The following is a 57,671-nucleotide window of genomic DNA, read 5'->3' as shown; positions in this document are numbered from 1 at the left end:
GCTGGCGGTCATAACATTCGCCTGCATAGTAGAACAGCAGGCGTCCCTGGGCTATGCCCTCTTCGGCAATCCATTTGCGCAGAATGCGCACGTTTCGCGCCGAATGATTGCCCGCCTCGCGGCGATGAGTGACGGCAATATCTGCCGTAATGACCTCGCCTTGCGGGAAGCGCAGCTGCTCGTGTAGCCGGCCATGCCAGCGGCAACCGGCATCCCGCTTGACCAAGCGAAGCCTGCGGTCCGCCACTAGCGGACTTCCCTCCGGCCCCTCGGCCAGCGTATAGCTCATAATCACACCCGCCGTCTTACCTCCGGACGGCAGCTGCTCCTTCAACATCGCAAACTTCGCCCGTTCCCCGGGCAACAGCACATCATCCGCATCGAGCCACAATATATACTCCTGCGTAGCACGAGCGAATGACTCATTCCGTGCTGCGGCAAAGTCTTCATCCCACGTAGACGTATAGACCCGGTCGGTATACTTTGCAGCGATGTCCATCGTTCGATCGGACGACCCCGTATCCAGAATGATAATCTCATCCATAAGGTCAGCCACCGATTCAAGACACCGTGCCAGCGTGCGTTCTTCGTTTTTCACAATCATGCACAAACTGATGGTGATCACGTTTTGAGCCCCTTCCTGCCTCACGAGTGCTGATTCACACAACCAAAGACATTAAGTAACTTCTAAAAGATCTAAAATTTCTAACGATCACAGATGACGCTATTTAGCACATTTCAGCGCTTTTGAAAATCTAACGGTCACAGATGAGCCTATTTTTGTATTTCAGGCCTACATTTGAGGGAAATCACTGAATTTAAGGCAAATAACGTCGCTGGTGATCGTTAGAATTCTGTGAGCATCAAAATGACCTAAATAAGGCTTCTGGTGATCGTTAGAAAAACTTGCCTCATTATACGCTGTATATTCTATAGTAATTTCTACTTGTACTGGTATTGATAGCATTGCTAATGCTGCTGACTGTAGGTGTCGGTGGTACTCATCCTATGGCTCAGTCGCTGATAGTCGTACTTGAGTCAGCACAATTACTGTTTTGTATAGTGTGCGGGGTTAAGGTTAGTGGTTTGTTTGGTTTGTGTTCCTTTAGCTAGTGCTGTTTGGTTGCTAGTTCCGTAGTGTTGATGTGTTTGCGATATTGCTAATGGTGTCGATGGTCTACATGCTAGTGGCACAGTTGCTGTTGTTAGGCTTGGTTTCGTGGTTAATGTTGATGTTCACGATTAGAGTTGTGTACAGTGTCCGTTTCGCTTGTGTAGTCTCTGATAGTGGTCATTGAGTTAGAGCAGTTACTTTTTTTCTAAAGTGTGCGGTAAGGTTAGTGCTTGTGTAGTTAGTCTTTGCAGCTAGTGTTCGTGTGCTGGTGCCATACTCTCACTGTGAACGCGGTTTTGTTACTGGTGTCACGGTTCCACATGCTAATGGTACAGTTACTGATATCAGGTTTAAATTAGTGGTGTTGGTGTTGGTGTTGGTGTTGGTGTTGGTGTTGGTGTTGGTGTTGGTGTTGGTGTTGGTGTTGGTGTTGGTGTTGGTGTTGGTGTTACGACAATGCTTCTCCGCTTACCCTTCCTCATTCTCCTGACGACGCAGCCGTTTCAGCTGATCCACCGCACTGTCCAGCGCTTTTTTACGCTGTTTCATGGAGCGTAGATGTTGCTGCTCCACCTCTTCAAAATGGGTATGGTCCAGCTTCATCCAGTCCAGCACCTGGTTCAGAGGTGGTTTTACGTCGAGCTGTATTTTCTGGCGTTTGCGCGCCACACAACATAGATATTTATGATGAACTTCCAGTTTCAATACTTCAAAATACGGTAATAAACACATCGCCAGATTACTTGCATAGAACGTCTGTTTATGATCATAGAATGGATGATAGCCATAAGGAACAGTCACGATGAGTGTGCCTTCCTCCCCGAGCAGTCGATGGATCTGCAACAGCAGTGTCTCAGGATGCGCAAAATGTTCCAGCACTTCCCCTAGCAGGACAGTGTCAAACGTAGTTCTCGCCTTCCATTGCGTGATGTCCAGCATGCGGAAATCGACATGGTTGCGGACGGGCTTGGATTCTTTAGCCAGCTCCTCTTGCGCATAGCGGATACTTTCTTCCTCCAAATCCACGCCTGTCACCCGAAAGCCTTCACGCCCCAGCAAAATAGACGTAATTCCCTGGCTGCATCCCACATCCAAAATACGTTTGCCTGTGGTCTCCCGGCACATCCAGTGCACACGGGTCCTTGTCGCTTCATGAGAATCTTCGGAATTAATCTCTCCGTAATAACGCTCGTTCACCCGATCATGATTCGCCATAGCCATCTCCCGTTTTTCCTTGCATTTTTTTCAAGTCTCGATCCGCCCAAGCATCGTCTTGGATTTCATGCGATTCACCGTTCTCTTTCTCTGCACCTTCACCCGAGGTAACGCCCTCGCGTTTCGTACCCGGATAACTTTCATTTTGTCCTTTTACGTCTGCCCCTGTTGAATCTTTCTCTCTCGTGGCCTGGCCGCTGTTACTATGACCTTTCAATCCTGACGCTTCATGCTCTGTATCTTGAAAATCCTCTTTCTCCATCCCCTGTTCCTCATGCTCTACAGCAAGTTCAGCAAGTTCAGCATCTTCCACAACTTCTGCATATTCCACATGTTTCTCATGGCCTGCATGTTTTAGATGTTCTGATTGCACACCCTTTTCCCCTTCATTACTCTTCTCCTGTTCCAAGCTGTGTGCTGTCCCGTTGCCTTGTCGCTCCGGCTGACCGAGCACAACGATGTTGTCTCCGCTGCATCCGGCCGTGGCGTTACGTGTATCAAAAATCAGCGGTGCATGATCCGCCATCTCCTGGTAATCAAACGCAGAGTGGTCTGTCGTGATAATCACCAGGTCGGCCCATGTCCACAATTCAGGCGAAGCTGGCCGGGACTGGAGCATGGAACCATCATCTTGACGGAATACGGGCACCATCGGATCGGTGAAAACAACGTCGGCACCCGCTACGCTCAGTAGCCGAAAGACGTCGAGCGCCGGGGATTCGCGCAGGTCGTCAATGTCTTTTTTGTACGCCATACCCGCCAGTACCACGCGAGCGCCGCGAATAGAACGGCCACGTTGCTCCAGCAGAGCTGTTGCACGCTGAACCACATGCTCCGGCATCTGCCTGTTCGTCGCATCTGCAAGCTCAATGAACCGTAGCTCCGATCCCTGGCGATTGGCCGCCCAGGACAGATAGATCGGATCAATCGGAATGCAGTGCCCGCCAATGCCCGGCCCAGGATAAAATGGCATATATCCAAACGGCTTCGTTGCCGCTGCCTGTAACACTTCCCATATATCCACGCCCATCTGCTCACAGGCCGGGGTTAACTCATTAACCAGCGCAATGTTTACGCTGCGGAACGTATTTTCGAACAGTTTCGCTGTCTCGGCAACCGTTGTCGAGCTAACAGGCACGACTTCGTTCAGAAACGAGCCGTAGAATTGTGTTCCATAATTCAGACATGCGGGAGTCGATCCGCCGATGATTTTCGGTGTATTTTTCACACCATAATGCACACTGCCCGGATCAACTCGCTCCGGAGAATAACAGACATAGAAATGTTCACCCGCAGTCCAGCCGCGCGCTGCTTCTACGGGCTGTTTCACATGCTCTTCCGTTGTGCCTGGATATGTCGTGCTCTCTAGAATGACCAGGCTACCCAGCTGAAGATAGGGGGTCATGCCCCCTACAGCTGATGAAATATAGGATATATCCGGCTGATGTTTATCCGTTAACGGGGTCGGTACACAGATGACAATGACATCCGCCCCTGCAACTGCTGCATAATCTGTGCCTGCCGTTAATCGATTCGCTTCAAGCAGCGTTTGAAGCACTTCATCTTCAATGCCGATAATATACGAATGGCCTGCGCGGAGCTTTGCCACTTTGCCTGCATCGATATCAATGCCGTGCACCTGATAACCGGACTGTGCCATCTCAACGGCCATCGGCAGTCCCACGTAACCAAGACCGATGACAACAGCCTTCAGGGAGCGGTCATGAATGCATTGAAGCGTGGTCTGCTGTGGCTTCGGGTAGAGTTGCTTCAATCGTTGCTGTTTCCGGCCACGGTGCTCTGCTGGAGTCTGTGCCTGCTTTTCCTTTTCTTCTTGCCCCTTTTCTTCGGGATTCAGGCTGTTCTCACTCATCTCTTCCACCTCCAAACGTTCCGCCTCCCTTCCGTTAGTCGATATATCCTCCTGCACGCAAAAACGCAGCAATCGCCGGTTTGTTCATCATTTCACTGTCAGAGCGATACTGATCAAATTTCACACGCGGCAGATGATCATAATGATTCGTAAGCCCTTGATCGGCATGCTCCGGCAAAATGACATAATACTGCGCATCGTACTGGCGAGTACGCGGTGCTTCAAATGGCGAGATCAGCACTTCGTGCAGCTTCTCTCCGGGACGGATGCCTGTCACTTTGTAATCGCCTGACGGGCGACCTGCCTGTTCCAGCATGACAGAAGCCAGTTCGGTCATATTGCAAGCTTTCATTTTCATGACGAAGGTCTCTCCGCCCACCGCCGCTTCCGCTGCTTTGAGCAATAAATGAATAGCCTCCGTACGGGTCAGGAAAAAGCGAGTCATGCCTTCATCCGTAATGGTCAGGCTTTTGCCTTCATCAATCTGTCTGCGGAACAAAGGTACAACACTGCCGCTTGTGCCCAGAACGTTGCCGCCGCGGATACATACAAACCGGGTGTTCTCGCTCAGCCAGTTGGCACGAATCATCATTTTTTCGCCCAGCGCTTTGGTCATGCCATATACGTTAATCGGATCGACCGCCTTGTCGGTGGATACGTCAATGACTTTTGGAATCCCCATACGGATGGCCGCCCGAATAATATTCTGAGTTCCAATCACATTTGTTTTAAATGCTTCATCCGGCTGATCCTCACAGACCGGAACATGCTTCAGCGCGGCCAGATGAAAGAGCACATCTACGCCTTGGCACGCTTCCTCCACTGCCCGGTAATCCCGAATATCTCCAATGATAAAACGCAGACGCGGATCATGGTTGAACTCCCGCTGCATCGCGATCTGAGCATACTCGTTCCGGGAAAGCAACCGAATCTCCGCCGGATTCTTCGCGAGCAGTACCTCCGTTAGCTTCTGACCCCAGGAGCCAGTTCCTCCGGTGACCAGAATCGTTTGTCCTTGAATCATGGATGAATCCCTCCTGTTCAGATCATAAATTCGCGTAACACCTCAGCCATTTCTTCACGGCTAAGCCGGTCTTTAGGCGGTACCTTTTTGACGGACGTATTGCTGGAATGTACAATGTTGACGTAATTTCGCGGTGCAAGCAGCTCGTGCGGCAAGTCGATCACATTGCCATGCGTGCCTCGGCCGGGAAGTTTGACCCGATAACCTGCGGCATATTCCGCTGTTTTGTAGAGATAGACATAAAATTGCGGTGAGCGATGAAACGCCGGGGCCATCTCGTTGTTCACACTGTCCCACAGATAACCATTCTGGTTAATCAACGCCATCGTTTCTGGCTGAGGCTGTACATCATAGAGCTGCTGCACAAATGTTTTGTGATACAGATCGTCCGAATCCAAACGGGCAATATAGATGTTTTCTACGTCTTTGGCAAACTCCAGAATCGCACGTACACTCTCGATATGGGTTCCAAAACGAATATTCGAAGGCAGCGGCTCCTGGCTCGCCAAAATCTCCTGCATCAGCTCACCGGATTCCTTCGAAAGCTTCACCACTGTCAAGAAATCTTGATTGGTCTGAGCCTTGAGACAATGCAATGTAAATGTGCGAAAAATGGTCATACGGCGCTCCAGCCATTCGCGGGTCAGCCGCTGCGGATCTAACCCGTAGTTATTGAAGTTAATCTCAATCACAACTTTCCTGGACATACCCTTCCTCCTCATGAACGCTGTAAGCCTATATGGCGAGTACAGACGTTTTCATAGTTTTTTTTAGAATGAAATCTCGTATCTACGAAACTCGTTCCTCGCGCTGATCGCCTACACTTCAATTCTCTTAAATGCCAGCACTGTATAACGTATGAACTCCCGAACAATCCGGCACCGACATATGTACTGATTTTCTTATAAATAGATTGATATACACCCCAAGTTATCTCTTGGAGGTCGAACGCACAGATCACGGTTTCTCTCGCGACATAGAATAGAGGAGCTTGATTTTCAAAGGGGGCAGGCATTCGGAATGAATTCTACTTATCTAGAAATGCAAGACGTGCTGGATCAGCTTGAAGCTGCTTTGCAAGAGAAGCGTCCATTCTCACTGGTGCGTGTGGGGGATGGTGAAAATATCGTGATGTCGCAAGAATCCGTATGGCCTATGGAGCAGGTACTCCAAGAGCGCTGGGCAATCAAAGCTAATCTCGGACAAAAGGGGCTGCGGCTTCCCAACCTGAAGATGCGGGACGAGGTCGCTGCTTCGTTGAAAAGAGCCACCATTGTGGGCGTCCTTCCACGTGGAGACAGCACCATCAAGGCTCCGGATTACCTTAAGCGGCCGCTGACCGATATGATCTTTGCTCACTACGGCATCGCGCCTGCGCTGACCTGCCATGCTTGTGTGAATCGTGAACTTGTGCAAGTACCTCGGTTTTGGCAGATGCTTGCTGGCAAACGTGTGTTGCTCGTGACGCGTGAACTGGATGAGTTACAAGCCGCACTCGTTAAGGAGCCTTATCACCTCGACATCGTAAGTACACTGGCTTTTGACAACTATGATCAGATGGATGAGACCTTGCAATGGATTCAAACGCATCAGGAAGACTTTGATGTTGCTCTGTTCTCTTGCGGGGTTAACGCCGTCATACTTGCAGAACGAACAGCAGCGCTGGCAGGTAAAGTCGCTATCGATTTCGGCAAAGCCAATAACATGATTTTGAAAGGGCGCGCCAACTAAGCTCCATCTACTGTTTTCCGTTTTTCTTCATACCCATGATCGATAGCGCCGCTTGTATCTCTGCTTCTTTCTATTTCTTTCTCCTTGCAGGTCATTTTTCTTCAAATCTCTCTCGTATAAATCAATACTCTTACAATTCTGCTTTATCTCAAATTCAAAATCCCCGCCTAACGAGGCGGGGATTTTGAATTATATCTTGATTGCCATGTAGCTGAAACGGGTACAACAAACGTTACTATAAGATTGAATGACATTAAGCATGAATGACATTACATCAAGTGGATCGCAAGCGAGCGAACTTACCCTATTCTTTCTCTAAAGTCTCTCTAACATCTCTCTAAAGTCTATCCCGTTTTCCTTTAGTTGGTCGCGGCAATACCGTAGAACATCTCCGGTCCGGTTCGCACAGCTGTGGATACACCGGAGATGAACGACGTATATACATTTTCAAGCGCTGGTGGTGCAGTCAAGTCCTGAGCTGTGAACGAATGGAACTCGGCACCGCCATTTTGCCCGACCGTACCTTCTGCGCGATAGATGATAAAGAACGGATCATACACAAAACCACGCACAATCTCTACAACAAACGTATCGCCCAGTTCTCCCGTAACACCCACCGTGCCGTTGAAGGTAATGATCGGATTAATGACCCCCTGGGTTTGAAGACCGATTACACCGAAAGGTTCAGGGGATTCGGACAAAGGTAATCCCGGTGCCCCTACGTATCCCGAGTTCTCCGAGGTTCTCATATCGAGAAACACGCCCATGAAGTAACACCTCCAATGCTATGGGATATCATATTCTATGAATCTGACAACTCTTCGGATTGGATGGTCTGCAGATTTGATGAACCTATTTTTAATTCCGCGCGGTTAATGGTATATTGAACTGCATAACGAAATGAACGGATCGTATGCACACAAAGGGTACAAGCTGTTCAGAAGGAGATTGTCATTCATGAATAAACGTAAACGCGCAAGCAACGGTACATCCGCCAAAGGAAAATCATACGGAGGCTCTTCCAAGCCGCGTTCCGGCCGTTCCAACACTTCTTCATCCAAACCGAATCCACCTCGTTCGGGAGAGGATACGAGTAAGGTTTCAGCTTCCCATTCATCCGTGGCGCCTGCAAAAAACGGTGGCAAAGGAAGCAAACCGGCCAAACCGGCTACCGCATCCAAGCGTCCAGGCAATGCATATTATCGCAAGTCCGAACCGCCACGTCAGTACAAGGTAACCGAACCGGATGAACTGCTGAATTTCCTGCTGAAGCATGTGAAGTCAGGACGCAATGCGGTGAAGTCCATTTTGGGACGCGGACAAGTATCGATCGATGAGAAAGTTGTGACGAAGTTTAACGAACCTCTGCTACCCGGACAGACCGTATCCATCAGCAAAGAAGGTGCTGTAGCCGCTCCTTCCCTGACGGGTATTAACATTTTGCATGAAGACGACGACATCATTGTGATTCGCAAGGAAGCCGGACTACTCTCCATCGCGGCTGACAAAAGCGACGATCTGACGGCTTATCGCCAGCTGATGTCACATGTGCGTCGTACCAACGAACTGAATCGGATTTTCATCGTACATCGCCTGGATCGGGACACCTCGGGTGTGATGATGTTTGCCAAAAGTGAAGAGGTGCAGCAGCAGCTGCAAAACAACTGGAAAGAAAATGTACAAGACCGTGTTTATGTCGCACTGGTTGAAGGCGCGGTAGCACAAGAAGAAGGTACGATCTCCTCTTGGCTGAAGGAAACCAAAACGCTCAAGATGTACTCCAGTTCCCGTCCAAACGACGGGCAACATGCGGTGACGCATTATAAACGGCTGAAGTCGAACCGTGAGTTCTCCCTGCTGGAAGTACGTCTGGAGACAGGTCGTAAAAATCAGATACGTGTGCATATGGAAGATCTGGGACATCCGATTGCCGGGGATCGTAAATATGGCGCACGTACAAGAGATCTCGGACGTCTGGGACTCCATGCACGGGTGTTGTCATTTATTCATCCAACGACAGGCAAACTGATGACATTCGAAACGGATATTCCGAAGCCATTCCTGTATCCGTTCCGCGGAGAGTCTACACCTGCACAATAACGTGCTCATACGAAGTCGGACAACCGATTAGGAGACCGAACCTCACGGGTACATTGTCCGTCTGCAAGGAGGTTATCACGTTTTGCAAAACCTGTTCATTACCGGTTACCGCGCACATGAACTACAGATTTTTGGTCAGAAGCATGAGGGCATCCCTTACATTAAAAAAGCCATCGCCTCCCGCCTTACACCTCTTGTGGAGGATGGCTTGGAATGGGTGCTTACCCCAGGTCAATACGGTGTCGATCTGTGGGCCTGCGAGGTTGTTCTTGAATTAAAACAGTTATATCCACATCTGAAACTGTCGATCATTACTGCTTTTCAGAACCCGGAGGAACAATGGAAAGAAGACAAGCAGGAGTACTACCGTTCCATTCTGGCTGGGGTAGACTATTATGGTGCGATTAGCAAACAGCCATACATCGGGCCGTGGCAGTTCACTGCACGGGACGATCTGCTGCTGCGCAAAAGCGATGGTCTACTGCTCGTATATGATGAAGATGCCGGCGAAGGTAGCCCGCGTTTTGTGAAAGAAAAGGCAATCAAAAAACAACAAAACGAGCATTATCCCATCATTACGGTCACTTCCGAGGATATTCAATCTGTCGCGGAGGAAGAACGGATGAATGATTTTTCTTATGATGGGGACATCCCCTTCTAACTTTAGAAGCTGTACGGCAAATTGCTGTGCAGTATTTTTTTGCTTTCTTACTGGACTCCGTGTTTTGAGACTCGACCTGTTTTCAGACTACACTGTGCGACCCGTGAGAAGTTATAACTCAGACTGTGTTAATCGATGCTGAAGTTGAACTCAAGGAGTGCGTCCGCTTGCCACCCATGGGAAACTCATGTTTTTTTTCGGGCAAGGTTGGGTATAAGTAGTATTAAAACTGCGATTTTTATGTCGTATGGGATAAAGGGGAACTGCAACCATGACTTTAACGCCAGAGCAGCGCATCCAGCTGCACGGGTTCAACAACCTGACCAAGTCACTCAGTTTCAATATGTACGATATCTGTTACACCAAGACCAAAGAAGAACGTGAGGCTTACATTGAATATATTGATGAACAATATAACGCAGACCGGCTGACTCATATTTTGAAAAATGTATCGGACATCATCGGCGCACACGTGCTGAATGTCGCTCAGCAGGATTACGTGCCGCAGGGCGCGAGTGTAACCATGCTGGTATCGGAAGGCCCGATCGTTGAGATTCCCGAGGAATCCTTCGATGAATCGCCTGGTCCCCTGCCCGATAACGTGGTCATGCAGCTGGACAAAAGCCATATTACCGTACACACCTATCCCGAATTCCACCCCAGCGAAGGCATCAGCACCTTCCGTGCCGATATCGATGTATCGACCTGTGGTGAGATTTCACCGCTAAAAGCATTGAATTACCTGATTCATTCGTTTGATACGGACATTATGATTATGGATTATCGCGTGCGCGGTTTTACGAGGGATACGAGCGGACGCAAGCTGTTTATTGACCATGAGATCAGTTCGATCCAGAATTATATTCCGGACGAGATCAAAAGCGGCTTTGATATGATTGACGTGAACGTCTATCAGGAGAACATTTTCCACACCAAATGCAAGCTGAAGGAATTCGATCTGGATAATTATCTGTTCGGGTACACCAAGGACAAGCTAAGCAAAGCGGAACAACAGGAGATTACCGAATGGCTTAAGCTGGAGATGGACGAAATTTATTACGGCAAAAATATAGACCGTTCTTCCTAATTGGACAGAGCCATCTGGAATGACCAACCAATCAGAAATGATATGATCATAAATAAAGACAAGTGATTCTGATCCTGCTGACTTCCTTCACAGAAGCAGATGTTTGGGTCATATACTTGTCTTTATTGTTGTTTATTTCAGCCGTAACTATGAGTCCACCGCCATATGTTACTTTGAACAGATTGACAGTGTGTGGGCGAATTTCTTAAAATAGAGAGAACTGCACTCGGATGCGATGAAGGAGGAACAGGGTATGATCGAAACGAATACGACCAGACGTAATGAATCCCTTTTGCAAGCCTTAAACGCACGACATGCAGCGATTACGAACAATATCGCTAACGCAGACACACCCAACTACAAAAAGACAACCGTTGAGTTTCAAGACGAGCTTAGACGTATCATCGAGAACGGTCAATCCGGACAGCTCAGGATGCAGCGGACACATGAGAAACATTTTCCCGTCAGCGATCCAAATGCCTCCGTCGTTCAGTACCGGGTGATGCAGAACAACGAAACAGCCATGAACAATAACAACAACAATGTAGATATTGACCGGGAGATGGCTATGCTTTCCGAGAATCAACTCTTGTATAACTACATGGCTGACCGAGTCAGCGGACATTACAAAAAAATGAAAAATTTATTGAATGATTTAAAATAAAAAGCTTATACTAGCAGTGAACTGCACCCCAATTGTTAGACAAAACTACCAATTGTAGGTGCAGTTTTTTTATGACTAAATTCAGTTCGGATGAAAAGGGATCAGAAAGCTTGAAAAGCATTGCAAAATCGATCGGGATTCACCGTTCTGTCTTTTCAAACTGGATTAAACAATATGAGCCTCACGGTGAAAAAGCTTTTATAAAGTGCTATAGGCTATACATCATATCCTACTCAGATTAAACTAGACGTATTTCATTATATGAACGAATTTGGGACGTCTGTTAGAGAAACGGCTGCTATATTTAATATTCCTAAAGCCATAGTACTCTTTTAAGTTGGCAAAAAAAGCCTGGAATTACAAGGGATAGACGCCCTTCAACCAAAGAAAAAGGGGCGCTCATCCCATGAAAAAAGGATCTAAAGCACAGAAGGATCAAACGCTGGTAGAAGGATCTATAGAGGCTTTACAAGCAGAGGTAGAACGTTTGAAAATGGAGAATGCTTATTTAAAGAAGTTGAATGCCTTAGTTTGAAACAAGGAAAAATCACCAAACAAGACAAAGCGCAAGTAGTCTATGAACTAAGGAACGAATTTTCGGTGAAAGCACTTCTACAGCTAGCAGATATCCCTCGTCGCACGTATTATTACGTCGTAAAAGCGTTGGGTACGGTAGACAAGGATTTAGAGCTAAAAGACATGATACAAGCGATTTATAAGGAGCATGAGGGACGTTATGGTTATCGTTGTATTCACGATGAGTTAACCAATCGTGGACACCGTGTGAATCATAAACAGGTACAGCGTTTGATGAACGTATTGGGATTAAAAGGATTGGTACGTATGAAGAAATATCGTTCGTATAAAGGGACAATTGGCAAGGTTGCACCGAACCTATTAAAACGCAATTTCCACGCTGAAAGGCCAAACGAGAAGTGGGTTACGGACATTACAGAGTTTAAATTGTTCGGAGAAAAACTATATTTATCTCCCATACTTGATTTGTATAACGGAGAAATTATTACATATACGAGGGTTCAAGACCGGTCTACTCGCTTGTTTCCACGATGTCAGATCAAGCATTTTGCAGTTTAACAACAGAAGATAAACTCCTTTATTCGGATCAGGGCTCGCACTACCAGATGAGACCCTATCGTCATGCCCTTGAAAAACGTGGCATCAGGCAAAGTATGTCCCGTAAAGGGAACTGTTACGATAACGCCGTCATGGAGAACTTCTTTGGCATCATGAAATCTGAGTTCTTGTATTTAAAATAGTTTGAAAATATCTCACATTTTGAACAAGAACTATCCAAATACATCGATTATTACAACAACAAACGCATTAAGGAAAACTAAAAGGCATGAGTCCGGTACGCTACCGGATTCATGCCCAGCAAGTTGCTTAAAGATGTAATCTGTCTAACTTTACGGGGTAACTTCACAGCTCTTGTGGCTGTTTTTTTGTATAGAAATGTCCTGTCCTTTCGACCCTCGGCTCGATTTTAATAATAAAAATTCACAAGTTATTTTATAAGATCAAGCATATCACTTTTTTTTGTAAGAGGTAGAAACACCGATAATGAAAGCCAGAATGATAGGCAATAAAACATAAGATAATATAAGTAATATACCTGTTCCTGGGGAAGGTCTGTCCCCCGATACTGTAATAGGAATCGTAAAATTATTAATGATAATAAGAACAATATAGAACGGAATCCATGAGACCGTTGGAATATATTTAAATTTTTCATTATGTAACATTCTTTTCGTTATGAAATAGAACAACACCACAAATGAAACCAAAAGCAAAATACTAATAACACTTATTAAAAGTGACATTGTGTTATTTGACCAACCCGTTAATCTTGTGATCCGGTAATAGTTTAGTTGTGGTAGGTAGAATAAATATAGAAAAATAGCACTTGGAATACTACATAATATTATTTTATTTATACGATTCATAGTCTCACTCCCACATTGTTTCCCTTTTTGATATAATATAAAACAATTATAGATTGTTCAAGATAAATACTAGATTAAAATCTATAATAGGGTTTACTTTCCTTTATTAACCTATTAATATAGAATTATATTACAATTTAGGAGGTTAAATACTTTGAAATTTTTTGGTAAGATTCTCTCCATTGTTTCCCTATCAGCTCTGGTAATTTCAAGTGTAGCGTCTGCAAGCGTTAATCCGAGTTCTCCGCCAACGACTGAAGGTGATTTAAATTCCTTAAAGGGTGTACACCAATATGTGGTTGAGCACGGTTACGCTTCTCTAAATCCAGATGGAACCATTTCGGTTAACACGAATGCAATTGCTCCTGTAGTTGAACCGAATCTACTGAATCAGTACATAAAAAGTTTAGATGGATCAAACGATGTCATCTTAGCGACTGGAGATGCGATTAAATTTGACGAAAATTTTGAGCTCCAAGTAGGTACTCAAGAAGAAATTATCGAAAGTGTTACCAAAGTAGATCAAATGAATAGTGTTTCTAATGATTCTGTGATCTCGATTATGAGTGATCCAGATACCCCTCCATATTTAAACGCATATTATATGGCCAATCAAAATAGAAACACTGTAAAGAACTATTACGATAGTTTAAATAGTAGCATTTGGGTAAACGCTCGCGATGCATACACCGCTACAGTAGGCATGTGGGTGGCAAAAGTTCAACCAGGCGGCGTGTGGGATTATAAGTCAGTTCCTTATTATTACCCAGCCAGAAAATTATGGACTGCAAGAGTTAAAAACGGTACTGAGTTAAGAACTTCTGAATGGTTTGGTAACTATAACTACGGATTTACAGGGAAAGAACTTTTTAACTTGCCTACTCTTTTAACAGCTGGTGATGCTGTAGGATTGGGTACAAGCTTTAGACTTGATGATGATAATGATAAAAATGCGGTTAGACAAGGTTACAATGAATCTCCTTAAGTGTTCCGTGTAAAGTCCACTATGACTCCTTATAGAAGCTGCTACCTTGTATTTCACAGGCAGCAGCTTCTTTTACTACCACAAACCTTCCCCCCTCTTTCATCTCCATGCCTCTTAATCCACACTGGAAGTTCGGTATTTATTAGGGCTGTAGTATAATGGGATAAGCGAATAAATAAAAAGAGGTGCAACATGACTCGTCAATATAATGCGTTTCAAGGCTCTAAAGTCAGACTCACGGCACCCTGTCCCGAAGACCGCGTGCAAATCGCACATTTTACACAAAACTACGAATATATGCGCAACATGGATACAGATATTGTGACGCCACAAACATCCGATGAGACCGGATCTTCATCCGTTCGGAACGGTCAAGATTTTGAATTTGCCCTTCGCACGTTGGAAGACAATCGTTTTCTCGGATTTGTTGCCATCTATCGATTGGAATGGAATAACCGCTCCGCACAACTAGCTATCGGCATTGGTGAAGAACGAGATCGTGGCAAAGGTTATGGCAGTGACGCTCTTGCGTTGATTTTGCGATATGCATTCCATGAATTGAACCTGAATCGGATTGCTCTTGACGTGATTGAATACAACGAAGCCGCAATACGGGCATATCTCAAGGCCGGATTCCGCGAGGAAGGCCGGCATCGTGCTGCTGTTCTTCGAGATGGTACACAGTACGATCTGATCTCGATGAGCATTCTGGCAATGGATTGGTCTGCTCAGACTGGATATCCCGTTTCGTTTCAGCCAGGGTCTAGTTCGGGTAGTGCAAGTGTTTCCCCTTCGGCAGGCTCTACTACTGTTGGTAGCATGGCGGTCGAGGCCACTCCCCGGATCGGCGTAGGTGCAGTGATCCTTAATGAACGAAATGAAGTGCTCTTGGTTTGGCGTAATCGTGCGCCCGAACAGCACACTTGGAGTATTCCCGGCGGAACAGTGGATGCGTATGAAACGTTGAGAATCGCGGTAGAACGTGAGATAAAGAAAGAAGTGCATCTGGATATTGTCATTGAGAGCTTACTTGGCACTGCCGAGACGATTTATCCCAAGCATCAGGAACATTCAATTACTCTTCTTTACGCCACAAGAGTAATCGAAGGGGTTGCTCGTAATCCGGAAGAAGGCGGAGCGATCGGTGATATCGGTTGGTTCCCGCTCCATGCGCTGCCTTCCCCACTCGCCAGCTTTGCCATCCCGGCATTGAAAGCAGCGAAGCAGCAATATACACAGAAACATGATACCGACATCTCACAATGAACACCTATACGGGAAATACGTTAACGCAACGCACCGTTCCTTTCATACTACATGAGTCAAGATCCCGGTTTGACTGGAAAGGTCAAGGTGCCCTTTCCCTGAAAACGTTCCGTTACGGAACATCATTATACGAAGCGGGTCATGGACATTTTGCAGTCGATCAGGACAGATATTTGCTTTTGAACGAAGGACAGGAATATCAGCTACATATTGATTCACCTGTTCCTGTTGAATCGTTTTGCATCTTCTTCCCTTCGGGTCTGGTGGAAGAGATCGGTCGGAATATCTCAGGAAGTAACCGCTATCTCTTGGATGAGCCTTATGCCACATCTTCCCTTGGTACACTTGACCGGATGGAACGAACATATCCCATGACCGATCAACTAGGAGTTGCGCTTGAGCGATTGCGCTCCTCCTATGCCTCTCAGGCCGTAGATGTATGGGGGCTAGAGGAACAACTGTATCAACTGGGCGTGCATATGCTTGTTTTGCACCGGGATATTCGGTCGGAAATCGACAGCCTGGATATGGTGAAATCTTCAACCCGAAACGAGATATATCGAAGAATCTATATCGCACACGAGTACATGACAGCCTACTATAATAAACCTATCACGCTTGCGGAAACTGCCTCAGCCGCGCATCTGTCCGTAAATCATTTTCTTCGCAGTTATAAAAAGGTATTCGGCATATCGCCACATCAATTTTTGACGGAACGCAGACTTCAGGCTGCCTGTCAGTTGTTATCCAATTCGGATCTCCCTGTTACAGAAATCTGTTACAACGTCGGTTTTGAGAGCCTTGGCTCGTTCAGCTCCCTTTTCTCCAGACGATTTAAACACTCCCCTGCACAGCATCGCATAAAAAGGTGATTTTCGAGAAGCACCGCCCGTGTGAACGATCTATCATGAAGTTAGCTCCAAACGAGCTTATGCCATATTCCCTGTGTGTACAGATACGAAAGAGGAGGTTCACAGATGAAAGACACAGATCAGAATACAGAGCAGCTAGAACCATTGGAACAGTTATTTGAAGCTGCACAGCAGAATGATGTGGAAAAAATAAAGTTCCTTCTTGCCGTACAACCAGAAATGGCCAACACGGAAAACAAGGATGGATTGACGCCCCTCGGATATGCCGCACATTTTGGAAGCACGGAGAGCGTACATGCCCTTATTGAACACGGTGCGGATGTGAATGCGATCTCTCATTCCCTTATCTCCTTCATTCCCTGCAACACAGCCCTACACGCCGCACTGGCCGGAGAGCGTTCAGTGGAAGTGATTAAGCTATTGCTGGAACATGGCGCATCCACGAGCATCCTTGACAGTGACGGACAGCAAGCCCTTCACACGGCTGCCTTTCATACCGATCAGACAGCCATTATAGACTTGTTGCTTGAATATAGAGCCGATGTCAAAGCACCTAACACATCCGGCGAAATCGCGCAAGACATTGCGAAGCAACGTGGTCATACCTCTGTCACTGCTCGTCTGGAGCAAGCGATGGCGAAGCTATCCTAAGTGGGATAGATATAAGCCGCTATAACGATGTGAATCCGTACTATACTTGGGACTCATGCTACACTTGTGACTCGGTACTGTACCTAAAAGGCTATTCGGGGTCATACTTGTAACCGTCAGAATCTTCTTGGGGCCGTAAAGCTCGTGGGAGGGCTGACGGTTTTTGCTGTATAATGCATTGAACTTTCTGAAGATCAACATGCACAACATTTTTTTCAAAAAAACAAGAACCGTTCGGCAACTTTCTCTGTCTAATACGAAACAACATAAGCAAAGGAGGAGCCTTGTGACCCCTACCGAACTTACGCGAGCTGCACAAAAAGGGGATGCTGCAGCGTTTGCAGCCTTAATGGAGATGCATCAGAGCCGCCTGTACCGGATCGCCTATGCGTATCTGCATAATGAGGGCGATGCACTGGAAGCCATACAGGAAGCAACCTACCGCGCATACCGCAAACTCAAAAAGCTGAAAGAACCTACCTATTTCAGTACATGGCTCATCCGCATCCTTCTGAACTACTGTGCAGATGAACGCAAACGCAAAATCCGGTTCAGTCCCGTAACCGAGATCCGTGAATCCGGCCGCTGGGATCATCCCGAAGATCCGGATCTTGCCGCTGCGGTAGCTGCACTTGAACCGGAATACAAACAAATTATTATTCTGAGTTATTTCGAAGGTTTCTCGTTAACTGAAGTCGCTGACATTCTCGAAATTCCGGCAGGCACGGTCAAATCACGACTGCACCGCGCGCTTGGCAAGCTCCGGGATCAACTTGAACCGAAAGGAGAGCTCTTATCATGACCGACGAACAAAATCCGTTCGAAGCTTTGGAGACACGTCTTCAAGCACGCAAAGCCGAATACGATACGATGCCCGTACCGGATACAGCAACTTCCCGAGCTGTACAGGCCGGGATTCAACAAGCTTCCCGTAAACGAAAAACCAGATTACGCTGGCTGACCAGCTCCATCTCCGCAGCAGCCCTGATTTTATTGTTCACTGGCTGTATTCGGGTATCCCCTGCCTTTGCGTCCTTTGTCGAGCAACTGCCTGGAATGGAAGGCGTCGTCAATCTGATCCGGCAAGACAAAGGATTGATGATGGCGATTGATCAGTCCCTGTTGCAAAAAGTCGGGATCACCGACGAGCATGACGGGGGTTCCTTAACCGTGGAGGGCATTATTACAGACGACTCACGTATGGTTATTTTTTATAAGATGAAAGGCATAAAAAATAAAGAAAAATTCGACTATGACATCGATTTACTTGACGGAAACGGTAAAGATTTGCCTGTTGGTTTTGGCTATTCTACAATCTACTTTGACTCAGTTGATCCAGTGTATGAAAACTATATTGATGTTATTTTTACCGACCAATCCCCCCCTCCGGATGTGTTAACGGTGGTATTCAAATCGAGAGACAAAGCCAATCCGGGGGTGTGGAAAGTAACGATGCCCGTCGATAAAAATTTAACCAAAGGCATGAAGAAGGTTATCCCTGTTAACGAAACCTTAGTCGTCGATGGACAACGTATCCAGGTAAAACAGGCGATCATGTATCCAACCCGGTTGGTGCTTGACGTACAGATGGACCCAAACAACACCAAAAAAATCTTTGGTCTCAGCGATCTGCAACTCGTGGATGAGCAAGGACGTGCCTGGAGAACCGATACCTCCGTCGGGGAAGATACACGCTCCATTTATTTTGAAAGCATGTATTTCTCCAAACCTAAAAAGCTGACCTTACAAGGCTCCGGATTCTCGAGTCTTGATAAAAAGGAGCTTGATTTCAGCCTCGACCTGAAAACACGCGAGATCAAGGGCGGCCCTTCCGGGCTTCAGATGCTTGACAGCAAAGTGGAAGGAAAAGACCTCATTGTTGACTTCTCTGTTCCTGACAGCATGGAAAATAGTTTCGTGCTCGGTTTCAGCAAAGTGAAAGATCGTTCAGGTAAAACCTATGAAACCCCTGGTTCAAGCTGGAGTCCGGGATATGGAAAAGATCAGGATCACACCACGGTATCCATCACAATCGAAAATGGTGCAAAGGTACAGGGCGAACTTCAGATAAAAATTGCTACCTATCCGTCAAAAGTAAAGTCACCCTTTTCACTCGAAATCCCTGTAAACCCTTGATGCATAATCAACAAAAGGCTGTCTTTTGCCAAACTTTTCTATATAATGATAGGAATATTATGAAGTCATTTCATGAGCAACGTCAGCTCAAGTAGGAAAGGTGTGTTATAAGATGAACCTGCATTCCATCCGTTATCCGCAGCCACTCGTGAAGGGCGATACGATTGGTGTAGCCGCGCCGTCCAGTGGTGTAGGCGAGTCTATGCATCGTCATTTGGAAGACAGCAAACACCATATGGAGCGTCTCGGCTTCAACATTAAGGAAAGTATTTCCCTGCGTAACAATTCCAAATGTGTGAGTGCTTCCAAAGAATCTCGCGCGTCAGAACTGAACGCATTTATGCTTGATCCCGGGATACAGGCTGTCATTCCTCCGTGGGGCGGAGAGTTTCTAATGGATATTTTGCCGCTGCTGGACTGGGAAGCCATGAAGAAGTCACCGCCCAAATGGGTGCTCGGCTACTCGGATATCAGTACATTCTTGTTTGCCTACACGTTGTTAACGGGATCAGCCTCAGCTCATGGCACAAATTATGTTGATCTTCGGTCAAATGAGCTAGATCCGGTTACGGCTCGCTGGCTTGATGTGCTACAGACGAGAACTGACGAAAAGATCTTACAAGTATCCTCCACCCATTATCAATCCGAATGGAACATGGAGCTAGCCGGCTTTAATCTGGATACCCCATCTCACTGGAAGCAGCTTGGCGTTGCTGAAAATACGAATACCTCTACCCGCTTCGCTGGGCGATTAATTGGAGGATGCATGGACACGATTACGTGCCTGATCGGTACTCCGTTTGCACCAGTAGAAGCCTTTGTGCAGGATTACTGTGCGGAAGAGGGAACCATCTGGTATCTGGAAAGCTGTGAGATGCAAGCAAGTGATATTTATCGCCGCCTATGGCAGATGAGACAAGCCGGCTGGTTTGCTGGCGCGAATGGTTTCCTATTTGGACGACCTGCCGGTTATTCGGACACAGCCGATTTTACGTTTACCGATGCCCTCTCTTCTGCGCTTGGCGATCTGAACGTGCCTGTGCTGTATGATGTAGACTTGGGTCACATTCCGCCACAGATGACATTTGTTAATGGCGCACTGGGTCAGGTCAGTTATGAAAGCGGCCGTGGAACTCTGCACATGTCATATGTGTAATCACCTTTTGTAGGCAGATGCATACCTTGAAGTAAGAAGGATTTTATTTCGAGGAAGGGTTGTGCATCATGTCAGAATCACCATCCACACCAACCACTCGTGTTGTATATCAGGCCAATCAACCGATGCTGCAATCCGTGCAAAATGTGCGGAACATGTTGCATCATACGGCTCGTCAGCATATTGGCAAGAAAGTGCAAGTTCAGAACATCGATGGCCAGGTCTGGGAAGGAGTCATTATTAGTGCAGACCGCGGAATTCTGTACCTTCAAGTGACACCCATGCATGGTTACCCTGAACCGCGTGCTTTGTTTGGTCCAACGATTCTACCGCTGGTGCTGTATGAATTGCTCGTCATCACCTTGTTAATGTAAGCCAAAAGGGCTTCGTCTCTTTCCTTTCGAGGATTGGGCGAAGCTTTTTTATTCCATGTGCCGGGATTGCTTGTGCGCGTGTGAAATATGATACAATGGTGTCGGAACCTTGTCTTATTTCATATGAAACGGAGTTTGATCCGGTTGGAATACATACGTCATGACCCCTCTTCTCCTGTTGAATCCGAATTGGAGATGCGTAACAAAAGTCAACACCCTGTGACTGAACCGTCTGAGCAATCCCAAGTCATCGCCATCTGTCTGCTTGCTGGGAAAATCATGCTGCAAAGCGGCGGTGAAACGTACCGCGTTGAAGATACGATGAAGCGGATGGCCGCTGCATTGGGGCTGCCACATTCACATAGTTATGTGGTGCCCACGGGCATCTTTTTCTCGGTGGATGCCACGGAACCCGCGAAGCTGATTCGCATCTCGGAGCGCACAACGGATCTCGATAAAGTATCTGAAGTCAACGCAGTCTCACGTCGCATCGGACAAGGGCAACTAACCGTTCAGGAAGCCCATGACCTGCTACTGGAGATCGAACGAAAACCTTCTGGTTATTCGTATGCTGTCCAGCTAGGGGCCGCTGCGTTATCCAGTGCTTGCTTCACAATCATGTTCGGCGGAGGCTGGGGAGATTTTCTTCCTGCACTACTCTGCGGCGGGATCGGTTACGCCGCGGTCATTCTTTTTCACCGCTGGGTCCGTGTTAAATTCTTTGCAGAGCTCACAGCCTCCTTTGTCATCGGCATGCTCGCCTTTTTCCTCGTGTATGTCGGTGCAGGCTTTGAGCGGGACAAAATCATTATCGGTTCTGTCATGCCGCTGGTACCAGGACTCCTGATAACGAATGCCGTGCGCGACTTGATGGCCGGACATCTCGTATCCGGCTTGTCTAAGGGCGCCGAGGCTTTTCTGACTGCTTTTGCCATCGGTACAGGCATTGCTGTTGTATTTTCACTTTTGATGTAAGACGGAGGGTTGCAAGAAATGCTCCATTTTATAGGACAAGCTTTAACCAGCTTCATTGCTTCAGCCGCGTTTGGCATTATCTTTAACGCGCCAAGACGGATGCTGCTTCACGGTGGATTTGTCGGTATGATTGGCTGGATTATCTATATTGTGCTGGAGTATGCAGCAGATGCTGTTCCGGCTACCTTGGCTGCAACAATTGCTGTTGGTGTCATCAGTCAGCTATTTTCTCGTATGTTCCGGGCACCTGTCATTATTTTTAGCGTGGCAGGTATCATTCCTCTCGTGCCGGGAGGGCTGGCGTATAATGCGATGCGTAGTTTTGTACAAAATGACTACAGTGCTGCCATGGAGATGGCCGCCAAAGCTCTTATGTTATCGGGTGCTATCGCTGTAGGACTTGTCCTGTCCGAGGTATTAAACCAGATGATTCAAAGCCTTTCCCGTTCAAGTCGCTTCAAGTCCGCTTCCAAATAAACCACCCAACGGAAGGTTGCTGGCAAGCAAAAAAAGCCCATGGTCTGCAAGCTGGAGTTTTGACTTAGCTCCGTTCTTGCAGGCTATGGGTCTTTTCGTGTTTTGAATCAAATCATCATGAGAACATTCTCGATCTCGTTTACTTGATAAACGTATTTTTTACGCGTACCGACTTCAGAAAATACGGGATAAAAATACAGCACGTCAGCAGTGAGCGAATGATTAGGTTAAACGCAGGAGTCGCATCCAGCACATGTTCTTCCCTGCCTACCTCGTTTTGAGCAATAAGAAGCCAGGTAACCACACCGATCACCAGATTGACAACGTACTGTATAATCATCAAGCGTGGGAACAGCCGCTTTCTTCGATATAACAGAACTAGATTCACTACAACGAGGACGAGCAGAAAGACACTGCTGATGAATCCAAACCACAGAAGCGGCCTTATGACTTCTGCATACAGCTGCGGGTCGATGCCCCGACTTCCTTCCCATCGTGCTGGATCCATGATCACCGCAACCTGTGAAATATCCGAGAGTAAAAATACCAGTGAAGCCCAAAGACTAATCTGAATTAAAATCAGCCAGCCTCCCAAACCCGAAATACCCGGAAGTTCAGGCCGGATGCCGCTTTTGGATGAGAACATATCTAATTCTTCGTCTTGCTTACCATATGAACTATTCATGATGCCCTCCTTATAAAAATATAAGAGCAACCTATTATAACTTAATATCCGTATGTTTTGTTATAAAAAGGAGAATATGATCTGATAGACCCAGCCCCGACTACTCACTTAGCTTTCCCTTTCCCTTATTGCTTACTACGTTTCATCACCGTTCCAAACAACTCCGCCGCGGTTCCGCTTCCTGACTTTAAGTAATGTTTCGCATCTGTATAATCAAATCCCATCCACACGACCCCCGTCCAGTTCCTTGTATATCCGGCAAACCAGATGTCGCGATTTGCTCGCTCAGGCGCATTCGACAGCGCCACCTGTGTCGTACCCGTTTTACCAGCGACATGATCATCAGGCAACCGGGCACGCTTTCCTGTTCCTTGGCTCACGACAAGCTGCAACATGTTCGTTATTTCTTGAGCCGTTCGCCTCGTGATGACTTGTTTGTTTTCTGAACGATGGGTATAGATAACTTGCCCCCGAGTATCCGTTATTTCGCGGATGAGGTGTGCACGATTGAACCTCCCTTCATTAGCAAAAACAGCATATGCCTGCGCAATCTTGAGCGGCGAGACGCCTTGATGAAGCCCCCCAAGGGCAACGGACAGATTCATATCTTCATTCTGTAATTGAATTCCCAATCGCTGAGCAAACCCTTTAGCCTGTCTCAACCCGATTTCGTGCAGCAACCAAACCGCAGGCGCATTGATTGATTTTTGCAGAGCCTCCGACAAGGATACCGTACCTCTGTACCTCCCTCCCACATTGCCCGGCTGGTAATTCCCGTAACGCGTAGGTCGGTCAGGCAGCATACTTGCTGTCCCGAATTGTCCGGACTCCAATGCAGGGCCATAGACAATTACGGGTTTTAATACCGATCCAGGCTGCCTTGCATCCTTCAAAGCACGATTCATATCTCCCTTCACAGGATTTCGTCCGCCCATCATTCCTTTCACTTCGCCGTTATGTTGATCAAGAATAACCATACTGGCCTGTACCTGTTGATTTTCTCGGTCATCCGGAAACCAGACTTGCTCCGCGAATGTTTCCTCCATTGCCCGCTGTGCACTTGCATTCAAGCCTGTTCGAATGGTCCATCCTGCGGAACGAATCTCGGCTTCACCCTTGCCGGTGAGAAGTGAAGCCTCCTGCATGACTGCATCCAATGCAGATATATAGGAAGGCTTCTCCATTTGAGACTTATGTGCCGTTGACAGGCTCGCCATATTTGGAGGAGGAGCTTGGTATTCAACAGCTGCGGCCTCCTGCATCTGTTTGCTCGTAATGATTCCCTGTTCGTGCATCATGGAGAGAACGACACTACGTCGCTCTTTGGAAAGATTCTCGTTATCCACCGGATTGTATATAGACGGCCCCTTGGGAATACCGGCGAGTGTTGCGATCTGCCAAAGTTTTAATCGTTTCAAATCTTCCACACCGAAATAACGCCAGGCCGCTGCCTTGACCCCATACTGCTGGCGTCCCATGTAAATCTGGTTCAGATACATTTCCAGGATTTCGTCCTTCGAATACTTCGTTTCCATCTCGATCGCAATGGATAACTCGTTTATTTTACGAATGAAGTTCTTATTGCCGTTCAGGTACAGATTTCTAGCCAATTGCTGTGTGATCGTGCTTCCACCCTGACTCCAATTCATATGTAGTATATTTTCTACCATTGCCCTGCCAACACCAATGACGTCCAGACCCGCATGCCGGTAGAAACGCCGATCCTCGGTTACTAAAAAGGCCTGTTTTAACATGTCCGGCATTTCTTGCAGATCGGCATGAGCCATATATCCTCCGTTTCGTGCCGTCAACCTGATGATCTCTTGTCCAGCCTCATCCAGAATGACGGTTGATGAAACGTGCTTCATAACTTCAGGTTGATGACGCATAACCATTTTTCCATACGAAAACAAATAGACGTACAGCAGCACCAGTAGAACCGCTACAATAACAGCAACATCATACAGTCGATAGATCGAACGTTTGATCTTCATATTTAACATGATGATTCCCCGGACTTCCCCTTCATTCCAGAGCTATCTTTATTCGCTGCGAGCTCCGCAATCGCATTGATCTGATCACTCAATTGCCTCAGTTCACCACCACTTAACACCTGAATTGGTGCAGGATTCCGGCCATTAGCAAGTTCATGGGTTCCCCGCACAAGGGCTTGCATGTCTTCGCTTATTTTCTGGGAACGAATCCAGAAAAATAAAAGAAACAAACCTCCGCCTATAAGCAACCCGATCGGTTTCTTCCCTACATGATTAATGCACCAATGTACCAGATGAGTAAACCAGGTAGCCTCATGGAACAACAAACGATAAGCTAATCTCATGATCTGGTACATAACAAAAAGAAGCACGATGCTGAGAATCGCGCTTGCTCCGCAAATATAGATGTATTTCATTCGAACGGTATTAAATCTCGAACTCATCTTCGGTATCCTCCTCATACTTCAAACGGATTGATAGAGGTAGCATACCGAATAGTTCTTAAAGAAGCTTTGTTAACTTCTTATCAAATTCTTAATTTATAGATCCAAAACTTAATAGGAGAGGTATGATATGAAACATTCTACTCTTCCAATGGCGTATGGACGGGCGGTTTTATGGCTGGAAAACGGGTAACAAAATCCGTCCTGCCCTGATCGCTATAAGCCGCAATCTGCCCCTGATGCAGTTCTATCATGGATTTGGCAATGGCAAGTCCCAATCCTGTGCCCCCTGTATCACGAGAACGTGATTTATCGACCCGGTAGAAGCGTTCAAACAGATGTGGCAAGTCCTGAGCGGGGATCGGTTCCCCGTAATTGCTGATACGTACCACTGCTTCTCCCTCATCAAGAACAAGGCCAATTTCCATTATTTTGCCCTTCGCACCATATCGAATCGCATTGCTGAACAAGTTTTCATAGGCTCTAACAAGTTCTCCCGGAGCAGCCTGAATCCATAATGGCTCTTGGCCTCCAACGATCGTATAGGTCATGCCTGCTTCTTCAAGCATTGGTGCGAATTCTTCGGCGAGTTGCATAAGGAATGGGGTCAGATTCAGTGGTCTTAAAGACAACGGCAGACTTCCGCCGCTGACTCGAGTATATTCAAACAAATCATCAATGAGCTTGCGCAACGTCAGAGATTTTTCATAAGCGATACTGACGTAATAACGCATTTCTAATTCATCCTGATACCGATCCTTCTCGATATACTCCAGAAATCCAAGAATCGAGGTTAAGGGTGTCCTCAAATCATGCGAGATGCCTGTAATCAGATCATTTTTGGCTGCAACTGCACTCCGTTCTTCCTGGAGAGAGCGCTGGAGTTGTTCAGCCATCTGATTGATACTCGCCGCAACCACACCAAACTCATCGGAAGTCTTCACCTTAATCCGATGTGACAGTTCTCCTTTGGCAACTTCCTGAATCCCCGCCGTGATCTCATCCAGGACAACCATCACTTTGCGGGTGAACAGAAAGAAAAACAGCACAAAACTGATGATTCCTACAGCAATCATCAGCGGAACAGAGCCAATATGATTCACTAGCCAGCGAACCACTTGGCCCGGGATCGTGTAATTCGGATATCGCTGATTCTCCAGAATTGTCTCGCCCACTTTGCCTGCCCCATACAATATCACGGCAGTCAACATACCACTTAACAGAAATGCGTAAATAAACTTCCAGCGTACCGTATTAATCCATTTCGAATTCATGGTAGAAACTCCCTGCTTGTAACATATAACCTACATCGGTTTAATCATCTTGTACCCGACGCCCCATACGGTCTGAATGAACTTTGGATGTTTACTGTCATGCTCAATCTTCTCACGAAGTTTACGAATGTGTACCATGACCGTGTTGTTAGACTCCATGAAGTCTTCTTTCCAAACTTGTCGGTAAATCTGTTCCATACTAAGTACCGATCCTTGATGCCTTGCGAGCAGTTCAAGCACTGCAAATTCCCGGGGGGTAAGATGCACAGGTTTGTCATCCACCCACACTTCATGTGTATCCGTATTAATAATCAGATCATCAATGATCCATTCATGCTCCTTGCTTTCCCTGCCCCCATTAAACGTATGATACCTGCGAAGCTGGGATTTGGCTCTCGCTACAAGCTCAAGCGGATTGAACGGTTTGGTTAAGTAATCATCAGCACCGATGCTTAAACCCGTAATTTTATCGATATCGGTACTTTTTGCTGATAACATGATAATCGGCATTTTCTGCTCTTCGCGAATTTTCATACAGGCTTCGATTCCGTCCATATTGGGCATCATGACGTCCAGAATAATGAGATCGATCTTCTCCGTCTTAAGCACCTCTAAAGCCTGTATTCCGTCATTCGCAGTAAAAATCCGGTACCCTTCATTGCCAAAATAAATTTCCATCAATTTAATAATATCCTGCTCATCATCAACAAGCAGTAGAGATGCTGGTTGTGCCACGGCATAATTCCTTTCTGCTTCACAAGTGCTGCATCGGTTGAAACCGAATATCTAAGCCATCTATCTGTTATCTGTACACAGTATACCACTTGGGAATCAACCTACGGAAATCATCGTGATCTTCGCGCACCTGTTCAATCTTCATCATCATCTGATCGGTTTCTTCCGGCTTCACGTTCTGAATCCACACCACTGAAGATACCAGTGCCATAGCCATATACAGTGAATACATGTTCCAGAAACCCTCATCCGGCTCGCATCCGCCAAAGTATCCTTGTATCTGTCCAATGGAATACGGAGTACTTACCTCCGTAGCAAACAAACCCAGTTTCAAAAATTCATGCACAGGATCTCCTTGATCTGCTCGGTTAAAATCAATTACTCCAGCCAGTTCGCCCTTGTTCACCACCAGATTAGCGGGATGGAAGTCATCATGCTGAAAACCATCGGGACGTTCTTTCATCCATGCCAGATGATCCTCAATAAAATTCATAATAGGTTGATCTCTCTCCATTACCACAGGGCATGCCTTGTATTGATCCGCGTAACGCCGATGCTTCTTACTCTTCCGTATATACCATGATTCGGGCCGTTTCTCTACAGGTAATCGATGAATACGCTTCAACTCGCCGCCTGCTTGCAAGCCGATGGAATGTTGCTGTTGCTCACTCATTGAAGGTAATACCTCGGAAGCGTCTTCTCCCTCAAGATAATTCAAAATCATATATCCATTATTTTCATCCATCCTGCCGATGCCAAGCGGTGTCGAGCAAAGAACCCCCATTTGCTTCAATGCTTCTAAAACATGAACCTCTTTTTGTTTACTATCTATATCTCGGTATGGAAAGATTCGCAGTAATACATTCCCTTGGCCTGGAACAGCAATTTTGAACTTGTGATCCAGGGAATACCCTTTGGATATATGTTCAATCTGCACAGCCTCTCGAAGTTGAGGAATCACTCTCACAAGCTCAAGGATCTCACTCTCAGTCGAAAATCGATTCCCATTATGCATGAATTCTACCAACTGTATCCCCCCCATTGTAGGTATGATCCACAATCCAGCTCATTCCAAAGAACATCAGCATAGTTCCTGCTCACAAACCTTTGTACCCGGATTAACGCAATTTCCCCTTACCTCGTATGTATTTATGATATGTATTCGTTTAGGCAAACATCGCCGTCTTCGGTTCTCTTCCCGTCAAGGTTAACATCGTATAAAGTTGACCTCTGTGATGGTACATATGGCCCATCATTTCAAGCAACCATTCCAGACGGCTATAGGAAGCACCCCAATATGATGCTGTTACGTGAAGCAATTCTTCCGTCGTAAACCGCATGTACCGCTGGTAGAGAAAGTTCCGATTCTCTATGAGTGCACACTTGATCTGGTCCAGGGAGCACATCTTGTTCTCTTCGTAAAACTGGTTCATCTCTTCCTCCGAAGCCCCTTCGGATATGTACAGATCCGCACGGCATACTAGCGCCAGATGGGAAAGTAACTCCTTTACAGAACGCTTGCCCTCGATAGGAGTCAGGTCCAAATCTTCTTCATTTAATTGATCGCAAATATCAACTAAAGACGCAACCGCTGTATCGATATGTTTGAATACAGACTGGATCAACCCTATCACTTCCTTTTCATTCCATTATACAGAACGTATGATCTCATTTCAACCTATGTACTTCCTTTAACTATTTAAACACGCTGGCGCCTCTGATTAACATATGCGCACAAAAAAAGTCCCTCCTCCTTCTATAGACGGGGATTCGGGACATTTTGTTACAGCTATTGAATAAATATTCACCTAATTTATGGAATGACAGTTGGCCTGTGCATAAAAACGAATTACAACTTAACTGGAATAAATCGAACAACATGTATGATCAAATTGCTCAGCCTCCAGGTCAGCACCTCGAATGAAAAACTGTAATTCACCGCAATCCAACCACTGAAAACCGATAGCATCATGCGTATCAATTTTTAATAGCAGCAACGTGTCCGACAATTCCTCCCACGCGCGCTCTTCTTCTCCATCGTAATGCGCGGTCAGCTTCTTCACGCATTCCTGCTCACTGCCGGTATGTGCCTCACCCAGCTCAATATAACTCAACGCCCGGTGTTCTGCATCGGGATGCTGCCCATCGGGGTAACCAAACATGCCGCCCCAATTCAGCGGGCTTGGGTGATTCCAATCTGATTCGAATTCCAGATAACGGTCTAGCCAACGGCCTTCGGGAGCTCCCTCTGCATCGGAAGCTGCCTCTGAAGCTTTCCCCTGTTCATCCAACGCCGCAGCATCTATGTACGCATATGTAGGAAGCTCAAGGTTAGGCAAGACGGTAACCGAATGCGCTATCGTAGGTTCTCCCCCCAGAGCAGTAGCCCCGTCCGGTTCGCGTTTTACAAGATTATATGTAGATGGTTCGTAGATTACTCGATGTTCAATCGGATAAGCTGCATCCACACTGCCAATAAAAAAGTACAACATGCCCCGCTCCGGCAACGTTCCGCGCCCGTCATTCGGTGTATACGGAGACAAATCCACCATATTCAGCTGGGCCAGAAAAGTCATTGGCACCCCGTCCTTCGTAAGCGGCCAGTCCAGATCATCCGGCAGATCAGGATGTCCGCCAACACGCGAATTTCCTGTTCTGCGATATTCATCCGTTGTGGACACATCCAGGCGAATACCCCAGCGCCCAGCATCCAGCACCAGATCGGCAACAGCACCGAGACCGTATTCTTCTTCGAGGGTTTTACGTGCTTTTCTAGTCAGACGTTCACATTGTTCCGGCTTAATCATATAGATCCTCCCTTTTTGACGTTACACCTATGCTGAGACTTATTCACGTTCACACCTGTATATTCTTCCGCCTTGTCTTTTTTCCCTGCTTTCTGTGTAAAAAAGAGGCTGACCTTCGTCAGCCCCTATCTTTTCATATACTTTTGTTATCGATTTGAATCAGAGGACTTCTGTTGATAAGCAATCATATGCTCCTCGCCATCCAGAAATTCATGCGACTGGTGCGCTGCCATCACCCCATGATAACTGATGTCCAGACCGAGGTCTTCCTCTTCCTCGGTTGAACGGACAGGAACCACTTTACCAATGAGTTTCAGTCCGAACCAGGTCATGGCGAATCCCCAGACGACCAACGCAGTCAGACCCAGCACCTGAACGCCAAGCAGCTTCCAGCCGCCGCCCATGAACAAACCGCCGTCCGTAGCGAACAGACCTACCGCAACAGTCCCCCACATTCCGGACACGGCATGAACCGGAAATGCACCTACCGGATCATCAATGCGCATGCGATCCAGCCAGTTCGTTGCAGCCATCATCAACAGACCGGAGACAGCGCCGATGAATATCGCCGCCACATCCCCTACGAATGCACAGCCTGCCGTGATGCCTACCAGTCCAGCAAGTGAACCGTTGATGACGGACGGTGCATCGGAACGATTAAAGCGGAACAAGGTATAGAGCAGCGTAGCCGCGCCACCCGCAGCAGCGGACAGCATCGTCACGATGGCTATGTGACCGATTCTAACATCGGTCGCACTCAATGTACTTCCCGCATTAAAGCCAAACCAGCCAAACCATAACAAGAAAGCCCCTACCGAAGCCAGCGGCAGATTGCTTGGCAATGCAATGGCACTTACACCAAGCGGCGTGTATTTCCCTTTACGGGGCCCGATAATAATGGCAGCCGCCAGTGCAGAGAAACCGCCCAGTGCGTGAATCACAGCCGAACCGGCAAAATCCTGCATGCCCAGCTGACTTAGCCAGCCTCCACCCCAAGCCCAGTGTCCGCCAATCGGATAAATAATTGCCGTCATCAGAATGATATATAACAGGTATGCACGGAAATTGATCCGTTCGGCTACGGCACCGGACACGATTGAAATGACGGCAATCGTGAACGCGGCTTGGAATAGCCAAAACGTCTCCAAGGATACCGGGACGTCCAGATGGGAGAGGTCACCATTCAGGAAAAAACCTGTCACCCCTATAAATCCTCCAGCATCTGAACCATACATCAACCCAAAACCAATAGCGTAAAACAATAACGTACCAATCGTAATATCCGCAAAAACTTTCATGATGATATTCACACTATTTTTATAACGTACAAAACCAGCCTCCAGCAGGGCAAATCCGCCCTCCATCAACAAAATCATGGCTGCGCTGAGCACAACCCAGACCGTGTCGATCCCGGAGCTTAACGTTTCCAAAGTCATGCCTGTACATCCTCCGTTTCACTAAGCTGTCTGATCTCGCGGATCGTTTCAGGCGAGAGCTCAATCTCTTCCTGCTGATTATGAGTAGCGATCTGAATACGTTCCATGATCAGATCAAGGTCACGGATGCGCCTGCGAATCTGCTCCATCTTGCGGAATCGCTCCTTCACCTGCACCATATATTCCACCGCTTGGTGATGAGAAGCCGGGCGCCCCGCAAACCATTTGCGAACAGGCGACAGCGATTGGTAGGCCACTTCCTCAGCTCTTCGTTTTTGTTCAAACTGCTCAATTTTCTGCTTGAGCGTTTCAATCTCATTTTCTTTTTTGACCTTCAACCGTTCGATAAGGTACAATAGATCGGACGATGATATTTGCAATGCTGTATGGTGATACACCTCGTCGATTACTAACATATCATGTCAGGACTCCTTACATATCAAGTTACTTGTTACCGATTATAGTTTGCCGGGCTATGCCCGTCAATCTTTTTTTCGTTTTACCGACGACGATATATACGATTCAGCATACCCAATTTAAGGGTATGTTTTTTGTTTTTCTCATAAATTCATCTAACAAGGGGTAGTGTAGTTGAAGTTCGCATTTACTCCTTCCGTGTTTTATGCTGGTTAAACAGGATTCCATATGTTCGATTGGACATATAGAAACCGTCATGTTATTGAAATAAACCTATAGAGAGGATGTTCATGATGTTCGAACGTAATGACGAAATACGAGGCCGAATCTGGGAGGCTATCTCTGGATTGGATGAAGATCATTTAAACCGGAAACCTTCCCCGGAACAGTGGAGCATTGTGCAAGTGTTACGGCATTTAAATCTGATGGAAAATGTAATCACCAAGCAAGCACGTCATGCATTGGAAAAAGGACAGAATGTGTCCATTGAGAAAAAGCCTTATGAAATGTCTCTGGACCGCAGCAGATCCGTTGAAGCCCCTCCTCATGTGCAGCCACCAACTGAGCCTGAGCCACTTGCGGATATTCGCAGCGATCTTGCTGCGTCCCATCAAGCACTGGAACAGTTTGCACGTGAGCATGATGTTGCCCTCTTACGGAGCAAGTCGTTCCCTCACCCCGCGTTTGGTGAGATGGATCTTGAGCAGTGGATTGATTTTACAAGCTACCACGAGGAACGTCATCTAGCACAGATTCGGGAGATCAAGCAGCAACTGGGACTGTAAAATGGGTTCCTGATTTGTAAAAGAAGCAAAAAACCTCCGCACTCCACTTATAGTGGTTACGGAGGTTTTTCTTTATTTAAATCTGCGCCTCTTTCAGACGATGATCTGTTCCAATTTTTTTGCCCAGAATTACAAGGTCCCGATCCATGCCATCCAGCACGGCCACTTCAGGATAGAATCCCCACTGTTCGAAGCCATGCTTGCGCAATAACCCGAGACTCGGCTCATTATGCCCGAATACAAATCCTAGAATCGTCGTGACTCCCAGCTCAGGACAAGCCTCGAATACTGTATTCAGCAACAGCCCACCGGCCCCAATTCCACGGCACTGCTGATCGACGTATACGCTGACTTCTACCGTCCCATTGTATGCCGGGCGCCCATAAAACGAACTCAGACTGGCCCATGCGATAACCTGTCCATCCCGTTTCATTACCCACAGCGGACGACGATCCGGTGTATGCTCGTTGAACCATGGCAAGCGTTGCTCTACCGTCACCGGTTCCAAATCCGCCGTTACCATGCGGCTCTCGATGGTTGAATTATAAATCTCCACAATTCTCGGCAAGTCTTCCAGACATGCATGTTCGATCTGTACCTTTTCCAGTGCCATTCCCTATTCCTCCATTGACCTCTATAAGTTGAACTAAGAATTTACACAGTCCACTCCGATGACAGAATAACCTTTCAATCACTGTTATCCCCAGATTTTTTTGATTCCCTTTTCCAAAGGGAAAAATCCGGTGATAAAGGCGCTAAGCTTATGCTTCCGATGTAGCTTTCTTGCAGAAAGCTTTTAGCTCCGCTTTTTCAGGTTTTTTCTGTCCTCTCCGTTAAAGTGTAAATAAAATTTTCACCTTATCCAGCTTTAATCTCATTCACAACCAAGTTCAAGACTATAATTAATTATAGACGCTATTATAATGGAAAAAGGAAGCTGGCGTACAGCATGTAGAATATCCATACCTCGACAACAAGTATTACCTTTAAACTATTTTTCGCCTGACCTGCTTACTCCGGCAGTCCCTGAACGGTATTGCCCCGTGTCAACTCCTGGCTCTGATCGGCCCAGCGAATATTTAGTGAACGTGAGGTGAACAGATCTGGCCCATCGGATACCTGAAAGTGCAAATGAGCTTCACTGGAGTTGCCCGAATTACCTAAATCCCCGATATGATCCCCCTGCCTGACTTTATCCCCTTTTTTCACCGCAACACTGCCTTTTTTGATATGACCCGTGATACTGTATTCTTTATTGCCATGATCAATCACGACATAGTTCCCCGCCGGTTCTTCCGGATTCATTACGCCAGGTACGTTATCCTCGATATCGTTTTTGATCTCCACTACCGTACCGTCCGCAGCAGCATAGAGAGGTTGACCAAACGCATAATAGTTGGCATTAACCTTGGCATCGCCCTGATAACTCGCCCCGTCTTTCGTCTGAACAATATCGAGTGCATAGCGCTGTGTTTCATGCTCGTAATGATAATTTTCCAGAACACTATGGCCTCCCCAGAAAACATACATCTCTCCTTTCATCGGGAACCGAAACTCGGTCTTGGTCAGCTTGTTATCTGTATCCGAATGAGATTCCAGTTGAGTAATATTTAATCCGGCAATCTGATGATCTTCTGTAAAATAGGCGAGGATGCCCTTAGCTCCTGTATCGTCTATCCACGCATGTTCCGTCAAACCATTCATCTCGGCATCCACCACCTGCTTCCACGACTTCGCTCCTTTCAAAAAGCTGTCAGCAGACGCCTTGAAATCCTCCAAGGACACGGCTTGCTTCATCTCAGGAGTAAACTGATTATAAATCGCATCTTTGGAACCCTTCGTCAATGTATCCAAGAGATTGTCGGGTGTTACCTGTTGATCTGTCGAACCCGTATTTTGTTCATTGCCCGAAGTATCATCGTTACCCTCTTGATCCGCCACCTGTTCTGCAGCTTGCTTTTCGGCCTGCTCTGCTTCATCGGAGGTAATTTTGTTACTTGTACAAGCAGAGAGTACAGCAAATGCCGTCACGGTTAGGAGAAGCAGTTTCCATTTCTTATTCATTATTCAACACCCTTTCTCTTTATCTTTTCTTGCTTACGTCAAATCTACATCATGAGTCTTATGGTTGGTCTAACCTTCACTTACATCTAGTTAAACTATCGCCTTACTTTAAGCTTCATAATTAAGCTTCTGTTAAGGCAACCTATCTTCCAATTGGTCTCAAGAATGTTATGATGGGCAATATACAAGAAAGTGAGTTAAGAGGAGGTCAGCATTACATCATGGATCATGTCTCACTACTGCTTGTGGATGATGAACAAGCGATTCTACATATGCTCAAAACCGTACTGCTCAAAGAGCAGTTTCTCGATATCGATACGGTAACTACAGGTGAAGCCGCGCTCGAAGCATGCAGCAACAAAACGTATCATTGCATCGTGCTTGATATTATGCTTCCAGGGAAAAGCGGCTTGGAAATCTGTCCTTTTATACGGCAGGTCACGGACGCCCCTATTCTGTTTCTAACCGCCAAAACAACGGACTATGACAAACTGACCGGATTTGCGGTTGGCGGCGATGATTATGTCGTCAAACCGTTCAACCCGCTGGAAGTCGTTGCAAGAATCAAATCGTTGCTGAATCGTTATTTGCCTTCCAAGGCGACAGCTTTTCAACAGCAACAACAAAATGGCTCATCACACGTAAATACGCCATCTAACGACCTTTCGCAAGGTCTATATGATTTTGGACGATTTCAGGTATTTGAACTGGCAGGAGAACTCCGCGTTCAGGGGCAGGCTGTAACCTGTCCGGCACTGGTGTTCCAGCTGCTGCTCTTTTTTTGCAAACATCCGAACCGAATCTTCACCAAGTCTGAACTGTACGAACGCGTGTGGGGCTCAGAGGCAATTAGCGACGACAACACGGTTATGGTGCATATCCATCGCATTCGGGAACGCATTGAAGCGGACCCTTCCAATCCGGCATTTCTCGTTAATGTGCGCGGCTTGGGGTACAAACTGATCCAGCCTAACAACCTGTCACGGTCATGAGTATTCGCCGCAAGTTATTGACTCGATTCATCGGTATGCTAACTGGCACCGTGATTCTGATTATTTTGCTAGGATCACTTGCTACCATCTGGGTTTTGCATAAAGTGAATGAAGTGAATATTGTAGATGACTTTGCAGTTAACGGCTTGGATCAACTCATTAATTCAGCGGAGATCATGCCGGATAACACGATACGATACGATCCCGATCTGCTCAAGCAAGTGGATAAAAATCATGGCTGGCTTCAGGTTCTAGATGAAAAGGGCTATGTCATCGACGATTATCATGTCCCTTCCGATGTACCAGACCACTACAAACCAGGAGAATTGATCGCCTACTGGGAAGCTAATAAACCATTTCCCTACCAGCTATCTATGCTGATCCGGGAAAAGGACGGGAAAAATTTTACGTTATTATACGGAGAGCGAAATGCGGCCAAATCCTTACTTGATGAAATCCGTCCAAAGCTGTCGTATGAGAAGGGCAAACTGACTGTGAAACCAGCGGAGCAAGAAACGATTCGCAAAGCAGATGGCTACATTCAGATCCTTGATCCCTATGGAAAAGAAATCGACTCTTATAACAAGCCGGCCGTAGGCGTGCCCAGCCAATACAGTATTCAGGATCTCGTTCTTCAGGTCCGTTACCCGAATCGCTCAGGTATATCGGTCACCACATGGTACGATAACCAAAACGAAACGACCTGGATGGTAAGTGTACGGATGGATTCAACTGTCGTTGAGAAACAGAATCCGTACGCTTTTATTCTTGAACCTGCGCTCATCGTCTTGATCTTGTCCATCATTGCGCTGCTGATTTTACTTGCCTTATGGTACGCTAATCGATTCGGCGCCCCGATGCTGCACATGCTCCAGTGGTTGCAGCGACTCGAGCAAGGGCAATATGAGGAACCAACCGGAGCATCAGGTATTCCGCGGAGCCAACGCCGCAATGGAAAATGGAAGCGTAAATATCATGTGTATGGCGATGTACTTCACTCCATGCAAGCTTTGTCCCATACACTCAAGCAGGATGAGGAACTACGGAAACAAACGGATTCCCTTCGAGAGGAATGGATTGCTGGCATCACACACGACCTCAAGACACCTCTTTCCTCCATTCAGGGATACGCGCATATGCTGGAAACGGACAAATACACCTGGACGACTGATGAAGTTCGAGAATTCGCAGGCATCATGATCGACAAATCCATGTATATGGACAGACTTGTGAATGATCTTGCGATGACCTATCGGCTGCGGAGCGGAGGATATCAACCTGAGGTTGAACGAACTGACGTAAATACGCTACTTCGTGATATGGTGCAGCGAGCCGAGCGCAACCCTGCGTACGGTGAAGGACGTATTGTTTTTCAATCTGCAGACACACCTGTCTATGGTCTAGTACACGTTCCTTCTTTTGAACGGATTGTTGATAATCTCACCGCTAATGCTCTGCTGCACAACCCACCCGAGTCTGTTCTCGTTGTTCGTGTAGAAGCCGGTGAACGTGACGGTGAATTTACAATCGAGTTTGCCGATAATGGGCGAGGCATGAGTCCGGAGACCGTGTGGAAGCTATTTGAACGCTATTACCGTGGTACGGATACGGGAACGAGTGACGTGGGATCAGGACTTGGCATGGCGGTTACGAGAGGCTTAATCGAGGCAATGAAAGGTCGAATTGAAGTGTCATCTACACCTGGCGAAGGAACAACGATTCGATTGATCTGGATGCAAAGCGCAAAAGAAACGGGCTAGCCCGCATTCGAACATTCCACTTGACCTTTCCATTTTCAGTCTATATAATCGACTCTCAAGTAACACCTGTTCCCTTTATCAAAATAAATTCTGCATACTACAGGATCAACGTATCTGAAATTGACTTGTGTTATTCAGTTCGTTGCATCCTTCATATTTAGCGATGACCAGAGACATGATTTGGATTGCGTGCTGCCCAGAGAGAGAAGGGATTGGTGAAACCTTCTTCAGCGAACGAATCCAGGTTACCCCTCTGTAGCCGTGGTCTCGAACCTCCGACAATGTACAGATAATGCGTGGATCATCTAAATAAATGATTTCAATCGATGATCTTGCAAGATGGTTACATGTACGGTCAGTAGAGTTCACCGCCTGATCCCCGTTAACGGATTCCAATGAGGGTTATGATGGTTCTGTTTGCGGCGGCTGGCCGAGAGCAGAATGCAACATAACCAAATTAGGGTGGAACCACGAGCCAAGCGCACTCGTCCCTTCTCCGGGACGGGTGTTTTTTGCGCTTCCAACACAAAATACAGGAGAGTGGTTCACATGAGTCAAAATAAACAACAGGCGTTTGAAAACAACCAAAAATTCTTGGATGACCCGCACGTAGCAGCATCGGATTCGTTGATTGAAGAAGGGATTGCAGTCCGGTTGCAGGGTGGTGCTGCACGTAGTTACAAAGCAGGCATCACTGTCGGCGAAGTTGCCTCTTCAATCAGCACAAGTCTTGGCAAACAGGCGATCGGCGGGATCGTGAATGGACAGAATGTCGATCTGAGCGAAAAACTGGAGCAGGACTGCGAACTCATCATCGTTACACTGGATAGCGAGGAAGGTCTGCAGAGGTATCGTCATAGCACAGCACATGTGCTGGCACAGGCACTGAAACGTTTGTATGGCGCGGACCACGTGAAGCTGGGGATTGGACCGGTCATTGAAGATGGATTTTACTATGATATTGATCTGGAGCAGTCCCTGTCCATTAGTGATCTGGAAGCCATCGAGCGGGAAATGAACAAGATTATTCAGGAAAATCTTCCAATCCACCGCAAGGTGGTTAGCCGTGGGCAAGCTTTGGACATATTCGAAGCCATCCAAGACCCTTACAAATTGGAGCTTATCCGTGATCTGCCGGAAGACGCCGAACTTTCAATTTATGAGCAGGGTGAGTTTTTCGACTTGTGCCGCGGCCCTCATCTTCCATCCACTGGCCTTATCAAAGCATTTAAACTGCTGCATGTGGCAGGGGCCTACTGGCGCGGAAATTCCGACAACAAAATGATGCAACGCATCTATGGCACTGCTTTTCCAAACAAAGCCCGGTTGCAGGAACACCTTCACATGCTGGAAGAGGCGAAAAAGCGGGATCACCGCAAGCTCGGCAAAGAGCTGGAGCTGTTTATGTTCTCTGAGGAAGCCCCTGGCATGCCCTTCTATCTGCCCAAAGGCATGACTGTTCGTACAGCGTTGGAGCAATTTTCACGGGAGTTACAACTTCAGGAAGGATATCAGGAGGTTCGTACTCCGCTGATGATGAACAACCGCCTGTGGGAACAGTCGGGTCACTGGGAGCACTACAAGGATAACATGTACTTTGCGGACGTGGATGACGCTACTTTTGCCTTAAAACCGATGAATTGCCCCGGACATATGCTGATTTTTAAAAACACACTGCATTCCTATCGCGAATTGCCGATTCGCATAATGGAATTCGGTCAGGTTCACCGTCATGAATTTTCAGGAGCACTGAATGGCATGATGCGCGTGCGGACGTTCTGTCAGGACGATGCCCATCTCTATGTGATGCCTGAACAGATCGAAGACGAGATTAACCGGGCGATCTCCCTGATTGGACGGATGTACGACATTTTTGGATTCGATTATAAAATCGAGCTCTCCACACGCCCCGAAGATTCCATGGGCTCCGAAGAATTGTGGGATCAGGCGGAACAGGCGTTACGGAATGTCTTAGACGCCCGCGGTGTGGAATATCGCATTAACGAAGGCGACGGCGCCTTTTACGGGCCGAAGATTGATTTTCATATTCTTGATGCGCTGAAGCGAAGCTGGCAGTGCGGAACGATCCAGCTTGATTTTCAGATGCCGGAGAAATTCGATCTTACTTATATCGGTGAAGGGGGTCTTAAACATCGCCCAGTCGTGATTCATAGAGCTATTTATGGCTCCATTGACCGTTTCATCGGCATTTTGACTGAGCACTATGCAGGTGCGTTCCCACTCTGGCTGGCTCCTGTACAGGTCAAGCTGATTCCGGTATCGGATCATTATGCCGACTATGCACTTGAGGTGCAGAGCCAGTTGCGGGCAGCAGGTATCCGTGTAGAAACAGATTTACGCAATGAGAAGCTTGGTTACAAGATTCGGGAAGCACAGATGGAAAAGGTCCCTTATTCGCTCGTACTTGGTGAACAAGAGAAAAATGCCTCATCCGCCTCTGTCCGTGCATACGGTCAGGGAGATCAAGGCATGCAACACATCGATGCTTTTGTCCAGATGCTTCAGCACGCGGTGATGAATAAGATTGTGCTCAGACAGTTATAAGAGAGGTTATAACCTCTCTTCAGGTTGCAAACCAACTTGATCTTCGCTCCACGTCCATAACTGCTCGGCGGCCGCATCATCCAAAGCATGGTCTTTCAAGCGTTGCTCCTTCTGCTGATAGAAATACCGCCCAGTCACTCCAGTGACATCTGGACTTGTCGCCAAGTAGATCGCTGTCCGTGCCCCTTCCTCCGGTGTCAGGAAAAAAGGCAGCTTGGCCGCAAGTGCCATAATGCGGGTGCCGAATCCGGTATTGCGATCCACTCCGATGCTGGTTCCTACTGCACCTGGATGTAAACAGTTCGCCGTAACGGAAGTTCCCGCGAGTTTACGAGCAAGCGCCCGTGTAAAAAATACGTTAGCCAGCTTGGATTGGGCGTAACTTTTGATCGGGTTATAGCCTTTTCGCAAATGTGGATCATCAAAATGAATCTTACCGGCTTTGTATGCTCCAGACGATACATTTACAATTCGGCCCTGTTTAGCCGCTTTCAGTGGTTCAATGAGAAGCAACGTAAGCAAAAAGTGACCCAGGTGATTAATGCCAATGCTTTGCTCGAAGCCATCCGACGTTTCTTTGCGCTTCACCATCACGACCCCTGCATTATTCACCAGTACATCCAGGTGATCATAGCGCTCGCGGTACTTGCGTGCAAACTGGCGGATGCTGTCCAGCGAACCGAGATCACACAGCATCAATTCGATACTGTTAGATCCGGACTGGCGCAAGGCTTGTTCAAGTGCCTCTTGTCCTCGCTTTTCGCTGCGGCAAGCCATAATGACGTGATACCCTTGTTTTGCAAGTTCAATGGTGGTTGCCAGCCCCATACCCGAGTTGGCTCCTGTAACGATGGCTGTCTGAATGGACATGAGGTGTCCTTCCCTTCTGAACCGGAGGTTCCGTAAATTATTTTGACGCTAAGGCATTATGTTCCAGAATATGAGATAATGAAGCGATCACCTGATCAGCAACATTCATGATTAGATCATGCTCCATACACATCTCGGTACCCATGGGAGGACAAGTCGTATGCTAACCCAAGAGGATTTCAAACACGTCAAGAAACTCGCCAAGCTTGAGATCAAACTGCTGGAACAGGAATATCGTGATATTCTGAACCATGACGATTCCTCAATATATGAAGAATACGAATGGCTACACGAAGAACAGTCAAGCGAGCTTACCCGCAAACGCAAAAACCGGAGATACGCATCGCTAACTGTGGAGTTATGCTCTATTATGGAACAGATGTTATTACAGCTTTACAAACGTACGTATCAGAAAAAGTTTAATTCGACCCAGCTCATGAAAACTCCTGCTTACCGGGCACGCTCCAACATGGAGATGCTGGAGTCCGAACTGGGCAAGCAACATATTGCCTTGAAAGCCGGCAAAGAGCCATGCAGCACAGCGCTCCATCAGGCGTTCCAGACAAGGAACAGACTGATTCACGAGAACTTCTCGTTCGCAGCCATTGTGAAGGACGGTAGCAACGAGGAAGAAACGTTCGAAACGATTTTACATGCGGTGAAAAAATACAGGAAACATCTGAGCTATGAACCGAACGTTCAGAATAAGGAGTAAGTACGTGATTACGTGATTAAATAATGAAGTAATTACTTACGCGTTTCTTGATGCAAAATGGGGAAATAAACAAGGTACAAGGTACAAGGTATAAGCCGAGTTTACTGTCCATTATTAAAAATAAAACCATATAAGGAGGTGCTCCGGACACATATCCGGATATTTTATGAGCCAACCTATACCATCCATCACAGTGCTAACACTCAACATACCAGCCCCTACGGGCAACAGCCCTATTCATCCTGTGCTTCTTCATGACGAGGACGGATACACATTAGTAGACACGGGCATGATCGGCCAATTTGCCGAGTTACAATCTACGCTCGAAGAGTTGAACGTCCCTCTCTCCGAGATTAAACGTGTGATTGTCACACATCAGGATATCGATCATATAGGTAATCTCGGTGCTCTGCTGGATGCTATTCCAGACCTTGAAGTTTGGGCTCATGCAGATGAAATTCCTTATTTGACAGGTGCAAAACCTCTGATCAAATTCACGCCGGAACGCCGCGCCATGCTACCTGCTCCTGTACTTGCTCTGGCAGATCAATTGTTGATGCAACTACCTGAGATCAACATCAGCAGAACACTTGCGGACGGCGAAATCCTTCCGCTCCAAGGCGGAACACAAGTCATTCATACACCAGGACATACGCCAGGCCATCTGTGTTTTTATTTTAGCGAGCAACAGTTCCTGCTTGCTGCCGATGAACTGCGCGTCGTTGACGATGAACTGGTCGGCCCAGCACCACCAGCAACGCCAGACATGCCCGAAGCACTTCGCAGTCTGAAGAAATTGACCGGCCTGAACGTAGATAAAGTTCTCTGCTACCATGGCGGAGAATATACAAAGGAGCCTGCAAAGCGCATCGCCGAACTGGCTGAGAATTCCGAAGCTTAGGTGTAAGATTACAGTTTGTGCACGCGACGCTCTGGAGGTTAAAGCTTATAAATATTGGGCGGATAACAACAAATAGCATTGGAGTCACATAAATCCTTCTCACCGTGTACATGGGTAGACAGACTCTGAAGCTGGTTTATGCTTTCCCTCGTAGCTCTAACTAAATTCCATAACTAGATTGCCTGTAATTCAAAAGCTGTTCCTCGTCTGTATACTGGCGGGGACAGCTTTTTTTGACTTATATCGCGATGGATGCGTCTGTAAACTAACAAAGCAGAGCAATATCGAGCGAATACGCGGAGCCCTCCACCTGCCAGCGATCGCGTATCTACCATTGGATGAGTATTTACCTTCTAGCTACTCAATGCTCCGAGTCCGCAAAATTCTAACGATCACCAGAAGCATTATTGGGCCTGATTCGCCACGTTTTATTTTCTAACGATCACCAGAGAGCTTATTTACTCTGATTAGTGATGATTCGCCCCTATTGTGCGCATTTTCAGCAAAATAGCGTCTGTGGGGATCGTTAGAATTCTCAAACCCTCAAAAACCGCCGAATAAGCTCGTCTGTGATCGTTAGAATAAAAGTCGGAGCGAGTACCCTTACACCGCGTTTAGCAGTCTGCAAAACCTCAGCCTTTCCCCGTCCCCCTGTGACGTCTAACTCCTTACCCTTTACTCCCTTATTCCTTACTCCTTTCTCCTTTCTCCTAACTTCCTAACTTCCTAACTTCCTAACTTCCTAACTTCTTAACTTCTTAACTTCTTAACTTCTTAACTTCTTAACTTCTTAACTTCTTAACTTCTTAACTTCTTAACTTCTTAACTTCTTAACTTCTTAACTTCCAATTATGCACGTTCCCTCATTTCCTCTGTACTCCCTCTACCTGCACTCTCATTTCCCGATCTACCAATCTACCAACCAATCCGGCTGAATAACCGCTACCCTTCCGGAGTAAGCACGATCAGCTTATCATCCCCGTCACGTGGCGAGCCGCGGCCATCGCGATTGTTCGTTAGCACATACAGCTTACCGTCTTCACCGGCGGTGACATTACGTATACGACCCCATTCATCTTCGAAAAAAGGGACCACCTGCTCGACCTTTGTACCGTCTTCGGACAATATAACACGAAGGAGCTGCTCCCCTCTCAGATTCGCAGCCACTAATGAACCCGCCCACGGGCCTTCCGTAATGAAGGCTACACCCGAAGGCGCCCAGGTATCATTCCCGCTATGTGCCAGCGGAGACTGATAGGTTCCGTTATCATCGTCGTCGCCTTCTACTTCGGGCCAGCCATAGTTCTCCCCGGCAACAATCCGGTTAATCTCGTCATGATTGCGCTGACCGTGTTCGGTCGCATAGAGATACCCGTTATCCGGATTCCATGCGAGCCCTTGAGCGTTCCGATGCCCCAGACTATATACGGGTGAATTCGGCCAAGGGTTATCTGACGGGATCGACCCATCGAGACCGATACGCATTATTTTTCCACCAAGGCTATCCCGGTTCTGTGCCAATTCCGGTTCATAACGCTCGCCTGCAGTGATATACATCAGCTGATCCGGGCCGATCTTGATTCGTCCGCCGTTGTGATTCACCCCGCCCGGAATGCCCGATAGCAGTTCCTTGTCGATCACCGCTTTTCCATCCGCCACCTTCAGGCGTAGCACGCGATTGGCAATATCTTGTCCGTCCAGATACGAGTGGTACACATAGAGATAACCGTTGCTCTCAAAGTCCGGATCTGCCTCCAGCCCAAGTAGTCCGCCTTCACCTTCTTCATTAAAAGGTGCCTCGAATTCAATCAGCGGCTCAGATTCCAGCTTTCCATTCGTAATGACTCGGATCACGCCCGGACGCTCGCTAACAAACATCCGCCCATCTGCAACCGTTACGATCTCCCAAGGTGCATTCAATCCCTCCACCAGAACAGAAGTCTGATAGGGAACGACCGCACTCCCTTGCTCTTCACGCTCTCCGGTGCCTGTTTCAGTGTTGCCTCCGGTTGCCGTCTGCCCCTGACCAGCTCCCTCTCCTTGAGACAACCGTTGCGAATCTGACGTCGGTGTGCCGGGAGCACAGGATGCGGTTAACAAAGCCATGCTAAGCAATGAGGCATACAGCGGCACAGTTAATCGATTGTTCATGACGAATTAAACTCCCCTTTCAGCTTCATTGAATTGAGTATAAAAAGCGGATCAGCTTCTCTCCCTCATTTTCGTATGTTGCCTGAAGTCGTGACGCGTCTTATGCGTGAGTCTTGGATTCATGTGTCTGCCTGCCGATTGGTCTGTGTCTCTATGTCTTCTGAATGTATGGCAAGCCTATGTTGTGTCTGTGTGGTGTCTGTGTGGTGTCTGTGCTGCGTCTCGCGAGTGTGTCTGTGTGAGTCTCGTGTTGTATGCCTGTATCGCTCATTTGTGTTACAAGTCTCTATATGTCTAGTATATCTACGTCTCTTCCTTCAGCCAACGTCCCACCTGTAAAGCGGTTTCGCCCTGTATTACCCTTGCCACTCTTCCCCTAAACGGTAAAAACAGGCATTCCTTGGCTTAAAAATCGCTGCCGGTTTAGAATTTATTCAACATCTTCTATAATAGAAGGAGCAGACGCTATAATGTTAAGAAAACACGGTGTATTTAAAAGAGCGTACATATGAAAGGTGGATATATCTACTATGAATCAAACTCCTTTATCCAGACTGGAAGCCGATCTGTCCAAGCAAGGGCTCGACGCCATGCTCATCACAGATCCAAAACATATTTATTATCTGACGGGATATGCAAGCAATCCGCATGAACGTTTTATGGGCCTGATGCTGGCACGCGGCGAAGATCCTTTGCTGATCGTGCCTGCACTGGACGCCGATGCCGCAGCCGCAGCTTCTTCTGTATCCAACATTGCGACACATTCGGACACGGATAATCCCTATGCGCTGTTTGACCGATATCAAGGACGGCTGGGCCGGGTAGGTTTGGAAAAAGAATACGTCACCGTCTCTCGTTACGAGCAACTGAACTCCGCTCTCGGCGGTGCAAGCTTTGAAGATGTTGGTTCGTTGCTACGCGCACTGCGTGTGAACAAAACACCGGAAGAAGTCACTCGTATTCGCCATGCCATCTTCTTAATTGAAGAAACACTACGCCAAGGTCTCACCCATGTACGTGCAGGTGTGACGGAGATCGAGCTGGTCGCCGAGATGGAATATCAGATGAAAAAACTCGGTGCCGATGGTCCCTCCTTTGACACCATGGTGCTGACCGGACCCAAAACCGGGCTACCGCATGGCACGCCTGGAGATCGCAAACTGCAGCACGGGGATTTGCTTATGTTTGATATGGGTGTGTACGCTGGAGGATATGCGTCAGACATTACGCGTACTTTTGCCTTTGGAGATATCTCACCGGAATTGCGGACCATCTATGATACCGTACTCGCCGCCAACGAAGCCGCTATTCAGGTGGTTAAGCCGGGCATTACCTGTGCATCTGTTGACCACGCTGCTCGTCAGGTAACGATTGACGCGGGATACGGTGAGCGTTTTATGCACCGTGTCGGGCATGGACTCGGCATTGATGTACACGAATATCCATCCCTGCATGGAGAGAACATGGACGTGCTTCAGGCCGGAACCGTGTTTACCATTGAACCCGGTATTTACACCGCAGCAGGCGGTGTGCGCATCGAAGACGATGTACTTGTAACCGAGACAGGCATTGAGGTGCTCACAACGTATCCCAAAGAACTGCAAATCCTGATGGACTAAACTGCAAGTAAGTAAGTCAGTGCTTGCAGAACACGACAACTTCAACCGCGATTAACACAAAAAATCCCGCAGCCCATGACAACATGGCTTGCGGGATTTTAACATGCGACGCGTATCAACGTCCCTTAGGTCTCACATACGTCGCGTCTGATTCATATCGATTAGAGGGCTACTCTACAAAAGGCGTACATTTGTACTGACTGCTTAATCCATCTTCGTTAGCCCATTTCATGGGTTATATCCTGCCAATCCTCCAGTTCAGGCAACTCCTGTTTCCCCCAGTAATCCAAAAACCACTGAATCACCTTGGTTGTATCTGCCGTGGTGTAACTGTAATGCCGAAATCCGCTTTCACCTTCCTGCAAACGGGTCTCTACCACCATTTGACCTGGTTCCTCAAGCGAAGCAGCCTGCAAATACATACTTCCCTCTACCCGTTCTGACGGTTGCAGAACGACAAAATCATGCAATTCCAGATCCGTAATCAAGTCCACAAATACCGAGGCATTAAGACTCTCGTTGTCGTAGGTTGTGCCATTGCTCTCCAGTTTGTAACGCAGTGTGGAATACATGCTCAATCCCCCTTATCGTAGACGTATAATATCAGGAAACAAATCTCTATAAATTATCCCCCTGCAGCGTCATATTGCAACTGGCTCCGCAGAGGGATTTGAAGTGGCAATCCTATTTCAACCATCAAATGTTACACGACTCAGTTCGACGCCTTGTTTGATTCATACGCCTCATCTTCAAATTTAAAGTTACGCGCGGCATACAAAAACGGTGTTCCTACCGCAGTCAGCACAAACTTGATCAGGTAGGTCGTCAGGAAAATTTCCAGCCACACATCCCATGGATAGATAAACACAAAGGCAACCGTGCAGAAGACGAGCGTATCCACAAAGGAACTGATAATCGAGCTACCGTTCGTTCGAATCCAGAGCTGATTACGTCCTGGTGCGATTTTGCGTAGCCAACTGAACAAACGCACATCCAGAAACTGACTGATGAAATATGCAGACAGACTGCCGAGTGCCAGGCGTGGCAACAGTCCGAATAATTTTTCCATGGATTCTTGTGCAAAGTCCGTCGGTGCCGCATTAAAGAATAACACCATCTGCATCAGAACGGTTGTCATGATCAAAGTGAAAAATCCAAACCATACCGCCTTCCGTGCCTCACCCGCCCCGTACTTCTCATTGAGAAGGTCACTGGTCAGATACATGCTGACGTACATCGTGTTACCCAGCGTCAAGACAATCCCCATAATGTCTATCGTTTTGGTTACCTGAATGTTGGCAATGACCGTGGCGACACCGATCCAGGCATACAGACCTTTTTTGCCGAACAGACGATAACATAGAAGAAAAAATCCATACGTCACGAGAACGAATAACGCTCCCCAAACCAAATTAAACATGAATACATACACTGCCTTCCTAGTTTTGATTACGCGGGATGGTTACGAACCGCGGTTTGGCCCAGCGCCAAAACATGAATAACTCTATCATATTTCCACAACATTGAACAGCACTAAATCCCTCCAGCGTTGCATAACACCGTTAGCCCAACATACATGTATCCTCACCCGCTCTGTACCCCACCCTGACCCTATCTCCTTTTGTATTGAAAAAAAGACTCCCACCACTCGTGTCCCATCTGCACATTCAAGTGTAATCTCACACGCAAAAGCCGCCCTCCGGAATGTCTCCGAAGGACGGCCTTGCATCCACTCTATTGCAGCTCGCTTTGCGCACGCTGCATCACCAAGTTCACAAGCTGTGCGGCATAAGCTTCGCCCAGTTTACGCGTGAGCAGCAGAATCCAGCTCACGGCTTTGATCATTAAACGTGTCCCGATCGTTTTCTTTCAAAATTTTGCTTGTCAGCAGTCCGGATGTCATGGACCCATTCACGTTAAGCGCTGTACGACCCATGTCGATCAACGGCTCAACGGAAATCAACAGTCCAACGAGAGCCACAGGCAAATTCAATGTGGACAAGACGATCAGGGAGGCGAAGGTTGCCCCGCCGCCGACGCCGGCTACACCGAACGAACTGATCATAACTACGAGGATCAACGTCACGATGAAGTCCCAGCTCAGCGGGTCGATTCCGACCGTCGGAGCAATCATGACCGCCAGCATGGCCGGATATACACCGGCGCAGCCGTTTTGCCCAATCGTCGCCCCGAAGCTTGCAGACAGGTTCGCGATCCCGTCGGATACGCCGAGTTTCTTCGTCTGTGTCTCCACGTTCAGCGGAATCGCTGCCGCGCTTGAACGGGATGTAAAAGCAAATACCAGCGTTGGCAGTACTTTTTTCAGATACGTAACCGGGTTAAATCCGGACAGGGTAATGATAATCAGGTGAATGATAAACATGACAGCAAGTGCCACGTAAGACGCAATGACGAATTTAATGAGCTTCAAGATCTCTTCTGCATTGGTGGTCGCCGTTACTTTCGTAATGAGCGCCAAAATCCCGTAAGGGGTAAGCCTCAGTACCAGCGTGACAATCCGCATCACCACTGCGTAGACGGCATTCACCATGCCACGGAACGTTTCCGCCTGTTGCGGCTTTTTACGATCCAGTCCCAGTACAGCCACACCGATAAAGGCTGAGAAAATAACAACTGCCAGAGTAGACGTACGGCGTTCACCCGTCATATCCGCAAATGGATTGGAAGGAATGAACTCGAGCACCTGCTGTGGAATCGTCTGATCCTTCACATCGGCCAAACGTTCCTCTACCTTCTGGATTTGAGCATTTTCCCGATCTCCGCCTTGAATCTCAATGGAAGTCAGGTTGAAGCCCAAGCTTGTTGCAATGCTGACTCCAGCAGCAATCGCTGTTGTAATGAGCAAAATAGCGATGATGGAGAAACTCATCTTGCCCAGGTTTTGCTTGCCTTTCAGATTCATGATCGCCGAGATAATCGACACCATGATGAGTGGAATAACTACCATTTGCAACAAACGAACATATCCTGAACCGACCAGATTAAACCAATCGACTGACTTCGTAATCACATCCGAACCCGATGTATAGATCAATTGCAGCATAACACCATACACAACACCCATACCTAGACCCGCAAATACACGTTTCGTAAACGAGATGTGTTTCTTTTGCATCCAATAGAGAACACCCAGCAGCGCCAGCATGACCACTACATTCACAATTAATAGAAATGTATTCATTACCTTTGTTCCTCCTCAGACATGTATCATCGGTTTTGAACCGATTTTTCTATTTTTATTTAGCCTTCAAATGCGACAATGAACAATATAACACATATCAAACTATTCTGGTAGGTATTAATTGATATTATGTAATATCCATGTTAATCATTCTGGATCAATGAAAATAATTATGCAGTTTTATGAAAATTCTGCTATTCAACCCGCGGTTAATTTTGTAAAATGGGTATATCCGCTTATTCGAGGGTTTCGCAAACATAAAAAATAGGTCTTTCTTCGTTAGTAAAAAAGGCCATAGAGAACGGAATAAGGGACAATGTTATTGAAGATGACGTGAAAGGGTGATTCTATGTTTCGCAAACGCACCGTTGCTGGAAAAATCAGGGGCACGTTATTCCTAGTGTTGTTGGTCGCCTCCCTGTTGTTCAGTATCAGTTTTTATGCCGTATCCATGAATATTATTCAAAGTTACGTGCTACCTCAGTTCGACAAAGTTCTGAATACGTCCATTCAGGATATTTACAAAAATACATCTTCATCGAAACTTTTGCAGATCCAAAGTGGCGGTGCAGGCGCTGAAGGAGCGGCCATGACGGTCGGATCCTACCTGGCTGATCAATCCAAAGAACATAGCCTGGATGGAGCTTATGTCATTGCCGTGCAGGATGGTAAAGCCACCGTTGTTGTGGCTAGCATCAACTCCAAGCTCAAGGCGGGAGATGCTATTGATGTAGAATCCGCTATGCTTGAAGCAAGTGAGAAAAAACAAGCGGTCATCAGCCCGGTTTTCTCTGATTCTTATGGTGTACATAAAGCAGCGTTTATGCCGATTGCCGGAAGCAATATGCTCATGGCCGTCAGCATGGATGCCAAGTTTGTTCAAGATAAAATTGCCCAAATTTTCTGGCTGTGCCTCGGTATTACAGCGTTAGTATTTGTCCTTGGCTGGCTCATCTCTACAAGTATGATCAAAAGAGTCACGAAACCAATCATTAAACTCGTAGAACATAGTAAACGAATCTCTCAAGGTGACCTTACTGCTGAACTCCAGATTAAAGGCAAGGATGAGATCGCTCAACTGGCTTCCAGCTTCCAGACGATGACGCATAATCTTAAAGAAATGATTAGCCGTGCCCTAACTACCTCCAATGAGGTCGTTGTGGGTTCCAATGACTTGCTTGAGCGTGTAGAGTCCATGTCCGGTATGGTACAGAACTCCAGCCATGCTGCCGAAGAAGCTGGAAAAGGCAGCGTAAGTATTGCTTCCAGTGCATCCGAGAACGCAAGAGCGATGGAAGAGATTACCCAAGGAATTATGCATATCGCCTCTTCTGCCGCCGAAGTATCCGAACAAATCAATGAAGCTGCAACAGAGGCGCTTAACGGCAATCAACTGGCACAAAACGCAGTGAATCAGATGGAACTTGTCGGACAGACTGCTAGGGAATCGCTACGTTATATTGAAACGATGAATGAACGGTCCGTTGCGATCGGTACGATCGTCACTTCTATTTTTGAAATTACGAAACAGATTAACATGCTCTCTCTTAATGCTTCCATTGAAGCGGCCCGTGCCGGTGAACACGGACGAGGCTTCGCCGTAGTTGCTGGAGAAGTCCGCAAGCTGGCGGAACAATCCAAGACAGCCACCGAAGAAATTGCAGATTATCTCGGTACGATTCGTGAAGACGCCGAACGTTCCGTAAGTGCGATGAGCCGGGTAACGCAAGAAATTGGTTCTGGAACTGCTGTCGTACAGCAAGCAGGTTCAGCCTTCCAGCAACTCAATGAATTGATCCAGAATGTCAATCTCACCATTCAAACCGTCTCTTCCTCCACACAACAGGTTTCTGCAGGTGCAGAAGAAGTCAGTGCTTCGGTGGAAGAAACAGCACAGATTACATCCAAGTCTCGTGAAAGTATGGAACAGATTGCAGCTAGCTCAGAAATGCAGCTCAGCGAGATGGACTCTCATTCGAGCACGGTGCGCCATCTGCATGAACAGGCTGTCGAGCTGCAAACAGCGATGAAGAAGTTCAAAATCGACTAATGATTGCTTAAGCGTCAATTGAATCATCCATCAATAATGATCAAATATCTATAACCCTGCATTTGCTATATTAAACATTGTAAATAATCTAATAAAAAAACACCCCCATACCGGATGCAATCGTTCAATGAATGAACAGGTCGCGGGTCATGGGGGTGTTTTTTTGCTATTCATCCATGCTTTTTTGCTTAGATCATTACAGATTATTGCTAAAGAAGTAAACAAACATATTATTATTCTGGCTGTGTCACGCCAATAATCTCATACACTCGTTGCATGTCCAGTGATGAGCGCAAAGAGGCAGCTACTCGATCAAATTCCATTTCTTTGCGCTCCTGAGCACTGTATGTTTCCTCCAGCGGAGCAAGTCCCTTTGCTGTACGCAGCCCGTTCAACCAGGAACGCCGGAATTGATCACTTTCAAACAGTCCGTGCAGGTACGTTCCCCACACTTTCCCATCCGATGTGCCCCATCCCTCCAAGAATGCTTGTCCGCCAGCATGAGCGATCTCAAACAAAGCGGTTACCTGTTCAGGTTCGTGGCATTCCGTAACACCCATATGGATCTCGTATCCCTTAACAGGTATTGCCGAAGGCTCAACGTGTTTTCCACCGTGTAGCCGAATGGGATGCTCAGACTGCACATTACCGATCGCTCTGAGCGTCTGTTTGTGCTGAAGGAAGGTTGTTGATAAAGGAAGTTTGCCAAGTCCCACCGCTTCCTGAGCTTGGTTTGCCTCGACAGCATACGGGTCAACCAAGTGTTGCCCTAGCATTTGATACCCGCCGCATATACCTACAAGTTGAACATGTTCAAGCTCTGAGCGTGAATGGATTGCCTGTTCCAATCCCGATTCCCGCACATAAATCAGGTCTCCGATCGTATCTTTTGTGCCTGGCAAAATAATGGCGTCCGGGCTACCCAATTCCTCCGGTGAAGTCACGTAACGTACATTTACGTCCGGTTCACGGGATAATGCATCAAAGTCCGTGAAGTTGGAGATGCGCGGATAACGAATGACGGCAATATCCAGCTCTGTCTGTTCTTTTTTGCCATGTCGAAGAGAGTCCAGCACCACCGAATCTTCTGCCTCGATCTGAATATCTCTTATGTACGGCAACACACCCAGTACAGGTATTCCAGTCCGCTCTTCAAGCCAGTCTAACCCTGGTTGCAACAGAGAGAGATCCCCTCTGAACTTATTGATGATAAATCCTTTTACACGGACTTTCTCATGTGGCTCCAGCAGTTCGAGCGTACCCACAATCGAAGCAAACACACCGCCACGGTCAATGTCAGAGATCAGAATAACCGGTGCATCGGCCCATCCCGCCAGATTCATATTCACAATATCCCGATCTTTCAGGTTAATCTCTGCCGGACTGCCTGCTCCCTCCATTAAGACGATATCATATGTATCGCGCAACCGATTTAATGCATCCATTACAGTCTGCTTCGCTTCAGGTAAGAAATGCTGACGGTAATCCGACGCGCTCATCTGGGCAAAAGGCACACCATGCACCACGATCTGTGAATGCATATCCCGCACAGGTTTGATTAGAATCGGATTCATATCGGTCGTTGCTTCAATGCCACATGCTTCAGCCTGTGCCCCCTGCGCCCGTCCAATCTCCTTGCCGTCTTCCGTAACATAGGAGTTCAGCGCCATATTCTGTGATTTGAACGGAGCAGGGCTGAAACCATCTTGCTTGAAAATCCGGCACAGTGCCGTTGTAATGACACTTTTGCCTACATCAGAAGCCGTGCCTTGCAGCATAAGTACAGCCGCTGGTTGTTTTACCTGATCTTCCACGGTCCCTCACCCCTGTTTTTCGCGCGATTAACTTGCTACACAACGATAATGCTCAAACCAAACGAAAATTCTCCAATGAAATTCTGGGTAGCCCAACCTCTACAACTCAACCTCTACAGCCAAAATAGTCCTTGAAGCACGCTTAATACCGTCAATAAAGCCACTTCTAACAGTTCGTTCATGGCACCATATGTATCTCCAGTAAGCCCTCCAAGGCGGGCACTGATCCGGGTAGCAACAAATCGCCCTATATAATAACACGCCACAGGCAGTACGATAACTGACGTTACAGGATACAACCACCAAGGGAGTGACCCAAACCCGCTGACCATGGCATCGGCAATAGCAACATCCGGTTTAAACAGCCATACGGCAGCAATTGTAAGGAGGACTGAGACCAGCGTAAGTCCGATCGCAGCGCTACGTGTTCGCTGGACTTCATTCCGCTCCCCAAGCCCTTTGAATAGAACGGCAAGCCCATCATCCCCACGAGCATTAGGCCAGGCTGAGATGGCATAGACCATAAACCATCGGCTCCAGATCATAGGCAAAATCAGCAACGCACCGTACAACCAGTTCCCACGGGCAATCATATCGGCAATCAGTGCCGCCTTCATCATAAGGAGTAGCACACAGGCAATAACCCCCATCGCGCCCACTCGGCTGTCTTTCATAATCTCCAGCATTCGCTCACGGCTGCGGTAACTGAGCAGGCCATCTGCTGTATCCATCCATCCGTCGAGATGCAATCCTCCGGTAAGCCAGACCCATACGGTTAAGGTCAGAACCGCTGCCGGAAAAGCCGGAAGCAGGGCACCGCTCAGTGCGGCGACCAGCCACACGCAGAGACCGATTGCAGCACCGACCAGTGGATAATACACCACACTTTCGCGTAGCAATGGCGGAACAAAATCGAGTTGCATTTTCACAGGAAAACGAGACAGAAATTGAAAGGCCGCTGCAGCCGCATGTTTCCGCTGCGGAACGGCTGAATCCGCTGAGCCATGCTTCATAAGCGATACTCCTTACTTTTCAATTCGATTGGAATGCCTACCGTCACGAGAAACACCTCACGACAGATTGTTGCAATGCGCTGATTAAGAACACCTGCCAGATCACGATACACACGACCAAGCTTGTATTCGGGTACAATTCCATCCCCTACTTCATTGGTAACCAGCACAAGTAATCCGGGATAGGTTTGGACCGCTTCTACCAGTGCATCCAGATGACCTTGCAACACATGACCTTCGTCATGTTCATGGGCCAATAACACATTCGTCAGCCAGAGAGTCAAACAATCCACCAGAATCGTTGGTGCGGACGTGCCCGTATGCCCTTCGCCCATCTGCTGAATCAGAGCAGGCAGAGCCAAGGGTTCCTCCATCGTACGCCAGAGATAACCGGACTCTTCACGCTGCTTCCGGTGCATTGCTATGCGTTCACGCATCTCGTCATCATACGCCTGAGCAGTTGCTACGTACCAAGCTTCGGAGGAACGTTGCATGCACAGACGTTCGGCAAACGAACTCTTACCACTGCGTGCACCGCCAGTAACCAATACACTCATCGGGAGCCATCTCCCTGAACAGGTGATACCTTGGAATTGGAGTCGGAAGCATGATTGGTTCCATCTGACACACCCGCACTTGCAAAGGTCGCCATCTCATTCAAAATCAGACATGCTGCATCAATGAGATGCAGACTGAGCACTCCGCCTGTGCCTTCTCCAAGGCGCATATCCAGATCCAGCATCGGCTTCAAATCAAGTTCCCGCAGCAGCGCCGCATGCCCATTCTCCTGGGAAGTATGGGAAGCGATCATATACGCTGTACTCAGGGGAGCCAGCTTTCTTGCAATGAGTGCTGCAGCCGTCGAGATGAAACCGTCTACGACAACGGGACAGCGATGAGCCGCGGCTGCGAGAATAACGCCGGCGAGTCCGGCAATCTCTAATCCACCCACCTTGCACAGAACATCTAGCGCATCCTCTGGGTCAGGTGTGTTAACGCTCAAAGCCTGACTTATGACAGCAGCCTTGCGTAGCACACCTGCATCATCCAAGCCAGTCCCTCTCCCAACAGCTGCTGCTGGTGCAATACCGGTGAACGCACTCATCACTGCGGCGCTTGCCGTTGTGTTGCCAATCCCCATTTCTCCGGTGACAAACAACCCTGTACCTTTTGCTACTTCCGCGGTAACGACATCCACACCTACTAAAATAGCCTGAATCGCCTCATCCCGAGTCATCGCGGCTCCTTGAGCCATGTTGGCCGTGCCTTTACGAATGTTACGGGAGAGCAGGTTAGCATGATCAAGGTCAGCATTTACACCGATATCGACACAGATCACTTCCGCTCTGGCATGACGAGCAAGGACATTGACTGCAGCGCCTCCAGCCAGAAAATTCATGACCATCTGTGGTGTAACCTCGGCTGGAAAAGCACTGATCCCTTCAGCTACGACCCCGTGATCCGCAGCCATGACGATCACAGCCCTGCGATCAAAACATGGACGAGCCTGACCTGTCATCCCTGCAAGTCGAATCACAAGTTCCTCCAATTTCCCGAGACTACCCGGCGGTTTCGTCAGTATATCCACATGAGCAGACGTTTCCGCAGCAATATTTTGGTCTGGAGCCGTGATCTTGTCTAATACTTGCTCCAATATCTGTTCTTCCTTCTTCATTCAACCAGCACTTCCTTCATCAAAATAGAGGCTCTCCCGCCTCGTTTAATCTATGTCCCGCCGCAGCAGCAGTTGAGGAACCGAATGATCCGGATGGGACACCATCGCAGGTTTGACACGAAAAATCTCTTGAATCTGCTCTCCCGTCATTAAACTATGAGGTGTTCCCTCTCCCACTACCTTCCCCTCACGCAAAGCCAAAATACGATCGCAGAACAACGCAGCCAGATTGAGATCATGCAACACCGCTACAATCGTGATGCTGCTCTTCTTCTGCCATGCCGCTAACAACTCCATAAACTGCAATTGATATTTGATATCGAGAAACGTCGTTGGTTCGTCCAGCAATAATAATCGCGGCTCCTGTGCCATGACCTTGGCTAGGGCCACTCGCTGCCGTTGTCCGCCGCTTAGGGAATCCAGCGGCCGATCCGCAAGTTCCATTAGTCCCAGCTCTTCGAGCACTCTGTCCACCACACGTGCTCCATCCGCCGTTTCCCGGCCTAACCAATTTTGGTACGGATACCGTCCCATTTCGACGACATCCCGAACCGGATAGGAGATTGCAGGTAAGCCATCCTGCTGCAAAACCGCGATCATCCGTGACAATTCCTTACGGCCGTAAGATCCGATATCACCACCAGCGATGCTGATCTCGCCTTCACTTAACGATTCCGTTCCTGCTATAAGCTGGAGTAATGTTGATTTCCCGCTTCCGTTTGGGCCAACGACACCCCACCAATCTCCTTCTGCGATTTGCCAATCGGTAGGATGCAGGGCATGATGTTCACCGTATGTTTTGCCCGCCCGGACAACAGATACTAGAGAAGCGGCAGCATAATTTTTGTCGGTCGTCACGGCATCATCCCCTTCTGTAGCTTTTTGTTCCGATGCAGCAAATAGGCGAAAAACGGAGCGCCGACAAAAGCAGTCACGACGCCTAGCGGTATTTCAGTCGGTGCCAGCAAGGAGCGAGCTATGGTGTCTGCCCATACCATAAAAATCGCACCACCAATCGCAGACAAAGGTACCAGCAAGCGATAGTCCGGCCCCACCAGCAAGCGCAAAATATGCGGAATTACCAAGCCAACAAATCCGATGACTCCCGAAACCGAAACAGCTCCTGCCGTTAGCAATGTGCCCACAGCCAGCACAGATAACTTGAGCCTGTCCACACCAACACCAATATGCGCTGCCTGACGTTCACCCAGTGCCAAGACATTCAGCGAACGTGCCCGGCTCCATAGAAAAATCAGTCCAAGCAGAAAATACGGGAAAAGGATGGTCGTATACGACCACCCGCGCAGTGCCAGACTTCCCATCGTCCAGTATATAATTTCATTGATTGTCTGCTTCGACATGGTCGATAGGAAGGAAAC

General features: G+C 47.5%; 53 protein-coding genes and 1 pseudogene (2 of these 54 only partly in view). 24 read left to right on the top strand and 30 right to left on the bottom strand.

All coding sequences use genetic code 11. The features are described from left to right. From Q9R46_RS02850 to Q9R46_RS02825, 6 genes are all read right to left on the bottom strand, one after another. Nucleotides 1–667 carry the 5' portion of a glycosyltransferase family 2 protein gene (locus tag Q9R46_RS02850; RefSeq protein ID WP_311278874.1) on the bottom strand. The gene continues 482 nt to the left of window position 1, outside the view, so 667 of the gene's 1,149 nt are visible here — the first part of the coding sequence; its start codon is at nucleotides 665–667; its stop codon lies off the left edge, out of view. Nucleotides 668–1,464: 797 nt separating this feature from the next. Beyond that, nucleotides 1,465–1,596, bottom strand: coding sequence for a hypothetical protein (locus tag Q9R46_RS02845; protein ID WP_311278873.1), 132 nt, complete (start codon nucleotides 1,594–1,596; stop codon nucleotides 1,465–1,467). Further along, a complete protein-coding gene (locus Q9R46_RS02840; RefSeq protein ID WP_253496195.1) occupies nucleotides 1,583–2,329 on the bottom strand; it encodes a class I SAM-dependent methyltransferase in 747 nt (248 codons plus the stop codon). Before Q9R46_RS02840 ends, Q9R46_RS02845 begins: the two co-directional genes overlap by 14 nt. Further along, on the bottom strand, nucleotides 2,316–4,202 hold the full coding sequence (locus Q9R46_RS02835; protein ID WP_311278872.1) for a nucleotide sugar dehydrogenase: 1,887 nt from the start codon (nucleotides 4,200–4,202) through the stop codon (nucleotides 2,316–2,318). The genes Q9R46_RS02840 and Q9R46_RS02835 overlap by 14 nt, the downstream gene beginning before the upstream one ends. Before the next feature lie 34 nt (nucleotides 4,203–4,236). After that, a complete protein-coding gene (locus Q9R46_RS02830) occupies nucleotides 4,237–5,226 on the bottom strand; it encodes an SDR family NAD(P)-dependent oxidoreductase (RefSeq protein WP_311278871.1) in 990 nt (329 codons plus the stop codon). Between the two features lie 17 nt (nucleotides 5,227–5,243). After that, on the bottom strand, nucleotides 5,244–5,933 hold the full coding sequence (locus tag Q9R46_RS02825) for a glycosyltransferase (protein WP_145328524.1): 690 nt from the start codon (nucleotides 5,931–5,933) through the stop codon (nucleotides 5,244–5,246). A gap of 313 nt (nucleotides 5,934–6,246) precedes the next feature. Between Q9R46_RS02825 and Q9R46_RS02820 the strand changes: the two genes are divergently transcribed. Further along, nucleotides 6,247–6,957 carry a GT-D fold domain-containing glycosyltransferase gene (locus Q9R46_RS02820; RefSeq protein WP_311278870.1) on the top strand — a complete coding sequence of 237 codons (711 nt, stop codon included), beginning with the start codon at nucleotides 6,247–6,249 and terminating at the stop codon, nucleotides 6,955–6,957. A 359-nt stretch (nucleotides 6,958–7,316) separates the two neighbouring features. Here the strand turns inward: Q9R46_RS02820 and Q9R46_RS02815 are convergent, their stop codons facing one another. Beyond that, nucleotides 7,317–7,724, bottom strand: a complete 408-nt coding sequence (locus tag Q9R46_RS02815) for a hypothetical protein (protein WP_145328520.1) — start codon at nucleotides 7,722–7,724, stop codon at nucleotides 7,317–7,319. Nucleotides 7,725–7,914: 190 nt separating this feature from the next. Here Q9R46_RS02815 and Q9R46_RS02810 point away from each other — a divergent pair, with 190 nt between their 5' ends. From Q9R46_RS02810 to Q9R46_RS02740, 15 genes and pseudogenes are all read left to right on the top strand, one after another. After that, nucleotides 7,915–9,057, top strand: coding sequence for an RluA family pseudouridine synthase (locus Q9R46_RS02810; RefSeq protein ID WP_311278869.1), 1,143 nt, complete (start codon nucleotides 7,915–7,917; stop codon nucleotides 9,055–9,057). Between the two features lie 82 nt (nucleotides 9,058–9,139). Beyond that, complete coding sequence (locus Q9R46_RS02805) at nucleotides 9,140–9,718, top strand: SLOG family protein (protein WP_311278868.1); 579 nt, start codon at nucleotides 9,140–9,142, stop codon at nucleotides 9,716–9,718. A 271-nt stretch (nucleotides 9,719–9,989) separates the two neighbouring features. After that, on the top strand, nucleotides 9,990–10,805 hold the full coding sequence (gene speD, locus Q9R46_RS02800) for an adenosylmethionine decarboxylase (RefSeq protein ID WP_090917942.1): 816 nt from the start codon (nucleotides 9,990–9,992) through the stop codon (nucleotides 10,803–10,805). Nucleotides 10,806–11,058: 253 nt separating this feature from the next. Continuing rightward, a complete protein-coding gene (gene flgB, locus Q9R46_RS02795) occupies nucleotides 11,059–11,469 on the top strand; it encodes a flagellar basal body rod protein FlgB (protein ID WP_311278867.1) in 411 nt (136 codons plus the stop codon). A gap of 71 nt (nucleotides 11,470–11,540) precedes the next feature. Next, nucleotides 11,541–12,877: pseudogene (locus Q9R46_RS02790) on the top strand (IS3 family transposase). Between the two features lie 710 nt (nucleotides 12,878–13,587). Continuing rightward, nucleotides 13,588–14,418: a polymorphic toxin type 44 domain-containing protein gene (locus Q9R46_RS02785; RefSeq protein ID WP_145328514.1), complete on the top strand. Its 831-nt coding sequence runs from the start codon at nucleotides 13,588–13,590 to the stop codon at nucleotides 14,416–14,418. 192 nt (nucleotides 14,419–14,610) lie between these two features. After that, nucleotides 14,611–15,684, top strand: a complete 1,074-nt coding sequence (locus Q9R46_RS02780) for a GNAT family N-acetyltransferase (RefSeq protein ID WP_311278866.1) — start codon at nucleotides 14,611–14,613, stop codon at nucleotides 15,682–15,684. Further along, entirely contained in the window at nucleotides 15,681–16,556 is an 876-nt protein-coding gene (locus Q9R46_RS02775) for a helix-turn-helix transcriptional regulator (protein WP_311278865.1), read from the top strand. The genes Q9R46_RS02780 and Q9R46_RS02775 overlap by 4 nt, the downstream gene beginning before the upstream one ends. A 105-nt stretch (nucleotides 16,557–16,661) precedes the next feature. Beyond that, nucleotides 16,662–17,207 carry an ankyrin repeat domain-containing protein gene (locus Q9R46_RS02770; RefSeq protein ID WP_145328510.1) on the top strand — a complete coding sequence of 182 codons (546 nt, stop codon included), beginning with the start codon at nucleotides 16,662–16,664 and terminating at the stop codon, nucleotides 17,205–17,207. A 286-nt stretch (nucleotides 17,208–17,493) separates the two neighbouring features. Next, nucleotides 17,494–18,009, top strand: coding sequence for a sigma-70 family RNA polymerase sigma factor (locus Q9R46_RS02765; RefSeq protein WP_260989749.1), 516 nt, complete (start codon nucleotides 17,494–17,496; stop codon nucleotides 18,007–18,009). Then, a complete protein-coding gene (locus tag Q9R46_RS02760; RefSeq protein WP_311278864.1) occupies nucleotides 18,006–19,343 on the top strand; it encodes a DUF4179 domain-containing protein in 1,338 nt (445 codons plus the stop codon). The genes Q9R46_RS02765 and Q9R46_RS02760 overlap by 4 nt, the downstream gene beginning before the upstream one ends. Nucleotides 19,344–19,455: 112 nt before the next feature. Next, the gene (locus Q9R46_RS02755; RefSeq protein ID WP_311278863.1) at nucleotides 19,456–20,499 is read left to right on the top strand and encodes a S66 family peptidase; all 1,044 of its coding nucleotides are present in this window, start codon (nucleotides 19,456–19,458) and stop codon (nucleotides 20,497–20,499) included. A gap of 68 nt (nucleotides 20,500–20,567) precedes the next feature. Beyond that, nucleotides 20,568–20,873 (top strand): hypothetical protein, encoded by a 306-nt coding sequence (locus Q9R46_RS02750; protein ID WP_145328501.1) that lies wholly within the window; start codon nucleotides 20,568–20,570, stop codon nucleotides 20,871–20,873. 195 nt (nucleotides 20,874–21,068) lie between these two features. Beyond that, nucleotides 21,069–21,848, top strand: coding sequence for a threonine/serine exporter family protein (locus Q9R46_RS02745; protein ID WP_311280935.1), 780 nt, complete (start codon nucleotides 21,069–21,071; stop codon nucleotides 21,846–21,848). A gap of 18 nt (nucleotides 21,849–21,866) precedes the next feature. Next, entirely contained in the window at nucleotides 21,867–22,325 is a 459-nt protein-coding gene (locus Q9R46_RS02740; protein WP_145328497.1) for a threonine/serine exporter family protein, read from the top strand. A 139-nt stretch (nucleotides 22,326–22,464) separates the two neighbouring features. On the opposite strand, the gene Q9R46_RS02735 is transcribed toward Q9R46_RS02740, so the two are convergent. From Q9R46_RS02735 to Q9R46_RS02690, 10 genes are all read right to left on the bottom strand, one after another. After that, complete coding sequence (locus Q9R46_RS02735) at nucleotides 22,465–23,010, bottom strand: DUF2569 family protein (protein WP_311278862.1); 546 nt, start codon at nucleotides 23,008–23,010, stop codon at nucleotides 22,465–22,467. Nucleotides 23,011–23,135: 125 nt separating this feature from the next. Further along, complete coding sequence (locus tag Q9R46_RS02730) at nucleotides 23,136–25,013, bottom strand: transglycosylase domain-containing protein (RefSeq protein WP_311278861.1); 1,878 nt, start codon at nucleotides 25,011–25,013, stop codon at nucleotides 23,136–23,138. Further along, nucleotides 25,007–25,447: a HAMP domain-containing protein gene (locus Q9R46_RS02725; protein WP_311278860.1), complete on the bottom strand. Its 441-nt coding sequence runs from the start codon at nucleotides 25,445–25,447 to the stop codon at nucleotides 25,007–25,009. The genes Q9R46_RS02730 and Q9R46_RS02725 overlap by 7 nt, the downstream gene beginning before the upstream one ends. A gap of 140 nt (nucleotides 25,448–25,587) precedes the next feature. Further along, on the bottom strand, nucleotides 25,588–26,721 hold the full coding sequence (locus tag Q9R46_RS02720) for a sensor histidine kinase (RefSeq protein ID WP_311278859.1): 1,134 nt from the start codon (nucleotides 26,719–26,721) through the stop codon (nucleotides 25,588–25,590). 30 nt (nucleotides 26,722–26,751) lie between these two features. Then, on the bottom strand, nucleotides 26,752–27,456 hold the full coding sequence (locus Q9R46_RS02715) for a response regulator transcription factor (RefSeq protein WP_311278858.1): 705 nt from the start codon (nucleotides 27,454–27,456) through the stop codon (nucleotides 26,752–26,754). A gap of 67 nt (nucleotides 27,457–27,523) precedes the next feature. Beyond that, entirely contained in the window at nucleotides 27,524–28,483 is a 960-nt protein-coding gene (locus Q9R46_RS02710) for a phosphotransferase family protein (protein WP_311278857.1), read from the bottom strand. 139 nt (nucleotides 28,484–28,622) lie between these two features. Beyond that, complete coding sequence (locus Q9R46_RS02705) at nucleotides 28,623–29,081, bottom strand: DinB family protein (protein ID WP_311278856.1); 459 nt, start codon at nucleotides 29,079–29,081, stop codon at nucleotides 28,623–28,625. A 231-nt stretch (nucleotides 29,082–29,312) separates the two neighbouring features. Further along, nucleotides 29,313–30,263, bottom strand: a complete 951-nt coding sequence (locus Q9R46_RS02700; RefSeq protein ID WP_311278855.1) for a DUF1963 domain-containing protein — start codon at nucleotides 30,261–30,263, stop codon at nucleotides 29,313–29,315. A gap of 146 nt (nucleotides 30,264–30,409) precedes the next feature. Continuing rightward, nucleotides 30,410–31,699 (bottom strand): ammonium transporter, encoded by a 1,290-nt coding sequence (locus Q9R46_RS02695; protein ID WP_311278854.1) that lies wholly within the window; start codon nucleotides 31,697–31,699, stop codon nucleotides 30,410–30,412. After that, nucleotides 31,696–32,115, bottom strand: a complete 420-nt coding sequence (locus tag Q9R46_RS02690) for a hypothetical protein (RefSeq protein ID WP_311278853.1) — start codon at nucleotides 32,113–32,115, stop codon at nucleotides 31,696–31,698. The genes Q9R46_RS02695 and Q9R46_RS02690 overlap by 4 nt, the downstream gene beginning before the upstream one ends. A gap of 291 nt (nucleotides 32,116–32,406) precedes the next feature. On the opposite strand from Q9R46_RS02690, the gene Q9R46_RS02685 reads away from it, so the two are divergent. Then, nucleotides 32,407–32,901 (top strand): DinB family protein, encoded by a 495-nt coding sequence (locus Q9R46_RS02685; protein ID WP_311278852.1) that lies wholly within the window; start codon nucleotides 32,407–32,409, stop codon nucleotides 32,899–32,901. Nucleotides 32,902–32,977: 76 nt separating this feature from the next. Here Q9R46_RS02685 and Q9R46_RS02680 read toward each other — a convergent pair whose 3' ends face one another. Further along, the gene (locus Q9R46_RS02680; protein WP_311278851.1) at nucleotides 32,978–33,514 is read right to left on the bottom strand and encodes a GNAT family N-acetyltransferase; all 537 of its coding nucleotides are present in this window, start codon (nucleotides 33,512–33,514) and stop codon (nucleotides 32,978–32,980) included. A gap of 398 nt (nucleotides 33,515–33,912) precedes the next feature. Continuing rightward, nucleotides 33,913–34,965 (bottom strand): M23 family metallopeptidase, encoded by a 1,053-nt coding sequence (locus tag Q9R46_RS02675; RefSeq protein WP_311278850.1) that lies wholly within the window; start codon nucleotides 34,963–34,965, stop codon nucleotides 33,913–33,915. 221 nt (nucleotides 34,966–35,186) lie between these two features. Between Q9R46_RS02675 and Q9R46_RS02670 the strand changes: the two genes are divergently transcribed. The 3 genes from Q9R46_RS02670 (at nucleotide 35,187) to thrS (ending at nucleotide 40,282) form a co-directional block, all read left to right on the top strand. Further along, a complete protein-coding gene (locus tag Q9R46_RS02670) occupies nucleotides 35,187–35,957 on the top strand; it encodes a response regulator transcription factor (protein WP_311278849.1) in 771 nt (256 codons plus the stop codon). After that, nucleotides 35,954–37,717: a sensor histidine kinase gene (locus Q9R46_RS02665; protein ID WP_311278848.1), complete on the top strand. Its 1,764-nt coding sequence runs from the start codon at nucleotides 35,954–35,956 to the stop codon at nucleotides 37,715–37,717. Before Q9R46_RS02670 ends, Q9R46_RS02665 begins: the two co-directional genes overlap by 4 nt. A 549-nt stretch (nucleotides 37,718–38,266) precedes the next feature. Then, complete coding sequence (gene thrS, locus Q9R46_RS02660; RefSeq protein ID WP_311278847.1) at nucleotides 38,267–40,282, top strand: threonine--tRNA ligase; 2,016 nt, start codon at nucleotides 38,267–38,269, stop codon at nucleotides 40,280–40,282. Between the two features lie 6 nt (nucleotides 40,283–40,288). On the opposite strand, the gene Q9R46_RS02655 is transcribed toward thrS, so the two are convergent. Next, nucleotides 40,289–41,152, bottom strand: coding sequence for an SDR family oxidoreductase (locus Q9R46_RS02655; RefSeq protein ID WP_311278846.1), 864 nt, complete (start codon nucleotides 41,150–41,152; stop codon nucleotides 40,289–40,291). Between the two features lie 160 nt (nucleotides 41,153–41,312). Between Q9R46_RS02655 and Q9R46_RS02650 the strand changes: the two genes are divergently transcribed. Together Q9R46_RS02650 and Q9R46_RS02645 are read left to right on the top strand one after the other, a co-directional pair. Beyond that, on the top strand, nucleotides 41,313–41,867 hold the full coding sequence (locus tag Q9R46_RS02650; protein WP_311278845.1) for a hypothetical protein: 555 nt from the start codon (nucleotides 41,313–41,315) through the stop codon (nucleotides 41,865–41,867). 166 nt (nucleotides 41,868–42,033) lie between these two features. Further along, nucleotides 42,034–42,768, top strand: a complete 735-nt coding sequence (locus Q9R46_RS02645) for an MBL fold metallo-hydrolase (protein WP_311278844.1) — start codon at nucleotides 42,034–42,036, stop codon at nucleotides 42,766–42,768. Nucleotides 42,769–43,710: 942 nt separating this feature from the next. Here the strand turns inward: Q9R46_RS02645 and Q9R46_RS02640 are convergent. Next, nucleotides 43,711–44,919: a PQQ-dependent sugar dehydrogenase gene (locus Q9R46_RS02640; protein WP_311278843.1), complete on the bottom strand. Its 1,209-nt coding sequence runs from the start codon at nucleotides 44,917–44,919 to the stop codon at nucleotides 43,711–43,713. A gap of 530 nt (nucleotides 44,920–45,449) precedes the next feature. Between Q9R46_RS02640 and Q9R46_RS02635 the strand changes: the two genes are divergently transcribed. Next, nucleotides 45,450–46,538: a M24 family metallopeptidase gene (locus tag Q9R46_RS02635; RefSeq protein ID WP_311278842.1), complete on the top strand. Its 1,089-nt coding sequence runs from the start codon at nucleotides 45,450–45,452 to the stop codon at nucleotides 46,536–46,538. Nucleotides 46,539–46,756: 218 nt separating this feature from the next. On the opposite strand, the gene Q9R46_RS02630 is transcribed toward Q9R46_RS02635, so the two are convergent. From Q9R46_RS02630 to Q9R46_RS02620, 3 genes are all read right to left on the bottom strand, one after another. Beyond that, nucleotides 46,757–47,110 carry a hypothetical protein gene (locus Q9R46_RS02630; RefSeq protein WP_311278841.1) on the bottom strand — a complete coding sequence of 118 codons (354 nt, stop codon included), beginning with the start codon at nucleotides 47,108–47,110 and terminating at the stop codon, nucleotides 46,757–46,759. A 140-nt stretch (nucleotides 47,111–47,250) separates the two neighbouring features. After that, nucleotides 47,251–47,958, bottom strand: a complete 708-nt coding sequence (locus tag Q9R46_RS02625; RefSeq protein ID WP_145333458.1) for a queuosine precursor transporter — start codon at nucleotides 47,956–47,958, stop codon at nucleotides 47,251–47,253. Nucleotides 47,959–48,342: 384 nt separating this feature from the next. After that, nucleotides 48,343–49,740, bottom strand: coding sequence for an L-cystine transporter (locus tag Q9R46_RS02620; protein ID WP_145333457.1), 1,398 nt, complete (start codon nucleotides 49,738–49,740; stop codon nucleotides 48,343–48,345). 349 nt (nucleotides 49,741–50,089) lie between these two features. On the opposite strand from Q9R46_RS02620, the gene Q9R46_RS02615 reads away from it, so the two are divergent. Next, entirely contained in the window at nucleotides 50,090–51,790 is a 1,701-nt protein-coding gene (locus tag Q9R46_RS02615) for a methyl-accepting chemotaxis protein (RefSeq protein WP_311278840.1), read from the top strand. Nucleotides 51,791–52,023: 233 nt separating this feature from the next. On the opposite strand, the gene Q9R46_RS02610 is transcribed toward Q9R46_RS02615, so the two are convergent. The 6 genes from Q9R46_RS02610 to Q9R46_RS02585 all read right to left on the bottom strand — a co-directional run. Further along, nucleotides 52,024–53,568, bottom strand: a complete 1,545-nt coding sequence (locus Q9R46_RS02610) for a cobyric acid synthase (RefSeq protein WP_311280934.1) — start codon at nucleotides 53,566–53,568, stop codon at nucleotides 52,024–52,026. Nucleotides 53,569–53,717: 149 nt separating this feature from the next. Continuing rightward, nucleotides 53,718–54,617: an adenosylcobinamide-GDP ribazoletransferase gene (gene cobS / locus Q9R46_RS02605; protein ID WP_311278839.1), complete on the bottom strand. Its 900-nt coding sequence runs from the start codon at nucleotides 54,615–54,617 to the stop codon at nucleotides 53,718–53,720. Continuing rightward, the gene (gene cobU / locus Q9R46_RS02600; protein ID WP_311278838.1) at nucleotides 54,614–55,174 is read right to left on the bottom strand and encodes a bifunctional adenosylcobinamide kinase/adenosylcobinamide-phosphate guanylyltransferase; all 561 of its coding nucleotides are present in this window, start codon (nucleotides 55,172–55,174) and stop codon (nucleotides 54,614–54,616) included. The genes cobS and cobU overlap by 4 nt, the downstream gene beginning before the upstream one ends. Further along, nucleotides 55,171–56,292 carry a nicotinate-nucleotide--dimethylbenzimidazole phosphoribosyltransferase gene (gene cobT, locus Q9R46_RS02595; RefSeq protein ID WP_311278837.1) on the bottom strand — a complete coding sequence of 374 codons (1,122 nt, stop codon included), beginning with the start codon at nucleotides 56,290–56,292 and terminating at the stop codon, nucleotides 55,171–55,173. The genes cobU and cobT overlap by 4 nt, the downstream gene beginning before the upstream one ends. A 45-nt stretch (nucleotides 56,293–56,337) precedes the next feature. Continuing rightward, nucleotides 56,338–57,150, bottom strand: a complete 813-nt coding sequence (locus Q9R46_RS02590) for an ABC transporter ATP-binding protein (RefSeq protein ID WP_311278836.1) — start codon at nucleotides 57,148–57,150, stop codon at nucleotides 56,338–56,340. Then, on the bottom strand, nucleotides 57,147–57,671 hold the 3' portion of the coding sequence (locus Q9R46_RS02585; RefSeq protein WP_154982780.1) for a FecCD family ABC transporter permease. The gene runs 522 nt beyond the window's last position; 525 of the gene's 1,047 nt are visible here — the last part of the coding sequence; its start codon lies off the right edge, out of view; it ends in the stop codon at nucleotides 57,147–57,149. Before Q9R46_RS02585 ends, Q9R46_RS02590 begins: the two co-directional genes overlap by 4 nt.

This window comes from Paenibacillus sp. RRE4 (genome assembly GCF_031844205.1).
Lineage (GTDB): Bacteria > Bacillota > Bacilli > Paenibacillales > Paenibacillaceae > Paenibacillus > Paenibacillus xylanexedens_B.
This window is presented reverse-complemented; position numbering and strand designations above follow the sequence as displayed.

Excerpts from the sequence above, each read along its gene's own strand:
- Q9R46_RS02740 (WP_145328497.1), top strand. The coding sequence starts at position 21,867 with ATGCTCCATTTTATAGGACAAGCTTTAACCAGCTTCATTGCTTCAGCC.
- Q9R46_RS02750 (WP_145328501.1), top strand. The coding sequence starts at position 20,568 with ATGTCAGAATCACCATCCACACCAACCACTCGTGTTGTATATCAGGCC.
- Q9R46_RS02755 (WP_311278863.1), top strand. The coding sequence starts at position 19,456 with ATGAACCTGCATTCCATCCGTTATCCGCAGCCACTCGTGAAGGGCGAT.
- Q9R46_RS02645 (WP_311278844.1), top strand. The coding sequence starts at position 42,034 with ATGAGCCAACCTATACCATCCATCACAGTGCTAACACTCAACATACCA.
- Q9R46_RS02680 (WP_311278851.1), bottom strand. The coding sequence starts at position 33,514 with ATGGCACTGGAAAAGGTACAGATCGAACATGCATGTCTGGAAGACTTG.
- Q9R46_RS02615 (WP_311278840.1), top strand. The coding sequence starts at position 50,090 with ATGTTTCGCAAACGCACCGTTGCTGGAAAAATCAGGGGCACGTTATTC.
- Q9R46_RS02650 (WP_311278845.1), top strand. The coding sequence starts at position 41,313 with ATGCTAACCCAAGAGGATTTCAAACACGTCAAGAAACTCGCCAAGCTT.
- speD (WP_090917942.1), top strand. The coding sequence starts at position 9,990 with ATGACTTTAACGCCAGAGCAGCGCATCCAGCTGCACGGGTTCAACAAC.
- Q9R46_RS02630 (WP_311278841.1), bottom strand. The coding sequence starts at position 47,110 with ATGTATTCCACACTGCGTTACAAACTGGAGAGCAATGGCACAACCTAC.
- Q9R46_RS02830 (WP_311278871.1), bottom strand. The coding sequence starts at position 5,226 with ATGATTCAAGGACAAACGATTCTGGTCACCGGAGGAACTGGCTCCTGG.
- Q9R46_RS02720 (WP_311278859.1), bottom strand. The coding sequence starts at position 26,721 with ATGAATTCGAAATGGATTAATACGGTACGCTGGAAGTTTATTTACGCA.
- Q9R46_RS02810 (WP_311278869.1), top strand. The coding sequence starts at position 7,915 with ATGAATAAACGTAAACGCGCAAGCAACGGTACATCCGCCAAAGGAAAA.
- Q9R46_RS02780 (WP_311278866.1), top strand. The coding sequence starts at position 14,611 with ATGACTCGTCAATATAATGCGTTTCAAGGCTCTAAAGTCAGACTCACG.
- Q9R46_RS02845 (WP_311278873.1), bottom strand. The coding sequence starts at position 1,596 with ATGAGGAAGGGTAAGCGGAGAAGCATTGTCGTAACACCAACACCAACA.
- Q9R46_RS02635 (WP_311278842.1), top strand. The coding sequence starts at position 45,450 with ATGAATCAAACTCCTTTATCCAGACTGGAAGCCGATCTGTCCAAGCAA.
- Q9R46_RS02695 (WP_311278854.1), bottom strand. The coding sequence starts at position 31,699 with ATGACTTTGGAAACGTTAAGCTCCGGGATCGACACGGTCTGGGTTGTG.
- Q9R46_RS02735 (WP_311278862.1), bottom strand. The coding sequence starts at position 23,010 with ATGAATAGTTCATATGGTAAGCAAGACGAAGAATTAGATATGTTCTCA.
- Q9R46_RS02640 (WP_311278843.1), bottom strand. The coding sequence starts at position 44,919 with ATGAACAATCGATTAACTGTGCCGCTGTATGCCTCATTGCTTAGCATG.
- Q9R46_RS02655 (WP_311278846.1), bottom strand. The coding sequence starts at position 41,152 with ATGTCCATTCAGACAGCCATCGTTACAGGAGCCAACTCGGGTATGGGG.
- thrS (WP_311278847.1), top strand. The coding sequence starts at position 38,267 with ATGAGTCAAAATAAACAACAGGCGTTTGAAAACAACCAAAAATTCTTG.
- cobU (WP_311278838.1), bottom strand. The coding sequence starts at position 55,174 with ATGAGTGTATTGGTTACTGGCGGTGCACGCAGTGGTAAGAGTTCGTTT.
- flgB (WP_311278867.1), top strand. The coding sequence starts at position 11,059 with ATGATCGAAACGAATACGACCAGACGTAATGAATCCCTTTTGCAAGCC.
- cobS (WP_311278839.1), bottom strand. The coding sequence starts at position 54,617 with ATGAAGCATGGCTCAGCGGATTCAGCCGTTCCGCAGCGGAAACATGCG.
- Q9R46_RS02820 (WP_311278870.1), top strand. The coding sequence starts at position 6,247 with ATGAATTCTACTTATCTAGAAATGCAAGACGTGCTGGATCAGCTTGAA.
- Q9R46_RS02770 (WP_145328510.1), top strand. The coding sequence starts at position 16,662 with ATGAAAGACACAGATCAGAATACAGAGCAGCTAGAACCATTGGAACAG.
- Q9R46_RS02835 (WP_311278872.1), bottom strand. The coding sequence starts at position 4,202 with ATGAGTGAGAACAGCCTGAATCCCGAAGAAAAGGGGCAAGAAGAAAAG.
- Q9R46_RS02825 (WP_145328524.1), bottom strand. The coding sequence starts at position 5,933 with ATGTCCAGGAAAGTTGTGATTGAGATTAACTTCAATAACTACGGGTTA.
- Q9R46_RS02815 (WP_145328520.1), bottom strand. The coding sequence starts at position 7,724 with ATGGGCGTGTTTCTCGATATGAGAACCTCGGAGAACTCGGGATACGTA.
- Q9R46_RS02775 (WP_311278865.1), top strand. The coding sequence starts at position 15,681 with ATGAACACCTATACGGGAAATACGTTAACGCAACGCACCGTTCCTTTC.
- Q9R46_RS02760 (WP_311278864.1), top strand. The coding sequence starts at position 18,006 with ATGACCGACGAACAAAATCCGTTCGAAGCTTTGGAGACACGTCTTCAA.
- Q9R46_RS02730 (WP_311278861.1), bottom strand. The coding sequence starts at position 25,013 with ATGTTAAATATGAAGATCAAACGTTCGATCTATCGACTGTATGATGTT.
- Q9R46_RS02745 (WP_311280935.1), top strand. The coding sequence starts at position 21,069 with ATGCGTAACAAAAGTCAACACCCTGTGACTGAACCGTCTGAGCAATCC.
- Q9R46_RS02620 (WP_145333457.1), bottom strand. The coding sequence starts at position 49,740 with ATGAATACATTTCTATTAATTGTGAATGTAGTGGTCATGCTGGCGCTG.
- Q9R46_RS02665 (WP_311278848.1), top strand. The coding sequence starts at position 35,954 with ATGAGTATTCGCCGCAAGTTATTGACTCGATTCATCGGTATGCTAACT.
- Q9R46_RS02690 (WP_311278853.1), bottom strand. The coding sequence starts at position 32,115 with ATGTTAGTAATCGACGAGGTGTATCACCATACAGCATTGCAAATATCA.
- Q9R46_RS02685 (WP_311278852.1), top strand. The coding sequence starts at position 32,407 with ATGATGTTCGAACGTAATGACGAAATACGAGGCCGAATCTGGGAGGCT.
- Q9R46_RS02610 (WP_311280934.1), bottom strand. The coding sequence starts at position 53,568 with ATGCTGCAAGGCACGGCTTCTGATGTAGGCAAAAGTGTCATTACAACG.
- Q9R46_RS02625 (WP_145333458.1), bottom strand. The coding sequence starts at position 47,958 with ATGTTTAATTTGGTTTGGGGAGCGTTATTCGTTCTCGTGACGTATGGA.
- Q9R46_RS02675 (WP_311278850.1), bottom strand. The coding sequence starts at position 34,965 with ATGAATAAGAAATGGAAACTGCTTCTCCTAACCGTGACGGCATTTGCT.
- Q9R46_RS02700 (WP_311278855.1), bottom strand. The coding sequence starts at position 30,263 with ATGATTAAGCCGGAACAATGTGAACGTCTGACTAGAAAAGCACGTAAA.
- Q9R46_RS02670 (WP_311278849.1), top strand. The coding sequence starts at position 35,187 with ATGGATCATGTCTCACTACTGCTTGTGGATGATGAACAAGCGATTCTA.
- cobT (WP_311278837.1), bottom strand. The coding sequence starts at position 56,292 with ATGAAGAAGGAAGAACAGATATTGGAGCAAGTATTAGACAAGATCACG.
- Q9R46_RS02840 (WP_253496195.1), bottom strand. The coding sequence starts at position 2,329 with ATGGCGAATCATGATCGGGTGAACGAGCGTTATTACGGAGAGATTAAT.
- Q9R46_RS02725 (WP_311278860.1), bottom strand. The coding sequence starts at position 25,447 with ATGAGTTCGAGATTTAATACCGTTCGAATGAAATACATCTATATTTGC.